This window comes from Ensifer sp. SL37 (assembly GCF_026672675.1).
GTDB lineage: Bacteria > Pseudomonadota > Alphaproteobacteria > Rhizobiales > Rhizobiaceae > Ensifer > Ensifer adhaerens.
Window position 1 is genome coordinate 516879 of record NZ_JAPPRN010000002.1, and the last position, 57671, is coordinate 574549.

The following is a 57671-nucleotide window of genomic DNA, read 5'->3' on the forward strand; positions in this document are numbered from 1 at the left end:
TCGGATCGTGGCGGAAAGCCTTGAGCCTGGTGTGCGAGTAGTGGATGTCGCGCGCCGTCACGGCGTTGTAGCAAACCAGCTTTCCGATTGGCGACGTCAAGTGCGTGACGGCATTCTGGTGCTGCCGTTTGCAGCGACAACGACGCTGTCGGAGCACGATGGTATCGAGCCGGCATTCGTGCCTCTGGCAATCGCTGCGGAGCCACCTGAGCCTGTCAATCGTTTGTCGCTTCCGAAGCTGGCCTCCGACGGGCCGCAGGCGCAGGTTTTGACGTTGGAGATTGGCTCAGACGTTGTGATGCGGGTTCCTAACGATGTGCCGGTTGAACGTGTGGCGGCTCTGGTGCGAGCCATGCGAGGGACGGCATGATCGTCGCGGGCCAACGACTGCCGATCCTGATTGCAACGCGGTACGGTGGACTTCCGCTGTGGGCATCAGGCGCTGGCTCTGATGGTGCAGACCGAGTTGAAGCTCGACCCGCATTCCGGGGTGACGGTGATCTTCCGGTCGAAGCGCGGGGATCGTCTGAAGATCCTGGTGTGGGATGGCACAGGAATGGTGCTGACCTACAAAATTCTTGAACATGGAAGCTTTGCCTGGCCCAAGGTGCAGGATGGGACGATGCGCCTTTCCAGGGGGCAATACGAGGCTTTGTTCGAGGGGCTCGACTGGCGGCGAGTGATAGTGCAACGGGTGATCGCGCCGTCGGCGGCAGGGTGAATATCCGGCCGTCTTTGCATTGTTTTGTTTGGCTTTTTCGTGCTGCCTTGCTATAAGGGCGCATGTCATCACCCCTTGATCTCAGCTTGTTTCCGGACCTTCCGCCAGAGGTGGTAAAGGCGTTTGCGGCGATGCAGTTCGGAGCTATGGCGGGAAATGGGTGACGAGGCCGATCAGGCGGCGCGATGGTCAGGGGTCGTCGTTTCGGCGACACCGTCGGTGAATTTGACGCCGGCGATGACCTTTGGCAACTGATTTTCGCCCTTCAGCCGGCGCCAGGTTTTGGCGGCGCTCATGACGAGCTTGAAGACCATGAGCCGTGCTGTGTTGTGGGACAGGCCTCCCTTGGTTCGCACCGTGCGGTGCCTGACGGTGGCGAAGACGCTTTCGATCGGGTTCGAGGTGCGCAGATGGTCCCAGTGTTCGGCCGGGAAGTCGAAGAAGGTCAGCAATGCCTCGTGGTCCTTCGTCAGGCAGTTGACGGCCTTGGGATATTTGGCCTTGTATTTGTCGACGAAGACGGCGATCGCGACCTCGGCGGTTGCCCGATCCGGGGCATCGCGGACCTCCCTGAGATCGGCCTTCATGTTCGGCTGCACCGACTTCGGCACCTTGTTGAGGATGTTGAGGAGCTTGTGTTGGCAGCACCGTTGATGGCGGGTCGAAGGGAATATCTCCTCCAGCGCCTTCCAGAAGCCGAGCGCGCCGTCGCCCACGGCAATTTCTGGCGCAATCGAAGCCCGCGGGCCTTCAGCCCGACGAGCAGCTCGCGCCAGCTCTGGGTGCTTTCGCGCACGCCGACTTGAAAGCCGACAAGTTCCTTCTTGCCTTCCGGCGTCGCGCCGATGACGACCAGCATGCAAGCGGCATCGTCCTCCATGCGTGCCTGAAGATAGACCCCGTCGGCCCAGATGTAGACGTAGCGGCGGGCTGACAGGTCGCGGCGTTGCCAGCGATCATAGTCGGCCTGCCACTCCTCCTTCAGCCGGCCAATCACCGAGGGGGACAGGTTCGGTGCGTCCTTGCCGAGTAAGGCGGCAAGCGCCTCCTGGAAATCGCCGGTCGAGATGCCGCGCAGGTAAAGGACCGGCAGCAGAGCGTCGAGGCTCTTCGTGCGTCGTGCCCACTTCGGCAGGATCGCCGACGTGAAGGTGATGCGATCCTCGCCGCAAGTCTCCAAAGCCCGGTCGCGCAGCTTGACGCGGCGCACCGCAACCGGACCGATCCCCGTCTGGATCGTTCTTTCAGGCCCATGGCCGTGCCGCACCACCCGGTCCCGCCCATCGCTCAGGCGTTCGCTGGCCATGGCCGCAAGAAACGCCTCGGCTTCCGCCTCCACGGCCTGTGCCAGAAGCCGGCGCGCGCCTTCGCGTAGAACCGATGTCAGGGGATCATCGAGCGTCTCGGGATGCGGAAAGGAAACAACAGTGCTATCTGTCTTCATGGCGTATCGCTCTTTCATGAGGTTCTGGCAGGCTTGTCACCCGCCTCGATACGCCGCCCTCATCAAACCGTCATCACCCAGTTTCCGTCATAGCTCTGCAGTTCGAGCTGTCGGTCGAGCGTTCTGCACGTCAGCATGAGCAGGCTGTGGTGGCCGAAAAGGACGCCTTCATCGCCGAGTTGAAGGAACTGGTCGAGAAGCTTGAAGGTCAGGTTCACGACTACAGGCGCACGAAGTTCGGGCCGAAATCGGAAAAGCTCGATCCGGCGCAGATGGAACTGGCGCTGGAAGACCTTGAAACGGCAATTGCCGAAACACAGGCGCGGATCGCCGCCGTCGAGAAAAAGATCGAAGCCAGCGCATCCGATCCGGACAAGGCGGCTCCTCGCAAGGAGCGTAAGGCCCGTGCACTGCCCGAACACCTGCCGCGGGTCGAGCGCGTGATCGAGCCCGAGAGCATCGTTTGTCCCTGCGGTTGCGGCACCATGGTTCGGATCGGCGAGGATCGGACGGAACGGCTCGACCGGGTCCCGGCGCGCTACGAGGTGATCGTCACGATCCGCCCGAAATACGCATGCCCCAAGGGTCGAACGGGCGTCGTCCAGGCCAGAGCGCCGGCGCATCTCTTGGAAGGGAGCTGGCCGACTGAAGCCCTTCTGGCTGAGATTGCCGTCTCCAAGCATTCCGAACATATGCCGCTTCTGTGATCGGGCAGGTTCTGTCAATTCGCTATCCACGAGCAGGGCCATGCTTCTGTCCGTGGTCGGCGTTGCCGCCACAAAATGCGAACTAAGGAGGCGGACGGTACAATCTCTACCCCGTGCTTGAAGCGACTCCGGCAGATGCGTACTCAGTCAACCTTCGTCCCCGCTCGGGACACCGTGACCGCCTGCCTGCGTTTCAGCGGCAGACGGTAGACGCGATTAAACGAGCACTTCTTTTTCGGTCGCCCATTTGAATGGAGCTTGCGAACGCCACATGCTGTGAAGAATGACGGCGAGCTTTCGTGCAACAGCGACCCTGGGAGTGTCAGGAATTCTGTGCGGTGGGCCATGATGATGAAAAGGAGCGAATCATCACATGGCTATCGAAAAAGAACTTCTGGACCAACTTCTTGCTGGTCGTGATCCATCCGATGTTTTCGGCAAGGACGGCTTGCTGGATGACCTGAAGAAGGCACTGTCGGAGCGTATTCTCAACGCCGAGCTTGATGAACATCTCGCCGTCGATCGCAGCGAAGGACCGTCGGGCAATCGGCGGAATGGATCTTCGAAAAAGACGGTGCTGACCGGTACCTCGAAGATGACGTTGACCATCCCGCGCGACCGGGCCGGTACGTTCGACCCGCAGCTGATCGCCAAATATCAGCGCCGCTTTCCCGATTTCGATGATAAGATCATTTCCATGTACGCGCGCGGCATGACGGTGCGGGAAATCCAGGGCCACCTCGAAGAAATCTACGGTATCGACGTGTCGCCGGACCTGATCTCGGCGGTGACCGACCAGGTTCTGGAGGCCGTTGGCGAGTGGCAAAACCGCCCGCTCGAGCTGTGCTATCCCCTCGTGTTCTTCGATGCCATCCGGGTCAAGATCCGGGACGAAGGCTTCGTTCGCAACAAGGCCGTTTATGTCGCGCTCGCAGTTCTGGCGGACGGCACAAAGGAAATCCTCGGGCTCTGGATCGAGCAGACCGAAGGGGCAAAGTTCTGGTTGCGCGTGATGAATGAGCTGAAAAGCCGTGGCTGCCAGGACATCCTGATCGCCGTGGTCGATGGCCTGAAGGGCTTTCCCGAAGCCATTACGGCCGTCTTCCCTCAGACGATCGTCCAGACCTGCATCGTCCACCTGATCCGGCATTCTCTGGAGTTCGTGTCCTACAAGGATCGCAAACCCGTCGTACCGGCGTTGAGAGCCATCTATCGTGCTCGAGATGCCGAGGCTGGAATGAAGGCGCTGGAGGCTTTCGAGGAAGGGTATTGGGGCCAGAAATACCCTGCCATCTCTCAAAGCTGGCGGCGCAATTGGGAACACGTTGTTCCCTTCTTCGCCTTCCCAGAGGGCGTCCGCCGCATCATCTACACGACGAACGCCATCGAGGCGTTGAACTCGAAACTTCGTCGGGCAGTGCGCTCGCGCGGCCATTTCCCGGGTGACGAAGCCGCGATGAAGCTGTTATATCTGGTCCTCAACAATGCGGCCGAGCAGTGGAAGCGCGCGCCGAGGGAGTGGATCGAGGCAAAGACACAGTTCGCCGTCATCTTCGGCGAGCGGTTCTTCAACTGATGAAACCGGCCCACCGCACAGAATTCCTGACACTCCCCATGTCCTTGCGCCATGGCTTGACATCATTCTCGGCCAGGCGCCGGCGCACCGTCTCGCGCGACAGCTGTTCGTGCTCGGTCAGCTTGACGAACGCGTCGGCCAGCAGCTCCAGCGTCCAGCGGGCGCAGCCCGGCGGCGGGCTGGAGCAGGCGGTGGCCACCAGCAGGGCTTCCTCCTTGCCGGTCAGCTTGCGTTGCGCGCCCGGGCGCGGCTCCTCGCCAAGCGCCGCCTCCAGGCCCATCTCCACGAAGCGACGCTTGGTGCGGTAGACTGTGGAACCGCCGACCGCCACCGTTGCGGCGATGGTCTCGTCGCTGAGCCCCGCCTCGGCGGCGAGCAGGATCTGCGCCCGCTTGAGCTTGCGCGCCGGGTGCTTGCCGCCGCGCAGCATGCTCAAGAGTTCGTCGCGTTCGGGTTGGTCGTATGCGCCGTCTACGCCCCATTGATTTTTCAGTTTCAGCTATTTGGTAGTGCTGCCTGATGGCCGGATGTGAGCTCACCGGATAGTATCTGACGAGCTCATTGTGAGGCGTTGATGCGGGCGGCATAGGCCCATGGCATCAGGGCATCGATGTCTTTGGCGAGGTGGCCGTTTGCGAGGCGGGTGAAGAGGTCGCACAGATAGGCGTAGGGCTCAACGCCGTTCATTTTACACGTGCCGATCAGGCTGGCAAACCGGGCCCAGTTGCGGCCCCCTTCATCGTGCCCCGCAAAGAGGGCATTGCGGCGGTTCATGGCCGGTCGGCGGATCGCGTTTTCCACGAGGTTGGAGTCGATATCGACGTGGCCGTCGTCCAGGAACAGCCGGAATCCGTCCTGTCGCGTCAGCATATGGGCCAGGGCTTTTCCGAGGTCAGACTTGCGTGAGACGCGCTTGGCTTGCGCTGCCAGCCAGGTGAAGAACTCGTCCACTAGCGGAAGGGACAGGTCCTGTCGAACTGCCCGGCGATGTTCGGGATCTGAGCCTCGGATACTGTCTTCGATCTTGTAGAGCGCGGCGATGCGCACCAGTGCCTCGTCGACGATGGGCGATCCGCTCTTCGGCGCGGCCTTGATCAGCTTTCTGCGCCCATGTGCCCAACAGAAAGCCAGCTTCAAGGGATCGCCACCGTTACGATCCGACGTGGCAAGGTGAGAGTAACCACCGTAGGCATCGACCTGGATCGTACCGTTGAAGCCATCGAGGATTTCAGCGGCATATTCGCCTTTACGCCCGGGCCGATAATGGAACACCACACCTGACGCAGCAGAGCCATTCCAGCCGCGGTCGTCGCGCAACACGGCCCAGAGATAACCGGTCTTCGTCTTGCCTCGCCCCGGATCCAGTACCGGAGCTGTTGTCTCGTCGACATAGAGCCTTGTGCTGTCCAAAAGCAGCCGCTTGGCCATATGGTCCACCACCGGTGCAATCGCAGCACCCGTGCGCCCCATCCAGTCGGCAAGGACCGTGCGGTCTATCGGCACCCCGTGTCGCGCCATGACCTCGGCCTGGCGGTTGAGATGCGCTGATCGGGCGTCGCACCCTTGGAGCTTGGGGCTGTTATATAGGACGCTCACTCAGAGGAGAACGATCATGCAATTTTTTGTGGGAATTGATGTCTCGTTGGTATCCATCCGAGCAGGGCCGCAGGATTTTGAGCGCCGCGCGTGGTAACGTGGGTTCATGGAGATCGATGAGGACAAGATCGACGATGCGGTTTTGGCGCTGCTATGGCTGACGCTGCATAACGAACGCTGTGCCTGGAAGGGCTTCGACTGGGCAACGACGGATCGGCTTCACAAGAAGGGCTTGATCGGCGACCCAGTCAACAAGTCGAAGTCATTGATCCTGACCGATGAAGGCTTGGCGCGTTCGGAAGCATTGTTCCGGGAGCTGTTTACGCGACCGCCGCAATAGCCGTCCCTTTGTGTGTCTTCCATTGCCACGGCAGCAGTTCGTGCAGGCGGGAGACGGGAAGATCGGCGATGCGGCTAAACACATCGGCGAGCCACGCCTTTGGGTCGACGTCGTTGAGACGGCAAGTCGTGATGACGGAGAGCATGATGGCGGCACGATCGGCCCCACGCTGGGAGCCGGCGAAGGTCCAGTTTCGACGCCCGAGGGCAATTCCTCTCAGCGCGCGCTCTAGCCGCATTGTTCGTGAGACAAATCCGGCCATCGTCGAGGAAACGGGCAAAGCCATCCCAGCGCTTCAGCATGTAATCGATCGGCTCGATCACCTCGGACGATTTGCTGAGCGAGGCGCGCTCCCGTTTCAGCCACGCGTGCATGTCATCGAACAGCGGCTTGCTCTTTTCCTGCCGCGCGGCCAGTCGTTCTGCGGCGCTCAATCCATTGATGTCGCGCTCGATCTCAAACAGCGCGTCGTACCGTTGGACGGCCTCCAATGCGATCGGCGAGATTGGCTTGCCCTTGCGCTTGCGGTCGCGGGCATTTTTCTGGATGTCGGCCAGTTCAAAGAATTTGCGCCGCGCGTGCGCATGACAAAAGGCGAAGGTGATCGGCACCGCTTTCTTTTCGGCGACACTGAGCGGCTCGAAGCCATTGTAACAATCACTCTGCAGAATGCCGCCATACGCGGCCAGGTGCTTCTGCGGATGCTCGCCGCGGCGGTCGCTCGACGCATAGTATATGGCCGCCGGCGCTGCCGCGCCGCCGTAGGGCCGGTCATCGCACACGTACGTCCATATTCGCCCGGTCGTGCATTTGTCTTTGGCCTGGATGGGAATGGTGGTGTCGTCGCCAAAAAGCCGCTCGGCCGCGAAGACATGCGTTTCGATCAGATCAAAGATCGGCAGGAGCGCGGCCGTTCCATACCCGACCTGGTCGGCCAACGTCGAGGTCGAAAGCTCGATGCCCTCGCATTTGAACCGGGTGCTCTGGCGGTTGAGCGGGCTATGCATGCCGAACTTATCGAACAGGATCGTCGCCAGCAGATGAGGACCGATAAAGCCGCGTGGCGTGGCATGGAAGGGTGCCGGCGCCTGGCTGATCTTCTCGCAGTCCCGGCAGCTAAATTTCTCGCGTACGGTTTCGATCACCTTGAACCGGCGCGGAACCTCCTCGAGCGTCTCGGTGACGTCCTCGCCCAGTTTCGACAGGCGCGAGCCACCGCAGCAGGCACAGGTGGTCGGGGGATCGATCACCACGCGCTCGCGTTCGATATCCTCCGGCCACGGCTTTCTCAGCGGCCGTTTGCGCGTGAACGAACGCACGCTCGCGGTCTTGGCGGCAGCCGCTTGCGCTGCGGCTTCATCCTCCGACGCCGCCATTACCAGCTCTTCGAGCTGCAATTCCATCTGGTCGATCAGGCGCGCCGTGCGCTCGGAACGCCTACCGCGCAGCTCGCGCTTCAGCTTCTCGATCGCCAGTTCCAGACTGGCGATCAAAGCCTCGCTGTCCGACAACATGGCCTGCGCATTGGCGGCTTGCGCCACCGCAATGTCCCGTTCAGCGACGACGGTGTCGCGCTCGGCGACAACGACATCACGTTCAGCCTGTAACATCTCACGCTCGGAAAGCAGCGCCAGATAGGCGCTCGCAAAGTCCGCAGGAAGATCCACAGGCTTCGAAGTCATGAAGCCATTCGATCAGATTCATTCAATATTTTCAATGCAATAATGCTATCCGATCCGTGTCGGACGCCAGGTTTCCTGCGGATTGCGCCAGTCGATCCCGGACAACAAATAGGACAGTTGCGCCGGTGAGATCGCGACCGCCCCGCCCTCCATATTCGGCCAGATAAACCGGCCCTTCTCCAGCCGCCGGGTAAAAAGGCAGGCGCCCAGACCATCATGCCAGATGATCTTCAAAATATCCGATCTGCGGCCCCTGAAGACGAAGAGATGCCCTGACAACGGATCATGCTGCAGAACCTCCTGCACCCGAAGCGCCAGAGAGGGAAAGCCACAGCGCATGTCCGTATAGCCCGTCGAAAGCCAGACCTTGACCCCTGTTCCCATCGGAAACGGATTCACCGCAGCGCCTCCAGTCCGCGCATGATCCGAAGCAGCGCTTCAACGTCGACATCGCGGTCCACGATCACACGACGACCGTTGGCGCTGACAACCTCCATCCGGCCGGCGTTCGGCAACGACCCTGCTACCGGCTCTACCTCTGGGACAAGCAGCGCCGGCACAAAGCCGCCCACAGGCGACGCAACATCCAGTTGCCACGCTCGTGCGAGCCGGCGCCATTCATATAACTGCGAACGCGATATTCCATGTCGCCGCGCCGTCGTCGCACACAAGCCAGGTTCCGAATAGCTCTCCGCGACAATCTGCAGCTTCATCTCTTTGCTGAAGCGTCGCCGCCGGCCGCCATCGATAATCTCAAGTCGTTCCATTCCGCACTGTCCGTATTGACGTCAATAAGGACAGTCAGTGCCAAATCCGACAATTCCTACAAGGCGACCCACCTCGGACGCGTACTCTCGTTGGAAAACTCCAGCATCTGCGTCATCGACGAGCGTGGTGTAATTATCAAGGAGGGTCAGGCTGCCAGTGAACCCGAAGCAATTGGCCGTTTCATCCGTCATCAAGGGCGAAAAATCGAACATGTCGGTTTGGAAACTGGGTCTTTGTCTCAATGGCTGTACGCAGGATTGGCCAAGCAGGGCTTCCGAGTATCGGTTATGGAGGCCAGGCACGTTCACGCTGCCTTTGCCGCAATGCGTGTTAAGACCGACCGCAATGATGCGCGAGGGATCGCACAGCTTGTCCGGCTCGGATGGTTCAAGAATGTGCACGTGAAGGCGCCTAGCGCACAAGAGACACGCGCTCTCCTAAATGCCCGTCGGTTCATCGTCGACAAGGTGACAGGCATTGAGAATTCCATGCGCGCGAATTTGCGTAACTTTGGTCTCAAGGTTGGCATCGTGTCGCGTAGGATGTGGTCGAGCCGTGCACGGGAATTGGCCGCCGGAATCCCGGCATTGGAAATGCTCGTTGAAAGCATGTTGAATATCCGCGACGTATTGCTGCAGGAGCTGCGGACACTCGACCGCAAACTGCTCGAAACCGCTCGTGCCGATCCCGTCGTTCAGACGTTGATGACGGCACCGGGCGTTGGTGCAATTGTCGCGTTGACGTTCCGGAACGCGGTTGACGATGCCGGCCGCTTCAAACGCTCAAAAGATGTTGGACCATGGCTTGGCCTCACACCCAGTCGCTATCAGTCTGGCCAAGTTGATCGAAGTGGTCATGTCACCAAGGCCGGAGATGCATCCGTGCGAACCGCTCTTTACGAGGCTGCAACCACACTGCTTGGGAGAGTAGTGAAATGGTGTGTGAACCGCGCCGGGTTTGTCGGAGGCTCCAACTTCTGAGAAAGTGGAGCCGATATGAGCAAGACAACCAACAAATTTTCACCGGAAGTCCGCGCCCGAGCAGTGCGGATGGTTTTGGATCACCAAGGCGAATATTCCTCGCGATGGGCAGCGGTTTCCTCGATCGCCGCCAAGATCGGCTGCACGGCGCAGACGCTCAATGAATGGGTGAAGAAGGCGGAAGTGGACGATGGTTCCCGGCCCGGACTCCCCAGCGAAGTGGCCGAGAAGATGAAGGCTCTGGAGCGGGAGAACCGCGAGCTTCGGCAGGCCAATGAGATACTGCGCAAAGCGTCCGCTTATTTCGCGATGGCGGAGCTCGACCGCCCATTGAAGCGATGATCTCCTTCATCGACGAACACCGGTCGGTATTCGGGGTCGAGCCGATCTGCAGACTGCTGCCGATTGCCCCATCAACCTACTACGAGAACGTTGCCAAACGCCTGGACGTGGACCGGTTGTCGGTCCGCGCCCGCAGCGACATTGCATTGAAGATCGAGATACGCCGTGTGTTCGAGGCGAACTTCCGCGTCTACGGCGTGCGCAAGGTCTGGCGGCAATTGAAGCGGGAAGGCTTCGATATAGCCCGCTGCACCGTCGCCCGGCTCATGCGATCGATGGGACTTCAGGGTATCATCCGGGGCAAGCCGATCCGCACGACGATCCCGGACAAGACGGCTCCCAGCCCGCTTGATCGGGTGAACCGCCAGTTCAAGGCTCCTGCGCCGAACAGGCTCTGGGTGTCGGATTTCACCTATGTCGCCACCTGGCAGGGTTTCGTCTACGTGGCGTTCGTCATCGACGCCTTCGCCCGCCGCATTGTCGGCTGGCGGGTGAGCCGGACGGCGCATGCCAGGTTTGTCCTCGATGCCCTGGAGCAGGCGCTTCATGAGCGGCGTCCCGTTCATGGCGGCGGCCTCGTCCATCACAGCGATCGCGGTGTCCAATACGTGTCGATCAAGTATTCGGAGCGACTGGCCGAGGCGGGAATCGAGCCTTCCGTCGGAAGCGTCGGCGACAGCTACGACAATGCGCTCGCCGAAACGATCAACGGTCTCTACAAGGCCGAGGTCATTCATCGGCGCGGACCATGGCGCACCTTCGAAGCGGTTGAATTCGCCACCCTAGAATGGGTCGACTGGTTCAACCATCGACGGCTTCTGGAGCCCATCGGCAACATTCCGCCAGCCGAAGCCGAGGAGCAGTATTACGCCATGCTGGACGAACCAGCCATGGCTGCATAACTTAAACCAAACGGCCTCCGGCAAACCCGGCGCGGTTCATCACCGTCTTGCGGCCGTAGCCGTTGCGACTGTTGTCGATTTCGTCTTCGCCATCAAGATGGTGGTCAAGTTCGGCGTTCAGAACCCGGTCGGCAAATGCCTTCTTCAGGTGATCAAGCAAGCCGTTTGGATCGAAAATCGTCTTCGTGTCCGAGCCGGCAAGCAGTTCGTCAATAATCGCATCGGGTATCACTGGGGCTTTGCGAGGGGGCATGGGAAACAATCTCCTTTCTTCCCAATATGCCGCCCATACACGAAATTCCTGATAGTCCCGTTTTGTACGAATGACGGTCTCCACCCAGCGGACCCGGTCGAACATGGCCCTGACGGACTTGCAGGTTTCGCCACCGGCTCACGCTGGTGCACTGACGTCAAAGCGCTCGGCAGCCTCCCGGTGCGACGCTCCGGCTGAGACGGCGGCAAGAACACGTGCGCGAAGATCAACGGAAAGGGCTTTCGACATTATCTGCCGACCTGCATCGGCAGAAAGTTTGAATCAGAACGCATCTGATTTGCAAAGCCCAAATGATTCAATCAGTCAGGGAAACGCTCTAAACAACTTCAAAATCCCTTCGCGGGTATTATTGCAGAAATGCCCACGGAGCCCCGGCATGGCCAACATCGCCTACAACATGCTCCGCTATGTCTTCCACGAAGGGCGACGCGCCACAGCATGAAGCATGCCGCCCCGAGAGGGCCGTGAAACCACGATTTCCAGCATGAAATCCCAGGCAAAAACCACCAACAGCCATCAGGCCGCGCCGCCGATCACCATATCAGCGGTAATTCGAGGTCTCCGCCTTTAGTTGAAGAACTCACGGTTGCCCAACACCCGGATGCGGCAGGATGGGATGAAAGCTTTGAACTTTGCCGGTAGACGCGTCCACATAGATCATAAATTGGTAGGGTCCACTCGTGCTTTCGTATTGGCGAGCTCCTTCGAAGTACATGTATTTTTCGAACTCCGTGAAAAATGAATCTTCGTCTGCCTTGCGAAGAGCTGCATTTATTCCATGGCTGATAATCTCGTTATCGCTGACCTTGCCTGGGTCATAGGCCGTCTTTACATATGTTTTTTGCGCCGCATTCTTAGTCGCTGCGTTGAGATTTGCTACGGTGCGCTGCTGCTTGGAGACCTCTGCCTCAAGTTTCTTAATCTTCGAAGGAGAGGCGCCCTTTGCTATCTCATTTTCGAGCTTTGTCTTCGCGGACTGCAGGCGCACTTCGGCTGCGTTCAACTGGGCAAGCCTGTCAGCTTTGGGCGGCACCTTGTAAGTGATCTCCACTATTCCACCTTCGGCCGACTGTTTGTTGACGACTTCTCCACCCAGGCTTTCCAGCCTTTGCATGAAATTCTGAAGATTGTGGGTTCCGTTGATCGGGTTGTCCGGCCTTGTTGCCGCATCACCTTTGACAAGGTGGTCAAATACGCCACGCTTGATTAAAGCAAAATCGTCCCCTGGCGCTCGAACAGTAAAGGAAGTGCCATCGCCTCCTCGTTCATAGGAAATTGCCGGATTGATTGCTTTACGCGTCTGGGGATCATACTCAACGTAGCCGTCACCAGCGTCCGATCGGACGAGATATTTTTCCTCATTTCCGACTTTTGCCTTGAATACATCTCGCCCGTTGTATTTGATGCCTCCTTCAGGCTGCGTCATCACTTGCGGCTCATTCAGCGGGCGGTGCTTTTCCAAAGCAGCTCTGATGCGCTGCACCGATTTTTTCGCTGTCAGATCTGTCTTTGACGCCAGTTCGTCCAGTTTCGCCTGCAGCTGTCGCATCATGGATTGTCCATTGGGGGATTCCGGCTCTCCTCTTTGAAGAGAATTGAGCTTGGTCGTGATCTCGCGCACCAGATCCTCTGAAGCACCTTTTGCTCTTGCCATCTCCTTTTGCCATTGCTTGACCAGCTTCGGGGTAAAGCCATCGCCCAGATCCTCACGCCGCATGCCACTCAGGAGCTGGCGAACTTCGCCACGGATCGATTGCAAGGCCTTTGGCGCAGCCCTGCCATCACTTACGCTCGTGAAGCCGTTCTCGTCTCCGGACACGACCAGGCCCTGTCGGCGAAGCGTTTGCATCACCTGGCCTGCAGCAAGCTGATCGATCGCCGCCTCGGCCTTTTGAACAATGTCGGCCGACAGGCCCAGCTGCTGGACGTTCTGTTTGGCCTGGGCTTTCAGCTGCTGATAGGTTCTTCGCGCCTGCCCGGCCTCTTGTGCGGCGCCTCGAACACCGCCGGTGAGCGCTCCTGCCAGCACCTGTGTCGCCACCTGGCCCCAGAACGACTGGGCATTCTCACCAAGTTCGGTGGCGGCACAGGTGGACAACAGGGTCCCCAGTTCGCCCTGCGTCGCCATCCAGGCATAGTTCTGACCGAACTGCGTTATCGCCTGGCGGATCTTCTGACTGAGCCCGGGCAAGGCTGGCGCGGCAGCATGCTTGGCCGCAAACGACGTCAACGACGCGGCGGCATCGCCCACGGACTTGCCAGACTTTGCCGCGGCTATGCTCAGCACCTTGGCCATGGTCGGCTGGAACAGGGACATGGCGGCACTCGCCCCCTTGCCCAAGCCGCCCAGAGCCACATCGGCTGTCAGCGACGCTGAGAACTTGGTGAACATCTCGTCCATCAATTGCTCGCGTTGTCGGGCATCATCGGTGTTGATCAATGTGGCGGCATCGACACTCAGATCTGTCACCGCATTCATTGCGACACCGATGAGAACCGATCCTGTGATGCCCACGCCCGGCACCAGGGACAGACCTGCGGACAAGGCATAGCCTGCCCAGCGCAACGACGGTCCCCATTGCTGCGCAGCGTCCAGCCACCATTGCTCCGAATCTGACTTTACCTCGTAGTCCCAATCGTCTTTCAGGCGGTCTTGCCAATCTCCAAGGACCGGATTGTCCTTTGTGCGCTTCAGATCATCGAGTGTGCTTACACTTTTGCTGGGGACATCGGCAAACGAATCGTAGGAGCCGCCATTCTGATCAAGTACGTTGATAATGTTTCTGATGTATTCGGCATCCTGATCGCTCGGGTCGACGATACCGGCCGCCACCGAGTTCATATAGGTGGCAACACTATTCTGTATTTCGCCCGCACTCTTATCTTTTAGTTTCTGAAGCGCTTCTCCAGCAAATATATTGCTGTTTAGTAGATAATATCGCTTGTTGAGCCCTTCAGAATATTTTCTCAAATCGTTCAGGTTCTCGTTCTTCTCGAACGCATCCTTGATGCTGTCGCGATCTTTAGGCGAGGGGTTTATGAACTGCCGGAACTCGTCGGTCGAAAACAGCCGTACCCTGTCTGCCGAGCCGTTCGGGATCGCGACGATCTCCTTGCTCGACAGGTTGATCAGCGTGCCGCGATGGTGATTGCTGTTGCTTGTCGGCAAATAGAGCAGGTCGGGATTTGTGACCTGCAGTCCAGGCATGCCGCCTCTTTGCATACCGGCATTGTTCCCGCCGACAAACTCAAAGAGGTCCTGGCGAATGGCCATCTCTTCGCCTTCCGTCAGGGCAGCGCCGGCCTTGATCATGGTAAAGTAGGGTAGCTCGTCCAGCGTTTGAGAAAGCTGGCCCGTCAAACGGGTGTTCTGTCGCTGGAAGAAGCCGTCGACATCCTTGGAATGCTGCGGGGTCGGATCCAGGCGCAAGATGCTTCGGAAGGTGTCGTCGTCCAGGCTCTGAGGGAAAACAACCTGCTCACGGTTCTTGGCGATCTCGGCCGCCGCCACCTGTTTTCTCACTGGCAGGATGATGACATTGTCCCTATTGGTGCCGGCAAGCTCCGAACCGAGATAGTCGAATATCTTCTTGCTGTCGCTGTCCGCCCAGGCCCTGCCGTTCTCCCCTTCTTTCCATTTGTACTCCTGCGTTGCTCGCGGCGCGTCGAGGCTCAATATCTTGGGCTCGTCGTTTGGATGCTTGGACTGAGCGTTCAAATTGTAGAGATAGACTTTGCCGTCCCGGGCCCGATAGGAGTAGGTCCTTGGCAGCTCAGCCGTATCGGCGCCGAAGGGATGGTCGTGCCAATCCGTCTTTGAGGAAAAGACGGGATCGAACCGGTCATCGTCGGCCAACAATTCCGTTGGTTCGTCAGGCAATAGGTCCGCCAGGTTGCGGCGGAACTTCTCGATATCGTCGCTGGCGCTCGCGGCCGCTGGCAAAAGGGCGGAAGGACCCAGATCCAATTTTTTATGGTTGAAGTGCTCGCTGATCTGATAGCCGGAGAATTTGGTTCTGACATTGACCGTCGGGTCAATCTTGTTGAGTTCTTTCTGGATATAATTGTTTGTCGAGAATTTCTTGAGGCGGAGATCCGGGGTCTCCTGCATCCGTTGCTGGTGCAGATCCAGCAGGCCGCCTTCGGCACCTGGCCGGGTGGCGAGATAGTGCACGGTACTGCGCAATTCCTTCAGCGCATCCGATGACAGCGCGGCTTGATAGGCTGCACGCTTGTCTTGCGGCATGGAATTGTCTGTCAGGCTAAACAGATCGCTTTTGTCGTCGAAATAAAGCAGGGCATCGACGATGTTGACGTCGCCAAAGTTCTTGGTGGCGACCGTGTCATTCCCATCCAGATTCTTGACGCCGGCAAAAAAGCTCCGATAGGCCTGCTCGATCTTGCGATCGACGGCTGAGCCGCTCGCCGAGTTTTCCGCGTTCGCCAAGGCGCCAAGATCTACCGAATCTTGAAGAGCATTTTTCAGGACGTCCTTGGCCTTGAATATCCCTTTCTCTATTTTGGACAGGTCTTCACGAAGCGCCTTTTCCTGAAACCAAGGCGCATTACCGGCAACGGCAGCGGCGCCCCTGGGCATCGTCAAAAGAGCCGGTCTCGACAGATCGTCCAACGCCGCCTTGATCGCAACCTTCTGGGCCTGCCAGCGCATCAGCTGCGCTTTGAGCTCCGAAACCGCAAAGGTCATGCTTGCGTGACCGCTCCGGCCAACGGTCACCATTTTGAGAAAGCCCAGCTCAGCCATTTCCTTCTGCGTCGAGCTTGTCTTGCCAGTTTGGATTGAGGTCGTCTGATCGGATCCTGTGACAGACTGTCTGGTAGGCATCAGGCGCAAGTCCCGCGCGCTGCGCGCTTTTGCCTCTGTCAGGGGAGAAGCTGGCGCCTCTTGGTTCAGCGGATCGGTTGTAACAGGGACGATTGCAGAAGAAAGGGTGTTCATACTAGGGCCAATAAACATTCGTTTTCTACTGGTTATTAGGGCCATAATAGACCCATGAATTTCTGGTTTATTATTAGGATTTGCGGTCCAACCCAAACCGCACCACGGTCAAACAGTTCGCCAAAGGGATACCCCAGACGAACCAGTTGTAACTTGCATGATAGGCACCATTGATATGTATCTCGCATGGAGATATATTTCCGGTAGCGGCTTCGGCTGCCTAGGCTTTTCCCTGGCACGCTTGGCTGCCGCTCGCGCAGCTTCTGCCTCGCTCGCCGTCATCCCGTTTGCGCGCGGCCGCATTGGATTGTTGTTAACGCCATACATCAGATTTCTCCCCGCCTCGCATGTCAGCAAGGCCTTTCGGTTAATGTTTTACGGCGCAAGACACTCTGCCCCGCTGCTATGGTAAAATATCTTTTGGTGATATTGACCCAGTCGTCCGACCAGGTGCATGTTGCTACGGGTCACCCAGACGAGGGAAAGAATTACGGCGGCGGTCAGTGCCCCCAGCGCCGCAGTCACGATCGCCAGCGTACGCAATGGGGGGATGATTGTATTCATATTACTTCCGATAGGCTTGGGTCCTTCGCGTCATATTAGGCATTGCTACAATAGGCATATGAGATTTTTCTATGGATGGCGTGACGAGGGCTGCCGAGCTTTCCCACCGCCGGGGGCGAAACCAAGCAAACAGCGGTGATTTCGTCGAACGACGCTGCGCCTGACGCCAATGTTGCTTGTCCCTTTAGTCTAGATCGGCAATTTTAGCCATATTGATAAACTTTGACCAATCTGTTGGCCGCGCCAACCTAAAGCTATGTCGTCGCCGATGCCGAGACATGGACCATGTCCGGTTCGGCGACGACAATCATTGTGATCATTTTTTGAAAGGACATGGACTATGAAAAAGTTTTTCCTTTTGGCTGCCGCCGTCTGCATGCTTTCGGCTGTCGCAAGCAACGTTGCGCTGGCTGGGGAAGAGGTATGCATCGGCGATCGCAACGCCCCGGAGTGCTGCCCGGAATAAAATAGTCTACTATTGCGCAGTTCCTCTCCGCCCATGAGGGGAACTGCCATGCAAGATGTGTTTTTGCGAGCTATGACGGAAACTGTGTGATGACGGTTTGAGGAGGGTGGCGTATCGAGGCGGGTGAGAGCCTGCCAGAACCTCATGAAAGAGCGATACGCCATGAAGACAGATACCACGGTTGTTTCCTTTCCACATCCCGAGACGATCCCCTGACATCGGTTCTACGCGAAGGCGCTCGCCGGCTTCTGGCACAGGCGGTGGAGGCGGAAGCCGAGGCGTTTCTTGCGGCCATTGTCGATTTCAAAAGACGGCTTCAGTAGAGCTCAAAAGAGCATTTCAGTAGCGTTGCGGCTTTCTTTCCCCAGCGTCCGTGCGTTGGTTCCGTTCGAGAGCGGCGGGGCCGCCTTCACGCATGCGAGCAGCCCGACGGGGGGGCGGTTCGAAGCGGACTGCCGACAGAAGCAGCTACCTTCGTCAGCGGCGCTTCGCGTCCCGATATAGCGCGCAGGATGGCGAGGCGCTTTGCGGCCCTTCGTCAGTTCGCCATCTTCGATCTTCATGAAGCCTCCCTGTCCGAAAGCGGATCGTTCAACGGACGGTCTTCCCGTCCTGATTCGAAAGGCCCGGAATCCTACTCTATCGGGAAACCATTCGTCTCACTTGAGTGGTACGATATTTCTTGCAATGAGGGGGCTTCTTACGTTACATATTTCTGTATGACGAAAATGCTTATCGGCTACGCCCGCTGCTCCACCGACAAACAGGACCTTGCGGCGCAAAAGGACGCTCTGCTGAAACTCGGCGTTCCAGCCGATCGCATCTACACCGATCACGGTTTCACCGGCACGAACCGCGCACGACCGGGCTTGGATCAAGCGCTGGCAGCGGTCCGGAGCGGCGACACCTTGGTCGTGCCAAAACTCGATCGGCTCGCCCGATCAGTCCCTGACGCACGTGCGATGGGAGATGATCTCTCCGGACGGGGGGCAAGTTGCAGATCGGAGCCAGCGTTCATGACCCGTCTGACCCGATGGGCAAGCTGTTTTTCAACATCCTCGCCACCTTCGCCGAATTCGAGGCGGACCTTATCAAAATGCGAACACGAGAGGGCATGGCGGTTGCCCGGGCCAAGGGAAAGCTGCGCTGCAAGAAGCCGAAACTCTCTGATCGGCAGCAAAAGGAACTGCGCCGGATGTACGACACCGGCGATTACTCGATCAGCGATCTTGCAGAGCTGTTCTCGATCTCACGGCCGACCGTTTATCGGACCTTAAACCGAACTTGAATGGTGCCACATGGCGCTGATAATCAGCGCCGAATAGCAATGAAATACTCATATCGATCGTCGGCGCCATTTTTGCGCGCTTTCTCACAGGCGTTACCACCCGCAAAGGTGTCGCCTTTTGATTCTGTGACATCACGCCTCTGGGCGCAGCATCACAATAGGAATGCCCAAATCGCGCAAACCTTCATCGACTCCGGCGATCTTCGCTTCCGGTAGATTGCAGATCATCAGTTGACGAAGATGATACGCCTCGAGTGGACTGCGTTTCGCGGCAGCGACAGCCGCCTCCCATAGCTCCCCCCACGTCTTAGCGGGGGCTGGCTGGGTGTGTGCGCGCCCCGGCGGTGGGCGAGAAAGAAGATCTTCCTCGGGGTGCTTTGGCGGCGGGTCGAAGATGGTCGACATCGACCAGTATTTGACGTTGGCGGGTCGGGTATCGAGACTACCCTCCAGCAGACGATCGACGGCCGCCGCCGCCACCGCAAATGCCCTTTCTCTTTGTTCCGCCGACATGATTTCAAAAACGCGGACTAGTAGCTCTGCACAGAGGTTATGATTCTTTGGCCGTTGGTTTTGGGTAGGCTTTGGCCAGCTTGACGCGGGCCTTCTCGGTAGAGAACATCCATTTGATGCGGGCACCACTGGCGTTGCGTCGGCGTTCCCAGGCTGCAACCTCGTCGACGAGGCGGTCGCGGCTTTCGATGCGGCGGTTGAGGCATTGGCCGCGCAGGACGCCGATTTCGATCTCGACCATGTTAAGCCAGCTGGCGTGCTTGGGCGTGTAGTGGAATTCCAGCCTTCTGAGGCTTCGGCGCGCCTCATCGTACCGGCAGGGCCTGGTAGAGCGCAGCGGGTGTGTGGGTCGACAGATTGTCGAGCACCACGCGGATGCAGGCGGCCTCGGGATAATGGACATCGACGAGATCGCGCATGCAGTGGGCGAAGTCCTCGGCCGTACGCCGTTCGGTGACTTTCACCTTGCGCCAGGATCGGTGCGCGTCGAGGAAGACGAACAGGTTGGCAGTGCCATTGCGTTTGTACTCGCAGTCGTAGCGTTGCGGCCTTCCGGGTTCGGCCGGGATCGGCTGGCGCACCTCGCCGATGAGCTGGGTCGGGCTTTCGTCGAAGCACACCACCTACCGCTGCGGGTCGGACGCTTCGGCATAGAGGTCGAGCACATCCTCCATGCGCGCGACATACTCGGCATCGATCTTGGGAATGCACCACATGTCCTTGCGCCATGGCTTGACATCATTCTCGGCCAGGCGCCGGCGCACCGTCTCGCGCGACAGCTGTTCGTGCTCGGTCAGCTTGACGAACGCGTCGGCCAGCAGCTCCAGCGTCCAGCGGGCGCAGCCCGGCGGCGGGCTGGAGCAGGCGGTGGCCACCAGCAGGGCTTCCTCCTTGCCGGTCAGCTTGCGTTGCGCGCCCGGGCGCGGCTCCTCGCCAAGCGCCGCCTCCAGGCCCATCTCCACGAAGCGACGCTTGGTGCGGTAGACTGTGGAACCGCCGACCGCCACCGTTGCGGCGATGGTCTCGTCGCTGAGCCCCGCCTCGGCGGCGAGCAGGATCTGCGCCCGCTTGAGCTTGCGCGCCGGGTGCTTGCCGCCGCGCAGCATGCTCAAGAGTTCGTCGCGTTCGGGTTGGTCGAGGTCGACACGATGGCGTACATTCATCCGGAAAGCCTCCTTCAATTGCGGAGGTTCCGGATGAATCGAAAAATGAATCAATTACTTGACGGGCAGCCGGCAGCGCCACCCCACTTCACCGAAAAGCAGGGCCAGTACCTCGCCTTCATCTGGGCCTATAGCCAAATCAACGAACGGCCGCCGGCCGAGCGTGACCTGCAACGCTATTTCGGCGTCACCCCACCATCCGTCCACCAAATGGTGCTCTCCCTCGAGCGGGCCGGATTAATCCGAAGGAAACCCGGCGTCGCCCGCAGCATCGAACTGCTCGTCAGCAACAACTGCCTACCCACGCTGCAACCCAACCAACTCGTCAAATCCTCTGTGCAGAGGTACTAGGCCCAGACCCTCGTGCAAGGACATCCCGGCAGCTTTTCATGCGCGAACAATGATCTGTTTCGAGCGAGCTAAGGTGTATACGGGACGAATTAGTTCGTCGATGAGGCTGCGTAGCGCCCGCATCCAGACCACGGCACTGATCACGCGACCGTGCGGCAGCAAGACGCTGCCTCCGGTGACGGCCTGCAGGGTCAACCTGTCGAGAGCCACAACTTCCCTCGACGCGGCGCGGGGAGGTGTGAAAGCATAAAGATTTTCGCGCCTGATGCCCGGTTGGAAGAACTGGGCTTCCAGCATTTCATGATGATCGGGGCAGCACGTCATCCAGGCCGCACACCAGTATATCAGAGGTGGCTCGGGAAAATTGGACAGGTCGTTAAGTGGAATTTCTGGCTGAGAGCGGCGAGAGTGCCGTAACAGGAGAATCACTTGAGCAGACGACCCCGCCGAAACCACAGCGCAGCCTTCAAGGCGCGTGTAGCCCTTGCTGCGATCCAGGGGGAGAAGACGTTATCGGAGCTTGCGCAACAATACGACGTTCACGCCAACCAGATCACGACGTGGCGAGATCAGGTGCGCGGCGGCAATCAAGGTGAGATTCAGCGTCAATCAGGATGAGACTCGGCGGCGGGGGTGTGACGAAGGGAGGGCGTAGCCCGACCGGAGTTACACTCCCGCCGCGGCGCAATTTTTAGGCGTCTCATGATCGCAGTCGGCCCGCTACGGTGGCGGTTTTCTGGAATGGAGAACCACCTTTGTGCCGGGTCGCCATGTAACCGATCATCAGATGAGATTATTCATGAAGTATCGACAAACGCATTCTGTTGAGGTCGCCGCCGCGAAGGCGTCGATCAGCCGGGCGACGGCATTCCGCATCGAGAAAGAGCAGCGCCTTCCGTCGCAGAACAAGCCGCCGCGCGGTCGGCGTCGCCCCGATCCGCTTGAGCATATCTTTGATGCGGAGGTTGTTCCGCTTCTCAAGGCCGCTCCCGGCATTCGTGCGGTCGCCGTTTACGACGAGATGCTGCGACGTCATCCGGAACTGCCCGAAGGCATTCGCCGCACACTTGAGCGGCGCATTCGGTCCTGGCGGGCCGTTCACGGTGAGGCACAGGAGGTGATCTTTCGCCAGACGCACGAACCCGGTACCGGTTGGGGCTGTCGGATTTTACCGACATGGGCAGCCTCAGCGTGACGATCGCCGGCCAGCCGCTCGACCATCTGCTTTATCACTTCCGGCTGGTTTGGTCGGGCTTCGAACACGCCCATGTCATCCTTGGCGGCGAAAGCTTCGTCGCCTTGGCGGAGGGCCTGCAGAACGCCCTGTGGTCGGTCGGCGGTTCGCCGCTCTATCACCGCAGCGACAGCCTGTCGGCCGCCTTCCGCAACCTCGATGCCGATGCCAAGGTCGATCTCACCAACCGCTATGAGGACCTGTGCGCTCATTACCGGATGACGCCAACCCGTAACAACAAGGGCATCGCCCACGAGAACGGTTCGATCGAAAGTTCCCACGGCCATCTCAAGAGCGCCGTCCGCGATGCACTCCTGATGCGCGGCACCCGAGACTTCAACGATCTCCGCTCCTACCGCGCCTTCATCGACGAGATCGTCAGCCGCCGCAATGCCGCGCATGGCAAGCGCATCGATGCCGAGCGCCCGCATCTGCAGGCACTTCCCGCTCGCCGCACCACCGACTTCGAGGAGGTGGTCGTCACCGTGTCGCGCACCGGCGGCTTCGCCTTGCGCAAAGTCTTCTACACCGTCCCCTCCCGTTTGATCGGCCATCGGCTGCGTGTGCGTTTGTTTGACGATCGTCTCGACGTCTTCATCGGCGGCACGCATCTGCTGACGTTGCCGCGAGGTCGCGCCCATGCGAGCGGCAAGCACGATCAGGTCGTCAACTATCACCACGTCATTCATTCCCTGCGCAAAAAGCCGATGGCGCTTCTCAACCTGGTCTATCGCGACAAGCTCTTCCCTCGGCCGGAATACCGAAGGGCTTTCGACACTCTCATCGAGCAACTGCCTGACCGGCAGGCTTGCAAGGTCACCGTCGAACTGCTGGCCCTGGCTCATGATCGTGGTTGCGAGCGTGAACTGGCCGAGGAGCTTGCCAGAACGCTCGACGCCCGCAAACTGCCCGACCTGATGGCCTTGAGAGCCATCTTCGGCCCGGACCCGGACCAGTTGCCGACCGTTCATGTGCAGCTCGCATCGCTCAATAGCTATGAAGCCCTGATGGGGCCTGCTTATGCGGGAGAGGCCGCATGAAAAATGTCCACAACACCATCGACGAAGCCCGCCTCGGCATCATGCTCAAAGACCTGAGGCTGCCGACAATCAAAACGCTGTGGCCGCAATTTGCCGAACAGGCCGATCGTGAAGGGTGGCCCGCGGCTCGCTTCCTCTCCGCTATCGCCGAACACGAGCTGGCTGAACGGGCGCATCGCAGGATCGAACGTCACCTCGCCGAGGCGCATCTGCCGCCCGGAAAGACCCTCGAGAGCTTCGCTTTCGACGCTGTGCCCATGGTCTCCAAGGCGCAGGTCATGGCCATTGCCGCCGGCGATAGCTGGCTCGCCAAAGGTGCCAATATCCTGTTGTTCGGCCCGCCCGGAGGCGGAAAGAGCCATCTCGCCGCAGCCATTGGCCTCGCACTGATCGAGAACGGTTGGCGAGTGCTGTTCACGCGCACGACCGACCTCGTTCAGAAGCTGCAGGTCGCACGGCGTGAGCTCCAGCTCGAATCCGCCATCGCAAAGCTCGACAAGTTCGATCTGCTCATCCTCGACGATCTGGCCTACGTCACCAAGGACCAGGCCGAAACCAGCGTGCTCTTCGAACTCATCTCCGCAAGATATGAGCGGCGTTCCATCATGATCACCGCCAATCAGCCCTTCGGGGAATGGAACCGCGTCTTTCCGGACCCGGCCATGACGCTTGCGGCGGTGGACCGACTTGTTCATCACGCAACGATCTTCGAAATGAACGTCGAAAGCTATCGGCGACGTTCCGCCATGGAAGCCAAACGCCAGCGCGGCAGACCTGCCGCCTTCGCGACAATTAAAAGTGCTTCCCAGATTGTCGCGGAGCGGCAATCAGAACACGACGAGACTCTTGCCAGCGACAATCAGCATGATACTTTCATCCCGACCGCGACATAAGAGTCTCATCCAGATTGTCGCCGCCGTCTCATCCTGATCGCCGCGCTATAATCAGGCGCTTGCGGGCATGACGGCGATCTTCGACACGGGATCAAAGCCGTCGGAGCCTGCGGTGGATGTAAAGACGCTGCACGCCAAGATCGGGGAGCTTTCGCTGGAGAACGATTTTTTATCCGGCGCGCTCACCAAGGCGGGACTGTTGGGGAGCGTAAAGAAATGATCGACCGCGATCACGAACTGTCCATCACCCGCCAGGCCCGAGCTTTGGGGATCAGTCGCAGCATCGTCTACTACATGCCACAACCGGCGTCGCCGGCGGATCTTGCGCTGATGCGTCGGATCGACGAGCTGCATCTGGACTACCCGTTCGCGGGCAGCCGGATGCTGCAGAAGCTTCTGACGCGCGAAGGCGCTGACGTCGGCCGACTGCATGTGCGGACCCTGATGAAACGCATGGGGATCGCGGCGCTTTACCGCAAGCCGCGCACGTCAGCACCCGGCGATGGGCACAAGATCTATCCCTATTTGCTGCGCGCTCTGAAGGTCGATCGGCCCAACCAGGTCTGGGCAACGGATCTGACCTACATCCCGATGGCGCGCGGGTTCTGCTATTTGATCGCCATCATCGATTGGTTCACGCGCAAGGTTCTGTCGTGGCGGTTGTCGATCACCATGGACGCTGCGCCATGCGTCGAGGCTCTCGAGGAAGCGCTGGCCTGCTACGGCAAGCCCGAGATCTTCAACTCGGATCAGGGCAGCCAGTTCACCAGCCACGACTTCACAAAGGTGCTGCTCGACCACAAGATCAAGATCAGCATGGACGGCAAGGGTGCCTGGCGGGACAATGTCTTCGTCGAGCGGCTGTGGCGGTCGGTGAAATACGAAGAGGTCTACCTCAAGGCCTACGACAGCGTCCGCCAGGCCCGTGCATCGATCGGAAAGTATCTCGACTTCTACAATCAGAGACGGCCACATTCGAGCCTTGACGGCAAGACTCCGGATGAGGCCTACTTAACCCCGACACCGCTGCCCGAAGCGGCTTAACCACAGGCAGGATTCCACTTAAAAACCGGGAAGACCTGTCCAAACAAACCGAGCCACCTCTCTCACCTCACCCGGCTCCCCTCAGGCGAGCTCCGTGCCATTACCAAGTTGCCAGTGTACGAACAGCTTCCGGTTTTCACGCGCAATCTTTGCAACAAAGAGGCGCGCTTGCCCCAGGCGTTTGCGGAAGCGCTTATATTTCCGTTTGAACCAAACATAGAGGGTTTCGTTGATGTATCGCGCCATCGGATAAAGTGCCGAGCGCGAGTATTGCCCATAGTATGCGATCCATCCCCGAACGATTGGGTTTATTTCGCGAGCAATGTCGTCCAACGTCACCTCCGTTCGTTTGCGGAGTTTCAGCCTTCTAATCCTCTCTCGCATCGAGTTCAGCGATGATATGCTGACGGCCGGGGTAAATCCGCAGAACGTTTTCTGCGAAAGTTGTCCCCGAACGGATCGCGGACGAAAGCAATACCCGAGAAAGTCAAATTTGACGGTCTCGTGCCTACCCCTCCGTCGATCATCTTTGCAGTAGACGATTTTCGTTTTCCCGGGATGCATTTCCAAGCGGCATTCCAAAAGACGAGCTGCGAGCGCTTCTCTGACGATCCGCGCTTCACTCTCGCTCCGGCAATGCACCAGCCCATCATCCGCGTAACGACACCATGGCAGGTCAGGGAACTGTCTGCCCATCCACACGTCGAATGCATAATGCAGGAACAGGTTGGCAAGTATCGGGCTAACGACACCGCCTTGTGGCGTGCCGCAGTTTCGCTCGACGTTTGTCCCATCCTCTTTCCGCATCGGTGCTGTCAGCCATCTTTCGATGTAGAGCAGCGCCCAGGCACATGTTATGTGTTTGCGAACAGCCCGTAGCAGAAGGTCATGGTCAATATTGTCAAACAGCCCTTTGATATCGAATTCCAGAACCCAATCATATTTCCAGCACCGCTTGCGCGTAACGCCGATGGCATCCAGCGCCGACTTGTCGGGCCGATAGCCATAAGAATCTGCCAGAAAGACTGCGTCCAGATCCGGCTCAATCATCTGCTTGACCACACTTTGGGCCACGCGATCTGCCACCGTTGGTACCCCGAGGATCCGCTCGCCTCCACTCTTCTTAGGAATGGAAACGGCGCGAACTGGCGGAGGGAAGTACGTGCCTGAGCTCATCCTGTTCCAGATCTTATAGAGATTCCCCTTCAGATCGGCCTCGAACTGCTCAATCGTTACCCCATCCACACCAGCTGCGCCTCCGTTGGATCGCACCTGCAGATAAGCTTCGTACACCTTCTGCTTACTGATATTGAACGGCTTGCTTTGCGTATCCATCAACGTCCTCCTGTTGCCAGTTGTGTTGATAATATGCCCACCTGATCCGACCTCTTCGCTCCAGCTCCATTACGAGCCTTCATCGCTACTACAAATCGGTCCGTCCCAGTGCTCCGCATCGGTACTCTCGCCTCACGGTTTTCTCCGCTTGTGCTTCTCCCTTTGCATCGGAGCGACTGGTTCCTGCAGTTCCGCGACAATGCCTGCATCCGCTTCACGCCCCCTCAACGCCGGTCGCCGCTTGCCCGGTCACCAGGCATCTGACAAGCTGATCCCAGAGAGACGAGAAATCTCTGGTTTTGACGACAGGTTTCACGTTACGACGCTTCATCGGAAGGTTCATTTTCATTCGTCTCTCGGATGCGTACCGGCCCAGGGTATACCCTGGACTTGGCTCCAACGCTTACGACCACGTCTCTTAAACGCAGCCGCTTGGAGTGGTTTGGACCCAGCTCCTGAAAGCCGAGCCCGAGGGGCCATCCCTCATCATCATCGCAGCTTTACGCACACAGTCTGTCAGGCCATCTAGACCATCCTTTCCGTGTGCTCTGCAGCACACTCTCGTCGCCATGGATGACGGTCTGGGATCGCAACCGCAGCTTCAGTGCGTCATAGACGCGAATGAGGTGTCTCTCGCTCGAACCGATCACCCAATGGCCCAGAGCGCCACGGCTGACAGGAACGCCAGCGCGCTCGAAGGCTTGCGCCAAACGATAGAGCGGCGTGCCGTCGACATATTTATGAACGAGCGCGAACAGGCGTGCTGATCCCGGTGCGGTCGCAGTTACGGCACGCATATTTGGCTCGCGCATTCTGCAGAACCGTGGCCTTCACCTCGATGTGAAGCTGCTCGGTAACCAGCTCGCCCATGCGATGCATCGGGTGGCTGCAGCACGGACAGACCTTCTGGTCGTCGGCAAGGTCATACTCGACGCGCTGGCGCGGCAGGTTCGCCGGCAACGGCCTGCGGCCGGGTTTCTTGCCGTCGGGTTTTTCGATCTCCGGCAATCCCGTGTCCGGTAGAGCGACGGCATCATCGGCGTCTTCGCTGTCCTCGTCCCCCTCAAGGGCAGCCTGCTCGGCTTCGTTGAAGATGCGATCCATGTGCTTTTCGCTGCGCGGCGCAAAACGATGCAACTGCGCCAGCGCCAGTTCTTCCTCAAGCTTGAAGACGCGCTGCGCGAGGATATCCTTCTCGGCCTTCAGCGCGGCGATTTCTGCAGCATTCGCCGCCAAAAGCGCCATCAATTCCGCAACATCAGGGGTGCCGGCTCGATTCATCATAGTCTTGAATCTGAGCCGTTCCCTTACGTCAACGGCAAAGTTCAGCCGACAAATTCATATTGCCGCACCGGATGGCGCACCATCGCGTCAAGATCAATGCCGTCGAGCAACCAGTGCAGTTGTTCGGCGTCAAGCGCCACCACCGCCTCCTGCCGCTTGGGCCAGCGGAACTTGTCTTCCGTCAGCGCCTTCAACACGAGCACAAAACCAGACCGATCGAAGAACAGCAATTTCATCCGGGTTCTGCGACGATTGCAGAAGGCGAACACCGCGCGCTCGAACGGGTTGAGGCCCATTGACTGCTCCACCAGGATCGCAAGGCTGTTGATCCCCGCACGAAAGTCGATCGGCTCCCGGTGAAGATAGACGCGCAGATCATCAGCCAGCCGGAACATCGCAACGCCCCAACGCTTCGATCATCGCCGACAGAGCCTCAGCATCCGCATCTTCAAGCTCAAGCCGCACACCGTTCGGTAGCGACGCCCTCAACCGCACCCGTGGCGATGTCGGCCGAGCCGACGGAGCCGGCGGTCGCGCAATCGGCGCGGCCGCAACCACCGGAACGAAGGCCGACGGTGCCACGCAATTCGTCACAACCCTCAATCCTTTGCTTGCCGCCTGCCGGTCTTGGCGCTGATTTACCCACTTGCGCAGCTGATTGGTATTGATCCCGTGCGAAAGCGCAAGTCCGGCAATCGATACCCCAGGCTCAAGGCACGCATCGATCAGGCGCTCCTTCGAAGCCCGATCAAAATACCGCTTCCCGTTGCGAAGAACACGCACAACCCGAAGCGGCTCCGAAATCTCTCTGTCATCAATTGCCATTGCGTCCGCAGTCTCCATTGCGGACGCAGACTCCATCACCTAAACATCAATGAAAAGGTGCAGAGATTTGCGCGTTTACGATAGATCCACGAGGATAGCGCCTCATTCGGCAAGGGTTGAGGATGGATCGGCAGCCGCTTCATCAACCCGGAACAAGCTGGCGCTCGATGCTGATGCGGCGTTCCACCGGTCCTTTGTAGTCCGCGATGCGCAGCGTGCGCTCGCTGATCGATTCGTCACCGGTTTCGATCGCCGCAATTGCTGCCGCGCGCAGGGCAGATTCTCGGCATCGGTCTCTTCCTGGGGAGCCGGCGTATCGACGGAATTTCTCGACCACCATGCTTTTGCCGTTGTTGGTGGAGCTGAGCAGCAAGGCGTTTGGCGGGCGAAGCCCCCGGCCCGTACTGCAGAAGGTATTCGAACCGTCGCAGCGCGTCCTGTGCCCGATCGTAGCCGATCGACCATTGAGCGCCCGCCAAAAGGTCGAGCCGCAGGGCGTCATCAAGTTCTGACGCTGCGTCGATTGTCTGGTTTGGGAGGCCTTCTTTTACGCTTGTCACTATTTTGTCGCCGGATAGAGCGTGGTCACGACGATCGGCGGCTCGGCGTTTCCTTCCAACTCCACGTGTTCGGGTTGATTCAGAGGACGGCTGTTTCCAGCGATCCGGGCAAGTTTACGCCGGGCCGAGCTGCAGCGGCTGCGCGGGCCAATTCTCGTTGTTTCCCCACGGCACGGAAAATGGAATCCTCATCGACATGCGAGCGTCCTTCAGCCTTCAGCCGGGCGACGGCCTGCCGATGCTCAAATAGGGTGATGCTTAGCCGATCGAGCCTCGCGCATGGAACCTCGACATAGAATTGTCCGGCCTGATCGAGCGCAAATATACGCGAAAGATCTCGCGGGTCGCGCCGGATCATGAAAAGCCCCAGCCGATCACGCTCTGCGATCCATGGATGCAATGCGTTGCTGAAATAGCTGATGTGGTCGAGCCGAAAGCCCTCGCGGGTAACCCGACGACGAAGGACCGGGAGGAAGTCGACCAGGAATGCTTGCGACTGCGTGATGGATCGCGGTGCGCCAATAACCGACACGCCACGCCGCCATCGTGCGATCGGCGGTTCGAGGAGCCCGCCATGCAAGTCATCGTGATATCGCCCTACAATCGCCAATGCCATCCACTGCTCCAATTCGGCCAGTGTCATGCAAGCTTGGCCGTCACTGTCGTAGTCGCCGCGCTCCACCGGATTGGAAAATGTCGTACCGGCAACTTCGTGGATCATTTGCATCAACGTACCGATCAGACGCTCGACAATACCGCCATAATGCGGTGTTGCCACCGGGCGGTAGTTCAGCGCGATGCCGTGCTGCTCGCAACCCCGCGTCAGGGCCTCCGAGTGGAACTCGGCAGCGTTGTCGACATAGAGCCCACCAGGGATGCCCGAGACGGGCCATTCATGATCGTCAATGCCAAGCGCCCGGAGATAGCTATACTTCGCGGATGCCGCATGTGCGATGCAAAGGCCGACGCTTGTCGCAGACGGTGGATCGAATGACAGCAGAAAACCCGCAATGCAGCGGCTGTAAACGTCGATCGCCACTGTCAGGTAAGGGCGTCCGAGCGGCTGGCGGAAGGTTTCGTCAACGAGGATGATATCGACGGGCGTATGGTCGATCTGCAGCACCTCCATGGGTCTTGTCGTTTCCGGCGTCTGTCCCGCCGCTGCCTGCAGACGCCGGGCGGCCTTGCTGCGAGCGCCGCCATGCCTGCGCCTGACTGCCTGATCGGATTTGATCGCGCGAATTCTGGCCCGGATTGTATTCGCCGACGGCACCACGATTCCGGCAATGGCGCATCGCTCTCGCACCGTTCGCACAACAGCTTCGGCACGCTTCTTTTGCCGGGTCAGGTACTCATCACGGATCGCCTCGGCAATCACCGTCTCCGCCGCATGCGACAGCCGACCTCGGCCCTTGCCACCAGACGGTGGCTTCGGAGCCAATGAACTGAGAAGCCCGCCCGATTGACGGTATCTGCGAATAAGGGAATAGACGGTTCGCTCGGTGAGACCGAGTTCCGCGCCGGCCTGCCTGGCGAGATACGCCGGGGCCTTCGACAGATCGGCCAACGGCGCGATGATCGTTGCCCGTCGCTTGGCTTCGGCCCACGCAGCGTCGGACAGCCCAAGCACGCCGTTCTCGGGGAGCAGGGCAGATTCGGATATCGGCTGCTGAACAGGACTTCTGGTTACCATGCCGGCCACTGAACACGACTACTGGTAAAAAACTGGTTTACTGAAAGCGTCTTTTGAACAACCGGGGCAGCGCTGATCCGGTAACCATTGAAAACTCTCAGCACTCATTGAAGTCGTCTTCTGGAATCGACACCGGGGATTGTGCCGCTGTCGCAAAACTTAGGATATTTGCGACACTTCAAGGCAATTTCAGCGCAACAGGCCGAACGCGTGGACAGCGCGACAAAGAAGGGCTACATTATCACTGGGTATTACTATGTGATAAGAGGCCCTAGCGATGGCAACATCCCTCAAGATTGACGACGGCCTGAAAGGCCGCGTCCAGCAGCTCGCCAGCCAGCGCCGACGCTCGGCGCACTGGATCATGCTCGAAGCGATCCAGCAGTATGTAGACCGCGAGGAAGCCCGCGAGGGCTTCAAACAAGAGGCCTTGGCGTCTTGGGCGGCCTATCAGGAAACCGGGCGGCATTTGACCGGCCAGGAAGTCCGCACATGGTTGAAAACTTGGGGCACCGATGACGAAAAGGCAGTGCCTGAGTGCCACGAGTAATCGTCACGGAAGGCGCGGCTGAAGGATTGGAGCGCTGCCGCAGGTTCTTGGCTGCCAAGGCTCCCGAAGCAGCCAAGCGGGCAGGGCATGCCATCGAGCGGCAATTCCTGCTCTTAGAAATGACACCGGATATAGGGCGGCCTTTCCCTGAGCTGCCGGAGCTGCGCGAGCTGGTAATAGCGTTCGGAGATTCCGGCTATGTCGCGCTGTATCGCCATGAGCCAGCCGACGATGCCGTGTATGTGCTGGCCTTTCGACACCAGAAAGAAGCGGGGTATTGAATGCCCAAGAAGACGGGTATTGACGCCTTCATCGGTCGGCATGCAGGCAAGGCAGAAAAGCCGCTGACGATTGAGGAAATGAACGAGATTGCCGCCGATGGCTGGGCTGGCGCGGGCATGGCCGGGCCAGAAAAACCCGCTCAGACATCAGAGGAAATTGCCCAAAACCGTGCCGCGCTGGATGCTGCAATCGGCTCCCTTCGTCTGGAAGGAATAGAGCCAGACGCCGAAAGCCTAGCAGAAATGCACCGGATAGTGCGCGGCGAGATCACACCAGATGAGGCGATTGCAAACATCAAGGCAAGGTTCAAGTCAGCGCTTTAAGCCTTCGGTGCATCGGATAGACAACATGCCGATAACGCCATTGAAGCCAGCATAGAGCGCCGATTGTGACGCCCATTAAAAACACCCTGCCAGCATCCCTATCGCCGGTAAAGATACCCTTCAAAATCTCCGGTGCCTGTAGCTGTAGCCGCTTGCCAACGTAATGGCTTGTACTCGCCAACATCGGGGATTTCTGCTCGAATTATCTGACACTGGAGAGCGGGTCCTGCTCACGCTCTTTGCCAATGTGCTCGCCAACATCCGGCGCTGCTCGCAAACGATCGTCGCGTGCTCAGATTAATTGCCAGTGACGGTGGTGCCGTTAACGCGGAACCTTGATCGAACCATCGGCAATCCCTCCGGCGATATTGGAGAGAACAGTCGCGAAGCGATAGAAGGCCGGGAAGCGACCGCCCATCGTTTCAATTTCGTGTTTGTACGAACTGTCGAGAAGCGCCTTGAAGTCCGGCATGAGGTCGGACATGCCGACGAAGAGGCTGATGTCATCGGCGCCGGTGAGCAGCAGGGCATCCGCCCGGGCATCGAGACGTCGTATGATTGCCAGCATTTCGGTTCTGGTCATCTTGTGCTCCTGTTCCACTGCCACATGATCCGTGCGTATTCGACCGTCAGGCTCATAGGCTGTGATCACGAAGTCGCCCTGTCATAAACGAGGGTTTTTGAGTGATCCACAGCGAGTGCCACCTTGAACAGAGGTGGCTCGGGAAAATTGGACAGGTCGTTAAGTGGAATTTCTGGCTGAGAGCGGCGAGAGTGCCGTAACAGGAGAATCACTTGAGCAGACGACCCCGCCGAAACCACAGCGCAGCCTTCAAGGCGCGTGTAGCCCTTGCTGCGATCCAGGGGGAGAAGACGTTATCGGAGCTTGCGCAACAATACGACGTTCACGCCAACCAGATCACGACGTGGCGAGATCAGGCGCTTGCGGGCATGACGGCGATCTTCGACACGGGATCAAAGCCGTCGGAGCCTGCGGTGGATGTAAAGACGCTGCACGCCAAGATCGGGGAGCTTTCGCTGGAGAACGATTTTTTATCCGGCGCGCTCACCAAGGCGGGACTGTTGGGGAGCGTAAAGAAATGATCGACCGCGATCACGAACTGTCCATCACCCGCCAGGCCCGAGCTTTGGGGATCAGTCGCAGCATCGTCTACTACCTGCCACAACCGGCGTCGCCGGCGGATCTTGCGCTGATGCGTCGGATCGACGAGCTGCATCTGGACTACCCGTTCGCGGGCAGCCGGATGCTGCAGAAGCTTCTGACGCGCGAAGGCGTTGACGTCTACCGACTGCATGTGCGGACCCTGATGAAACGCATGGGGATCGCGGCGCTTTACCGCAAGCCGCGCACGTCAGCACCCGGCGATGGGCACAAGATCTATCCCTATTTGCTGCGCGCTCTGAAGGTCGATCGGCCCAACCAGGTCTGGGCAACGGATCTGACCTACATCCCGATGGCGCGCGGGTTCTGCTATTTGATCGCCATCATCGATTGGTTCACGCGCAAGGTTCTGTCGTGGCGGTTGTCGATCACCATGGACGCTGCGCCATGCGTCGAGGCTCTCGAGGAAGCGCTGGCCTGCTACGGCAAGCCCGAGATCTTCAACTCGGATCAGGGCAGCCAGTTCACCAGCCACGACTTCACAAAGGTGCTGCTCGACCACAAGATCAAGATCAGCATGGACGGCAAGGGTGCCTGGCGGGACAATGTCTTCGTCGAGCGGCTGTGGCGGTCGGTGAAATACGAAGAGGTCTACCTCAAGGCCTACGACAGCGTCCGCCAGGCCCGTGCATCGATCGGAAAGTATCTCGACTTCTACAATCAGAGACGGCCACATTCGAGCCTTGACGGCAAGACTCCGGATGAGGCCTACTTAACCCCGACACCGCTGCCCGAAGCGGCTTAACCACAGGCAGGATTCCACTTAAAAACCGGGAAGACCTGTCCAAACAAACCGAGCCACCTCTAACCTCGAATGGCGCCACAAGCTCTTCTCAATACTGTTATAGAAACCTGTGTTGCAAAATGCTATATGACCGACGACTTTCGAGAACATTTGAGTTGCTATGCGGGTCGGGTACGCCAGGGTCAGCACGATCGATCAAAATCCGGAGCTTCAACTTGAGGCCCTGAGACGCGCCGGCTGCGAGAAGGTGTTTACCGAGCGCGGGTCAGGCGCTCGCGATGACCGCCCGGAATCGAGCCGAATTCTCTCCGACGTGCTGCGTACCGGTGACACGCTTGTTGTTTGGAAACTCGATAGGTTGGCGCGATCGCTGAAGAAGCTCATCGCGACGGCGGAAGAGTTGGAGCGCGCGAAGATGATCCGCGAACGCACGACGGCAGGATTGGTCGAGGCGCGACAACGCGGCCGTAAGGGAGGCCGCCCGCCCGCGATGCGCCCAAACGACATTGCAGCGGCGCGCGCCCTAATGAAGGAAGGCAGCATACCAGTACGCAGCATAGCTGAGCGCATGGGAGTTTCGGTGGCGACCCTCTATCGCCATATCGGCAAGAAGGGTGGCGCACCCAAAGTAGCAGAAACCGGAGAAGCTCATGGCTGAGCGGAGAAAGCGGCCGCCCGGAGAGGCTCTTGTCGATATTCGACGCCGGTTGTCGCTGCTTTCTCCCAGAGATCCGGGCCGCATTGAGATTGTCGCTCGTGCCGCCGATGCCTACGGCGTCTCGATCTGGACCCTTTATCGGGCGCTACGGGAGTTGAACCGCCCGAAATCCGTACGTCGCGCCGATCATGGAGTTTCCCGCGTCGCTCCGCAGCCGGAGATGGAAACCTATGCCGAAATCATCGCGGCGCTGAAGATCAGGACGGCGAACCGGAAGGGCGGCACATCTCCACGGCGCGCGCCATAAAATTGCTTGAGGAAGATGGCGTGGAGACGCCGGATGGCCTGGTGCGTGCTCCGCCCGGACTGCTGAAACGCGCAACGGTCGATCGACTGCTGCGTGTTTCCGGGCTCGACTATACGCGCGTCACCCGTCCGGTGGCCGCCGTCCGATTCCAGGCGCGGCGTTCCAACGAGCTCTGGCACTTCGACATGAGCCCATCCGACCTGAAGCAGGTGGAAGCGCCGCTTTGGGTCGAGGAAGGGCGCGGCAAGCCTTCCCTGATGCTGTTCTCGGTTGTCGATGACCGTTCTGGCGCGAGCTATCAGGAATACCGCTGCGTCTACGGCGAGGACGCGGAGTCTGCCTTGCGCTTTCTTTACAACGCTTTCGCAGCCAAGCCTGAGCCGGAACTGCCGCTTCAGGGGATTCCAACGACCATCCATATGGATAATGGGCCTGTGAGCCGCTCGCGCGTCTTCCAGTCCGTCATGGGCAGTCTCGGCGTCAGGGTGCTCACGCATATGCCGCCGTCGGTCAGCGAGCGGCGCACGCCGGCGCGTGCCAAGGGCAAGGTCGAGCGGTCGTTCCGGACGATCAAGGAAGTGCATGAGACCCTGCCCCGGTTACCCCCGTTGTAACCGGGGCAGATTTTGTGGCGGTGCTGATGAGATAGGCAAAAGCTCTATATGCGCAGCCTAGCACAGACGGGTTGAGTCGCGGAAGCACGGCGGGCATTGGGTCGAGGATGTCGGTGGCATCGACGCTGAACCAAGGCAGTTCTTCTAGCCAGGGCCGTTTGTAAAGTGGAGAGGCGTGTTCAAGCCTTAGCCGCGACCAGAGTGGCCAGCGGCGGGATGGGCGGACCGTCGAGTTGCAGGCGGTCGCCGAGATAGTGCCAGGAACGACAGGCCGAGCTTCCGGCAGGTTTTCATCAGCCCGAGCATGGTGTCGCGCGCCACGCGGCCCTCTCGGCTCATCGTGCCACCGGAGACCTTGCGCTTGGTGACGAAGCTGCGCAGATCGTTCTCCGACGCATTGGTGTGGAGCGGCGTTCCCGGTCGTTCCAGCGCCTTGAGCAGTTCGTCCTTGCGGCGAAACAGGCGCGCCAAAAGCTTGTCGAGATCCTCGTAACCGGTACTGAGCGAGAAGATGCGGTCGAAGCGTTTGTGGAACGCGGCAGCGAGCCCAGGCGGCGGCTTCCGTTTGACGCTCTTCAGCGCCCGGTAGAACTGCCACACGAGATCGCGCACCGTCTCGACCAGACGCACCTGCCGCGGCGTTGTCGGCATTAGCTTTTGCAGCAGCCGCTCCGCATGCACCCAACAGAGCGCATGGTTGCCGACCCGAAACTGGCCGGCGTCGTCGGAGACGATGACGGTATCACCGATGAGACCATGATGGCGGATCGATCCCCAGATGCCGGCTTCCGCCAGCACACGCACCGCCTGCCGGTCGAAGATGTCGATCCCCCTGGCAGCCAAATGCTCGAGGAACGGCACCTGGTTGCAGAAATGTTTTGGTTCATGGCTGCGGATTTTGGCGACCAGCGCCGGCTCGACGCGACGGCGATCGAGATAGTCGAAGGCGGCGTCGTTGAGGACATAGTCCTGATAGCTGCCTCTGAGCAGCGACAGGAAGTTCAGTCGGGACTTGGAGGGCGTGGTGCGGAAATTGGTGAACTGCGCCCCGCCGATCTGGGTCGTATGGAAATTGGCGCGCGCATGCCGGGCGCCGGTATCGTCGACGGTGATATAGGGTGCCGAAAGCAACCCGGCATGCAGTACCGCCGCATCCTCGGCGACAAAGCTGTCCAGCCCTTGGGTCATCAGCCGCACGACCTGGCGCTTGGAGACGTCGACGCCGACATCGTTGAGCAGCGTCGTCAGCCGCTCCATCGTCACCTGTCCTTGCGCGTGCAACATCAGGCAAAACCGTCGCAGGTTGGCGCCGTAGCTGCCGATGATTCCTGCAGGCAATGGCGCAAGCAGCATCTTGCCGTCCGGTGTCAGCCAGCACTCGCGCCGGTAATGAACGACCTCAGCCGAGATGATCAGGTCACGCACATGGCAGCTCTTGTAGCCCTTGAAACGGGAACCTGGAGGCGGCGTCATGCGGAGCACTTCCTCGCGGCTCACCCGTTTGATGTCGAGCTTCGGGCCGCGCGGCTTCTTCTTGGCTGCCGGCGGATCATCCTGTTTGAAATCCGTCGCCTTCTCCATGCCCGACGGGCGAAACGGCGGCCGCGGCGGCAGGTTCTTCAGTCTGGCGATCTCGTCGCGCAGTAGCTGGTTCTCCACCTTCAGGCGGGTGTTTTCCTGGCGCAGCGCTGCATTCTCTTCACGAAGCTCCGCGTTCTCGGCGCGAAGCTTCGTGACTTCTGCGGAGAGCTCCCTGACCTCACTGACCAGGCCCGTCACAAACGACCGCAACGCGTTCAGCGATAGCGTGTCGGCGTGCTCGGGTGAGGGGAGGCGCTTCTTCGGCATGACCGAAGCGAATCTGATTTGCGCCCAAGGCGGAATCTGGAGGGTTATGTGAGGTCGCATCCGTCGTCGCGGCGAGCTCGAGCGACCTCACATAAGCCGGATTGAAGTAAGGCGCGGGTTGTTTGGCGCCGTTATGGGAATAGTAAAGCACGCCGCTTGATGACGATAGCGGATTCGTCGTGGACGGCAATCGCACCGCCGATTTTTGTGGTGATCTGGCGACCTTCGCGAGCAGCTTGCCGGACGATAGGAAGCGATTTTTGCGCTCTCAATGCACACTGTCGGTCTTTCGGTGTGGCCAGGGCCACGCGGTATCGCGCGCCGGCGCGGCGCTTGGTTTTGTGGGCATATGGGAGGGGGTGCGGATTGTCGGAGTTCATGATGTATCGCACCAGAAAGATGATGGCCGGGGCGGCGAAACAGGCGCAACAGTGATTCCTGTCCTACGCATGGGACGCCGGCAGTCAGGGCATTCGTGGGATTGCCCGGGCTGTGATTTGCCTGCCTGCGACCGCTCCCCTGCTGATGATGGTTGATCGAGGATCTGCCTGCAGAGGCCGATACGATCCCGTCGGTGGCTATTGGCGAGAAAGCCGAAGTGGCGCATGCGGTGGAAGCCGTCCGGGAGCACGTGTAGAAGAAAACGCCGGATGAACTCGTGCGGGTCAAGGCGCATGATCTTCTCGCGGTCGCGACCCTTGCCACGGTAATCCTTCCATCGGAAGGCAACGTGGTCATCATCGACCTCGACGATGCGGCTGTTGGCGATGGCAACACGATGGGTGTAGCGGCCGAGATAGGCGAGCACCTGGTCGGGCCGCCGAACGGTGGCTTCGAATAGACGACCCATTCGACGCGGCGCGCACGCGCGAGATGGCGGGTGAACGCCTCGTCATCGTTGAGATGGCTGAGTTCGTTGGAGAAGCGGAGTTCACCGTGAGCGAAGGCTCTAGCAAGGGCCGTCAGAAAGAGCCGCCGAAACAGCCGCGACAGTACGCGCACGGGCAGAAAGAAGCCCGGCCGGCATGCCACCCACCTAGCTCTGTCGGGCGAGAGACCGCCGCCGGGCACGACGCAATGAACATGGGGATGATGGGTCATGGCCTGGCCCCAGGTGTGAAGCACGGCGACGATGCCGATCTCGGCGCCCAGCCGCTTGGGATCGGCGGCAACGGTCTGCAGCGTCTGGGCCACGATGCGCATCAGCAATGCATAGACGACCGCCTTGTTGTGGAAAGCGATCTCGGCGATGCCCGGTGGGAGCGTGAAGACCACATGAAAGTACGGGACCGGCAACAGATCGGCGACGCGTGCAGCGACCCACTCCTTGCGGGCCGCGCCTTCGCACTTCGGGCAATGGCGATTGCGGCAGGAATTATAGGAGATGCGGGTCCTGCCGCAATCGTCGCAGGCATCGACGTGACCGCCGAGCCTCGGCGTCCGGCAGGCTTCGATCGCGCCCATGACGCGTCGTTTGCCGCGGCCAAGATGACCGGCGTTCTCACGTCTGTAGGAGCTCCCATGTCGCCGAAAGATGTCGGCGACTTCGAAGGTGGGACGCAACCGATCACGATTCCGGCGGTGTCACCTCCAGTCGTAACCGATCGAGCGGACTGGCCGTCGACCGGATCGTGTCGGTAGAGACCTGCGTATAGCGCGCTGTCGTGGAGAGGTGGGCGTGACCGAGCAGGACCTGGATGATGCGGATATCGGTCCCGTTCTCGAGCAGGTGAGTGGCAAAGGAATGCCGCAACGTATGGACGGTGACGTGCTTGGAAAGACCCGCCGCCGCAACCGCCGAACGGCAGGCGGAATGCAGCACCGACGGCGCGATCGGCTTGTCTGGATCGCGCCCAGGAAACACAATGTCCTTGGGCCGCGCCAACCGCCAATAGCTGCGCAGGATCCCGAGCAGTTCCGGCGACAGCATGACGTAGCGGGCTTTGCCGCCTTTGCCACGCGTGATGTGGATCACCATCCTTGAGCTGTCGATATCGTTGGCGCGAAGACCACAGACCTCCGAAACCCTCAGGCCGGCGGCATAAGCCGTTGTCAGAGCCACCCGCGCCTTCAAGCTGGAGACGGCTTGCAGAAAGTCGACCACCTCGTCGCTCGAAAGAACAACCGGCAACTGGCGTGGCTCGCGCGCATACGGAATATGCTCCGGGATCGTATTCTGGCCGAGCGTCACGCCATAGAGGAACCGGAGGGCGCAGACGATCTGGTTCAATCCGGACCAGGAGATGCCCGTCGACACAAGGTGAACCTGGAAGGCGTGGACCTCGTCCAGGCCGAGCCGAGCCGGTGATCGGCCGAAATGGCGGCTAAACTTTGCGACTGCATAAAGATAGGATTGCTGCGTGGCCGGAGAAAGATTGCGGACCGTCATGTCCTCGATCATCCGGCGACGCAGAGGGCTCATCTCGGCCATCTGGATCTCCTGTCTGAAGGGTGGGTTCGCAACACCCAAATCCTCTCAGACAGGAGACATCTCTCAAAGAGGCCACCAATTGCCGCGACTAGCGGCTTAGTTCAATCTGAGAAAGTCCGAACTGGAACACTACGGCGGATCGCCGTTGATCCTTTCCGGCACCGCGGCCCCGTGGCACTCGCCTTAATGTCCTTAAGGACGCGATCAATCGTCGCTGGGCTCATAGTCAACAATTGCCGACGCGTCTCGCTATCCATATCGCCGTTTCCATGCCTTTCCATCGCTTCTATCAATGTTGGCAATAGTGGGTGTAGTACCTCTGCACAGAGGATTTGACGAGTTGGTTGGGTTGCAGCGTGGGTAGGCAGTTGTGGCTGACGAGCAGTTCGATGCTGCGGGCGACGCCGGGTTTCCTTCGGATTAATCCGGCCCGCTCGAGGGAGAGCACCATTTGGTGGACGGATGGTGGGGTGCGCCGAAATAGCGTTGCAGGTCACGCTCGGCCGGCGGCCGTTCGTTGATTTGGCTATAGGCCCAGATGAAGGCGAGGTACTGGCCCTGCTTTTCGGTGAAGTGGGGTGGCGCTGCCGGCTGCCCGTCAAGTAATTGATTCATTTTTCGATTCATCCGGAACCTCCGCAATTGAAGGAGGCTTTCCGGATGAATGTACGCCATCGTGTCGACCTCGACCAACCCGAACGCGACGAACTCTTGAGCATGCTGCGCGGCGGCAAGCACCCGGCGCGCAAGCTCAAGCGGGCGCAGATCCTGCTCGCCGCCGAGGCGGGGCTCAGCGACGAGACCATCGCCGCAACGGTGGCGGTCGGCGGTTCCACAGTCTACCGCACCAAGCGTCGCTTCGTGGAGATGGGCCTGGAGGCGGCGCTTGGCGAGGAGCCGCGCCCGGGCGCGCAACGCAAGCTGACCGGCAAGGAGGAAGCCCTGCTGGTGGCCACCGCCTGCTCCAGCCCGCCGCCGGGCTGCGCCCGCTGGACGCTGGAGCTGCTGGCCGACGCGTTCGTCAAGCTGACCGAGCACGAACAGCTGTCGCGCGAGACGGTGCGCCGGCGCCTGGCCGAGAATGATGTCAAGCCATGGCGCAAGGACATGGGGAGTGTCAGGAATTCTGTGCGGTGGGCCGGTTTCATCAGTTGAAGAACCGCTCGCCGAAGATGACGGCGAACTGTGTCTTTGCCTCGATCCACTCCCTCGGCGCGCGCTTCCATTGCTCGGCCTCATTGTTGAGGACCAGATATAACAGCTTCATCGCGGCTTCGTCACCCGGGAAATGGCCGCGCGAGCGCACTGCCCGACGAAGTTTCGAGTTCAACGCCTCGATGGCGTTCGTCGTGTAGATGATGCGGCGGACGCCCTCTGGGAAGGCGAAGAAGGGAACAACGTGTTCCCAATTGCGCCGCCAGCTTTGAGAGATGGCAGGGTATTTCTGGCCCCAATACCCTTCCTCGAAAGCCTCCAGCGCCTTCATTCCAGCCTCGGCATCTCGAGCACGATAGATGGCTCTCAACGCCGGTACGACGGGTTTGCGATCCTTGTAGGACACGAACTCCAGAGAATGCCGGATCAGGTGGACGATGCAGGTCTGGACGATCGTCTGAGGGAAGACGACCGTAATGGCTTCGGGAAAGCCCTTCAGGCCATCGACCACGGCGATCAGGATGTCCTGGCAGCCACGGCTTTTCAGCTCATTCATCACGCGCAACCAGAACTTTGCCCCTTCGGTCTGCTCGATCCAGAGCCCGAGGATTTCCTTTGTGCCGTCCGCCAGAACTGCGAGCGCGACATAAACGGCCTTGTTGCGAACGAAGCCTTCGTCCCGGATCTTGACCCGGATGGCATCGAAGAACACGAGGGGATAGCACAGCTCGAGCGGGCGGTTTTGCCACTCGCCAACGGCCTCCAGAACCTGGTCGGTCACCGCCGAGATCAGGTCCGGCGACACGTCGATACCGTAGATTTCTTCGAGGTGGCCCTGGATTTCCCGCACCGTCATGCCGCGCGCGTACATGGAAATGATCTTATCATCGAAATCGGGAAAGCGGCGCTGATATTTGGCGATCAGCTGCGGGTCGAACGTACCGGCCCGGTCGCGCGGGATGGTCAACGTCATCTTCGAGGTACCGGTCAGCACCGTCTTTTTCGAAGATCCATTCCGCCGATTGCCCGACGGTCCTTCGCTGCGATCGACGGCGAGATGTTCATCAAGCTCGGCGTTGAGAATACGCTCCGACAGTGCCTTCTTCAGGTCATCCAGCAAGCCGTCCTTGCCGAAAACATCGGATGGATCACGACCAGCAAGAAGTTGGTCCAGAAGTTCTTTTTCGATAGCCATGTGATGATTCGCTCCTTTTCATCATCATGGCCCACCGCACAGAATTCCTGACACTCCCGGCTGGTGAACTGGCTGCCCTGATCCGAGTTGAAGATCTCGGGCTTGCCGTAGCAGGCCAGCGCTTCCTCGAGAGCCTCGACGCATGGCGCAGCGTCCATGGTGATCGACAACCGCCACGACAGAACCTTGCGCGTGAACCAATCGATGATGGCGATCAAATAGCAGAACCCGCGCGCCATCGGGATGTAGGTCAGATCCGTTGCCCAGACCTGGTTGGGCCGATCGACCTTCAGAGCGCGCAGCAAATAGGGATAGATCTTGTGCCCATCGCCGGGTGCTGACGTGCGCGGCTTGCGGTAAAGCGCCGCGATCCCCATGCGTTTCATCAGGGTCCGCACATGCAGTCGGCCGACGTCAACGCCTTCGCGCGTCAGAAGCTTCTGCAGCATCCGGCTGCCCGCGAACGGGTAGTCCAGATGCTGCTCGTCGATCCGACGCATCAGCGCAAGATCCGCCGGCGACGCCGGTTGTGGCATGTAGTAGACGATGCTGCGACTGATCCCCAAAGCTCGGGCCTGGCGGGTGATGGACAGTTCGTGATCGCGGTCGATCATTTCTTTACGCTCCCCAACAGTCCCGCCTTGGTGAGCGCGCCGGATAAAAAATCGTTCTCCAGCGAAAGCTCCCCGATCTTGGCGTGCAGCGTCTTTACATCCACCGCAGGCTCCGACGGCTTTGATCCCGTGTCGAAGATCGCCGTCATGCCCGCAAGCGCCTGATCTCGCCACGTCGTGATCTGGTTGGCGTGAACGTCGTATTGTTGCGCAAGCTCCGATAACGTCTTCTCCCCCTGGATCGCAGCAAGGGCTACACGCGCCTTGAAGGCTGCGCTGTGGTTTCGGCGGGGTCGTCTGCTCAAGTGCTACACGCCCAAGCACGCCAGCTGGCTTAACATGGTCGAGATCGAAATCGGCGTCCTGCGCGGCCAATGCCTCAACCGCCGCATCGAAAGCCGCGACCGCCTCGTCGACGAGGTTGCAGCCTGGGAACGCCGACGCAACGCCAGTGGTGCCCGCATCAAATGGATGTTCTCTACCGAGAAGGCCCGCGTCAAGCTGGCCAAAGCCTACCCAAAACCAACGGCCAAAGAATCATAACCTCTGTGCAGAGCTACTAGCCGCTTCCCGCAAATTCGATCCGATGCCTCCCAAACGACGACAAGCGCTGCGCGCACGTCATCGCCGTAAACCCGCCGCCCTGGCCGAGGACCACCCTTCGCTGGCTCGCAGTCTCCGCGCAACAGTCGCATCTCATGCTTGCGATGAAAGCCCGTGAGGGCCACGAATTCGTCCAACATCCTCGCCTTCTCGGCCCGCCCGCCTAAAAGATAGCGCCAACTGATCGCCGCCACCAATTCCGCACGTGTCGCCATGCTTACCTTCCTCATCACCACTCCTGAGGTCGTTTTTTCGGGAGCAAATTAGCTGAGGCAACAAACCAATTTTAGGGAGCAGTTCAAGCGAGGCAATGCGCCGTATCGCGGTAGGGACGCCCATTGCTGAGCGCCACCGGGTCACCGGAGGCGGTCACCCACCTCCGGTTCCCACAGAACGTGGCGTGCAGATTTCCCGCACCACGCTCTTCGGCAGTTGTTTCACAGCACCGCAAGTGCTCGCAGCGCCCGGTATGGGAGCCGCAGCTTTGGTTGCTGCAGCGGGGTCCGTTCCTTGATCTGCTGGAAGGCGTTGTCAAGCGAATCGAAGAATTGACCCCCTTGCCGAATTGAAGAACTGACCCCCTCATTGGTTTACGGTTTCGTTGCTTTTCGCGAAGCCGGTAGCTGTCGCCCCGGATGGTGATCACCGTCGAGTGGTGAAGCAGGCGGTCCAATATTGCCGTGGCGACGACGGGGTCGCCAAAAACACTTCCCCATTCGCCGACGGAACGATTTGACGTGATCAGGATCGAGCCCTTCTCGTAGCGCCGGGACACCAGTTGGAAGAACAGGTGGGCGGCATTGGCCTCGAAAGGCAAGTAGCCCAGTTCGTCGATGATCAGCAATTTCGGCCGCGACAGGATCGTCAACTGCTTATCGAGCGAACCGTCGCTGTGGGCCTTCGCCAGCATCGCCACCAACGTGGCCGCCGTGACGAACTGGACATTGTAATTCTGGCGGATGGCCTCGCGGCCGAGGCTCACGGCCAGGTGCGTCTTGCCCGTACCTGGCGGTCCAAGGAAGAGCACGGTGTCACCGTGAGCGATCCAGCGGCAGGTCGCAAGCTCCCTGATCTGCCCCTGATCCAGAGAGGGCTGCGCGTCGAAGTCGAAGCCGTCCCGTTCACGCACGAACGGGAACTGCGCCAGCTTGCTCGACATTGATATCCGCCGCTCGTCGCGCCGGGCGATCTCGCGCGACACCAGAAAGGCGAGAGCCTCACGCAATGTCATCTTCGAACGCGCTGCCTCGTCCAGCAATGTATCGAGCTGGTCGCGGATCGCCGTCAGCTTCAGCCGGTCGAGCGTAGCGATCAACACGTCATGATCCACGTTCGTCATCACCAGCCTCCCCCGACCACCGCTTCATACTCCGCAAGCGGCCGCAGCAAGGCAGCGGGCGCGATCTCGATGGCCTCCTTGCGTACCGGCCCCTCGAAGCCGGCCACACCAACAAAATGCGCACGGTCCACAATCCGTTGTCGTCGCCCCCGGCACTGGGAATGGTCAGCGACGACCTGGCCAGCATGACGGATAACCACGCGGCCAGCCAGCACCACGACCTGAACGCTTTCGCCGATCAGGCGCCAAGGGACCGAGTAGCTGTTGGTATCGAGGTCGATCGCGCAATCGGCTTGAACCTTGCGGACCAGATCCCGCAATTGTCCGAAGGGTGCCCGTCCGGCCAGCGGGCGTAGCGCCTTGGCTTCGTCGGCAAAACGCTCCGCCGGTTTGACACCGGTGGTGCCGTGTTCACGCTGGTCGGCAACTTCGCGTGTCCAGCGATCCAGGTGCGCTTCGAACTCGGCCCAGCTCTCGAAGCGTCGCCCGGCGATCGCGTTCTTTTTGACATAGCCGACCCCGCGCTCGTCCTTGCCTTTCGTTCTCGCCCGATACGGGGCGCAGGCCCGCGGCGTGAAGCCCCAATAACGGGCAAAAGCATGCAGTCGCGCGTTGAATCTCACCTCCCGCGTCACCGCATCATGATGCTCGACCAGGGCTTTCGCATTATCGATCAGCACTTCCGCTGGAACCCCGCCGAACCGCAGGAAAGCACCTTCCATGCCTTCAAACCAGTCTGACTGGCGCTCCCGAAGTGACACGCGAGCATGCATCCGCCGCGAATAACCCAGCGTCCCCACGAACACGTGAACCCGAACCCGCTCGCCACCGATCCACACCTTCGTGTCACCGAAGTCGATCTGCATCTGATGGCCCGGCGCCGTCTCGAAGCGAACCGTCGCCCGCTTCTGTGCCTTTAGCTCTCGTCGCCACTGCTGTACGCGAAGCTCAACAGAACGCAGGCCGATGATAATTCCGTGCTCGCTCGCCAATTCTTGGCGGATCACATCCGCATTCCCGTCATGCCGGAAAAAACGCTCGCGAAGCCAATCATCAAGCCCGTCGAACGCAGTGCGCCGCGCAGGCTGTTTGAACGGTGCAACTCCGCCGTCTCGAAGATATTGGCGAACCGTATTCCGCGCGCATCCAAATTCCTTCGATAGACGTTTGCTACCCCACCCAAGCTCGTGCAGCCGCAGCATTGCCACTACCTCATCAGCCTGAAGCATATCCCCGCCCTGCATCGTTCGCGACAATGCAGGATGCGATGAAATCGTGCTCGTCATCTAAAGCTCCTCGTTCTAATACGAGGGGATCAGTTCTTCGCTTCGCTAGGGGGTCAGTTTTTCATTTCGCCCGACAGGCGTCCCAGGTGAGGTGGCCACCATCACGGCTGCGGCTGCGCAACATCTTCAACCAGTACCGCTCCACAGCCCTATAGACCTTGGTGAGCGACCGGTAATTTCCGGCGACACCGTAATAGGCATAGTGGCCGCGTAGGACAGCGTTAATCGCGCCGACCTGTTTCCTGATCGTATGATGCCGCATTTCCCGCATCAGCGCCTGCGGCGACGAGACGCTCCGTCGAAGTCTCGACTTCTCCGTGCGCATGCCAACCTTGAAGTTACCCTTCAGGTTCCGCGTGCAGTACAGCGTCATGCCCAGAAAATAAAATGTCTCCGGGCGGTTTCTGCCGTGCTTGCCCGCGTGCCGCTGTGCGAACCGGCCAAACTCGACCAGTTTGGTCTTGGTCGGCTCAAGCGTGAGGCCAAATTTCCCCAGCCTGTGGCGCAGGGCCTCCTCGACGCGAAGTGCGTCCGAGCGATATTGGAAGCAGATCACAAAGTCGTCGATGTAGCGCACCAGCCGAGCCTCGCCCCGTAACCGGGTCTTCACGACGCGCTCGAACCAAAGGTCCAGGACATAGTGCAGGTAAACGTTGCTCAGCAGGACGCTGATCGAACCGCCTTGTGGAGTTCCTTCGTCACTCGGGTGGACAGCTCCGTCCTCAAGGACGCCCGCTTTCAACCAGCGTCTGATCAAGCTGATCAGGCGCGGATCCCCGACTCGATGTTCGATAAACCGGAGCATCCACTCATGGGACAAACTCCCGAAGAAATTCTTCAGGTCCGCCTCCAGCACCCAGCCCGTCATGCCACCGGAGATCACCTCGTTGAGGGCCGACAGAGCATGGTGGGCGCTGCGCTCTGGCCTGCCCCCGAACGAGCAAGGCAGAAAGTCCTGCTCGTAGATCGCGGACAGCACCTCAGCGGTGCTACGCTGGAGCGCCCGGTCCGATACAGTTGGCACCCCGAGCGGGCGTTTCTCCGTCTTTCCGGGCTTGGGGATATAAACCCGCCGGACTGCCGGCGCGCGATACCCCTGACGGTGAATGGATTGAAGCATCGGCTCGATCCATTCTCCAAAGCTTTCCTTCGCCGCCTCCACCGTCTGCCTATCCACCCTGACCGCCGAACGGTTCGGAACCCTTGTAAGATTCCTCTGCACTCGGTCACGCGTGATGTGATGGGCAAGCGACGTAAAGCGGAGCTTCGGCTCACACCGAGCTTTCGCTGCTATGCGTTCAAGTTCTGTTTCCATGGTCAGCTTTATCTTTCCATTGCATGAAAGGCCTCGTCTCCCGTTGGATGGAGCCCATGTTGCCCAAGAACACTTCAACTACCGCTGACCGCTTCCCCATGTGGCCGGCTCTCCCGACTTCGGAGTACTATCAGTCAGTCTGACTTCCACCCGACCATCAGTCCCTTCTCACCTCATCGGCTTGTCAGGTCCTACAAGCTTACGCTTGAGCCGGATGGATCTCCCTTGTTCACGTCAATGCCTTCGGTTGCATGCTGGCGGCACGAACCCCGGGAGTACCTCAGGCCACTCGCGAAGACGCGGCCTTCGATTCCGCCTTCCCCCAACGGGGATGGGGTCGGCTACTCCGATCACGATCGATTTCGGGGCTATCTTCCCGTTCACATACGTTCCGGCCTACAACCTCCCTGTCTACGCTTCGCAACGGCCGTTACCGGACGCCACGCAAGACTTGGTACGCGGCTGCTCGCTAGGCTTTGCCGCGGCCGTCATCTCAGACGGCTGACTTCAACGCGCTTGCAAGGCGCAACCCCGCACAGATCCGTACGAGCGGAATTCCCGCATAAAATGTGGCCGGCCACATTTCGTGCGTAATGTGGCGCCGGAAGATATGTTGCGCTCAAGCGCGGCGCCCAGCGTTTCCGCCGCGAAGGCGCTTTCGAGTGCCACATAACAAGGCGTCTATAGGGCGCGAAGGAAGTCCATCAGCCCGGGCTGGTCTCGCCAGCGTTTGGGTGGTTTTGCGTCGCTAGCAGGCGCGCACTTGGCCAGGGCTTTGGCCTTCATCTCGAAGTCGATTTCGGCATAGATGTTGGTGGTGTCGAGCGAGACATGGCCGAGCCACCCTCGGATCGTGTTGATGTCGACGCCGGCGCGCAACAGGTGGGTTGCCGTGGTATGTCGTATGGTATGCGGGCTGACCCGCTTTGTTGCCAATGCCGGGAACCTGGTCAAAAGCTTTGCGGCATGGCGTTCGACCATGGTGTGGATCCCGAAGCGAGTGATCGGCTGGCCCAGCCGATTCTGGAAAACGGGTTCAGTCGTTGACCGTCCGCCGATGAGTTTGGCGATTTCGGCGACGGTCGCCGGCCACAGAGGACAAAGGCGTTGCTTTCCCCCCTTTCCGCTGATTCTGACGCAAGCGGCACGGATGTCGAGGTCAGAGATCATCAGCTGGGCTGCCTCTGTCGCCCGGGCGCCAGAGTTGTAAAGGAACAGTAACAAGGCATGGTCGCGCCGACCTTGCTCCGTCCTTTGGTTCGGGGCGGCGAGCAGGGCGTCCATCTCCGGCTTGTCGAGGAAGGGAACGACAGCGCGGCCGGTTTTCTTGAACGGGATCGAGCGGATCTGACCCGACCATTCGATATGTTGCGGACTATGTTCGCCGACAAAGCCTGCGAGGGCGCGGATCGCCGCAAGCCGTTGGTTGCGGGTGGCGATGGTGCAATGGCGCGCGGCCTCGATCTCGGCGAGAAAGCGGACAACAAGATCGGCTGACACGTCGATGACTGCAAGGCGATCGACCGACGTCTTGCGTGTCTTGGCGATGAAGGGAATCAACAGGCTGAGCGCATCGCGATAGCTGTATTGCGTATTGCGGGCGAGATTGCGTTCGGCCACGACATGTTCGAGCAGGAAACGCCGGACCCACGGACCCAGCAGCGTATGGTCGCTCATGACAAGACCTCCATGGCATAGCGCTCAAAGCGGATGCTCGCTTCGCCAAGCAGGTCCGGAGTGAAGGCGAGGTAACGTTGTGTTCCGGCGATATGCACATGGCCGAGATAGGTCGACAATTGCGGCAATAGGCGCTGGACGTCGGCCCCGTCGCGGTACCAGGAAACGAGGCGATGAACGGCAAAGCTGGCGCGCAAGTCGTGAAGGCGCGGTTGATGTCGTGGGTTCCCGTCGTCGCGCATGACGCCGGCCTGGACACGGAGCCGGCAGAAGGCATTCTCGGCATTCTGGCGCGTGATTGCATCGCCGCGGCGGGAACGGAAGAGTGGCGCGTCGGGGTCGCCGCGGCGCCCGTCGACATACGGCGTCAAGACACGGCTCAAATCGCTACCAATGGGCACCAACCGGGTCTTGTAGAACTTGCTCTCTCGAATGCAGAGGATCCTTGCGTCAAGATCGACATTGGCTAGGGTCAGGGTGAGCGCTTCGCTGATGCGAAGTCCGGCGCCGTACAACACAAGCAGCAGGACCCGATAGGTTCCCGGGTCGATCAGGTTACGAGGATGATCGATTGCCGGGATGGCGTCGAGCAAGCGACGCAATTCGTCGCGAGAATAGATGTGAGGGACAAAGACCTGCTGCGGTTTGGGAATACGCCGTGGCAGCAGCGACCGTTCCTCGGTGTAGCCGCGGGCGATGGCAAATCTATAGAAGCCGTGAAGCACGCTGTGCTTGCGTTCCCAGAAACGGGTGATCGGGCCATTTCCGGCGAGAAAGGAGGCCACCTTGACGGCGCTGACGTCGCGCATGGCGACATCGCCCATGGCCCGGCAAAACGACCTGAGGGTGCGGGCTTCCGTCCGAAAGCGCATACCCATTGCCTGCTTATGGTCAACATAGCAGGCAACTGCCTCGGCGAGCTTCATAGCAGCCCCCGCAGGTCAAAATCTGCGACCTCGCGCAGACCGGTCAGGTCGACCTTGGCATAGATGCGTGTCGCATAGGCGCTGCGATGGCCGAGATGATCGCCGATCTCCTTCAAGCTAAGCCCGGTCGCGACCAGACGGCTGGCGCAGGAATGGCGGAGGCAATGCGGGCCACGGTGGTTGGGGACCTGAATGCCGAGCTGCGCCAAGCGGCTGCTGACCACATGGTACATGCCGCCGGGCGAAAGCGGCCGGAATGGCGCCTTGAGCGTCAGGAAGAGCTCGCGGCGCGCGCACCGCGGCCTGACGCTCTTGAGATACTGAAGGACAGCGTCGCCGACAGAAGTCACCAGCGGGTAGAATTGTGTGCGCCATTGCTTTCGTCGATTAACGGTGATGACTTCGTTCGTCCAATCCAGATCGTCAAGGCGCAACTGCCGCACTTCACCGCTTCGCAGACCGTAGATGGCGAATAACATGAGGATTGCACGGTCCCGGATGTCGCGCGCGTCTTCTCCGCCGGTGCTGGCGAGGAGCCGTTGCACATCGTCCCAGGCCGGGCCACCGGGCAGCCCTTCCTGTTTGAATAACCGCGGCGAGTCGATGGCCGCGGCGATCCCGCGGCGACACCACCCACGCTCCTCGGCATGTCGGAAGAAGGACCGCAGTGCGTTAGCGCTCGAGGTGACGGACACGCAGCACCAGCCTTCCTGGCCTTTCAAGCCGAGGAATGCATCAATATCGGCGATCGTGATTTGCGCGATCGAGGCCTTGCTCGGACGAGCCGTTTTAAGAAAGCAGTCGACATGCCAGCGTCGGTTCTGAACCGTCACCGGCGCCAGGCCGCGTTCATCACGCAAGTGCGTGACAAAGTCCTCGACGTCGGCCGAGAAGCCATCCGGCGCGTCGCGCGGCGTCTCGACCAAACGCCCCAGGAAGCGGAGCCAGGCGGTGGCCGTCTGAACGAACAGCTGTCGTGACCACCGTTCATCTCCCGCCCGACCTTGGGCAAGCTGGTGGGCGGCCCACCTTTGGGCCGCTGAGAGGATATCCTGAGGCGTGACCGGCCTGCCAGGTGCAAGATCGATCCATCGGGCGACAATCAGCAGTTCTCTGGCAATCCGCAGCAACGTGGCATGCGCAACCCCATCCACTGTGGCGCGATGCACGAGATAGCGCTGTCGCTCGTCAGCTGCCGGACCGGCTAGATGCCGTGCCAGAACCTTGGGGTAATTGAAGAGGGCGTCGAACATGATCGGAACTCCGGGTTTATGAGGAGGTCCGAACACTATCGGTCCGTTTGTTATGTGGCGCTCGAAAGCGCCTTCGCGGCGGAAACGCTGGGCGCCGCGCTTGAGCGCAACATATCTTCCGGCGCCACATTACGCATACGGCTCCTACCTTGGGTGAGTGACGGCGAAGCGCGCGTCAGGCCATGGATGAAGGATGCGCGGCTTAGGAATCCAACCGTCAGAGATGCGGGTAATTCGCGTCCATGTGGTTTTATCTTTCTGGCTCCGGCGTTTGAGCGCCCTTCGCCAGAGGTCGATCACATGAAGCCGGAATTGCCCGATTGCACGACGGTTGGTGGGCACCGCAAAATATCTGATATGCCCCTCGACTACCTGACGCAGCCACCGTCCCTGTTCTGGGATAGATTGGTGCCTGCGGCGGCGTAGCTCCTCTTTGACCTCCTGAAGTTTCACGCGCATGCGGTCGCTGCGGGTCTTCCGTTGTAACTGGAAGAGCCCTTGGCGTGACTTTCCGCAGATGAACGTAAATCCCATGAAGGTAAAGGTTTCCGGTTTGCCGAGCCCGCGTTGCTTGCGATTGACCGCAGCGAAGCGACCGAATTCAATCAGCCGGGTCTTGTCCGGATGAAGCGACAGCATGAACTCCTCAAGCCTCGCGCGCATCGCAGCGAGGAAGCGACGAGCGTCGCCCTCGCGCTCGAAACCGACGATCAGATCATCAGCATAACGCACGATGATCATGTCGCCGGTGGCCTCGCGCTGTCGCCAGCGTTTGGCCCACAGGTCGAGCACGTAATGCAGGTAGATGTTCCCGAGCAGCGGTGAGATCACTGAGCCCTGTCCCGTTCCCCTGTCATCTACGGTCACGATCCCGTCTTCGAGGATGCCCGCCTTCAGCCATTTGTGGATCAGGCGGATGATGCGCTTGTCGCCGATCCTGTGTTCCAAGAAGCGAACCAGCCATTCCTGGCTGACCGCCCCAAAGAAGTTCTGGATGTCAGCGTCAATTATCCAGCTCATCCTCCGCTGGTCGATCGCCACGCATAGGGCATCCAATGCATCATGGGGTCCTCGCCCGGGCCGGAACCCGTAGGAGAAACCACAGAAGTCGCCTTCGTAGATGGCATTGAGCACCAGTACCGTTGCTCCTTGGACGATCTTGACTCTGTGTCCGGTGCATGCGTTGCTGTTCCTTGGTCCCCGGCCTTGGCTCCACCAACTCCGCCGCCGGTCGTCCGGCTTTGTTCGTTCGTTTCGCAGCTACTATGCCGGAGTCTGACTTCTCCTGTCCGTCCATCATCGGCTACGGCTCCTCGCCTTTCCGATGCGGACCGGCGCGGCTAACGCCACCCGGCCAGACAGGAGATCTCCCAGGTTCCGACGCGTTCCTTTCATGCGTGGCATGGCCCTAGACCTCGGCAGGGCGACGGCGCCTCGCGTATCGGCTCCGCCCATGTTGCCTTCGACGGATGAGAAAGTCTCGGCCCCTGCGATCTGATCATTATCGTGGCTCACTCCCCGCATTGCCTCGCCTGAACTGCTCCCTAAAATTGGTTTGTTGCCTCAGCTAATTTGCTCCCGAAAAAACGACCTCAGGAGCGGTGATGAGGAAGGTAAGCATGGCGACACGTGCGGAATTGGTGGCGGCGATCAGTTGGCGCTATGTTTTAGGCGGGCGGGCCGAGAAGGCGAGGATGTTGGACGAGTTCGTGGCCCCCACGGGCTTTCATCGCAAGCATGCGATGCGACTGTTGCGCGGAGACTGCGAGCCAGCGAAGGGTGGTCCTCGGCCAGGGCGGCGGGTTTACGGCGATGACGTGCGCGCAGCTATTGCCAACATTGATAGAAGCGATGGAAAGGCATGGACACGGCGATATGGATAGCGAGACGCGTCGGCAATTGTTGACTATGAGCCCAGCGACGATTGATCGCGTCCTTAAGGACATTAAGGCGAGTGCCACCGGCCCGCGGCGCCGGAAAGGATCAACGGCGATCCGCCGTAGTGTTCCAGTTCGGACTTTCTCAGATTGGGATGATCCCGCACCCGGCTTCGTCGAGGCGGATCTCGTTTCTCACTCTGGCCCATACGCGAAGGGTGCTTTCTCGCAAACGCTGGTGTTGACCGATATCGCCACGGGCTGGACGGAATGCGCACCGCTGCTGGTTCGCGAGCAAACGGTACTGATCACAGCGTTGGCCGAACTGCGCAAGTTGCTGCCGTTCCCGCTCCTCGGCTTCGACACCGACAACGACAGCGTCTTCATGAACGAGAGCGTTCATGAGTATTGCTTGCGCGATAATATCGAACTCACCCGTTGCCGCCCCTACCGGAAGAATGATCAGGCATTTGTCGAGCAGAAGAATGGCGCGATCGTGCGTAAGATCGTTGGATACCGGCGCTTCGAGGGACTGCAAGCCACACAGGAGCTAGCCAAACTTTATGCATCAATGCGGTTGTTCATCAATTTCTTTCAACCATCATTTAAGTTGAAAGAAAAGCATCGTGACGGAGCCAAGGTGATCAAGCGGTATCATCGCCCTGCCACACCCTATCAGCGGCTGCTTGACGATGCACGCACGCCGGAGGATACACGCCTTCGCCTCAAGGCGATGTACCTGACGCTCGATCCGGTTCGGCTGCTCCGCGACATACGCCTGGCACAAGAGAGATTGGTCGAAATTGCTGACAAGCCTGATGGCTCCCCTGCCGCCGACGGCGAGGCATTGCCGCTCGAAGACTTTCTGTCCGGGTTACGGATTGCTTGGCGTGGTGGTGAAGTGAAACCGACCGCCCGCGCCAAGCCAGCGGCCAAGCGAGAGCGGCGGAGGCCCGATCCTCTCCTCGCCGTCACTGCCGAGCTCGAGGAATGGTTCGAGGCTGAGCCTTGGCGAACTTCACGAGAGTTGCTTGAACGCTTGCAGGTCAAATACCCCGGCGTGTATCCCGACGGCCTCATTCGGACCCTGCAGCGTCGAATGAAGATCTGGCGCAGTGCGCAAGCCAATGCGTTGGTGTTCGGGCCATTCGCCGACGCCGCGCGGCAGACGGAAATTGTAGCGATCGCGCAATGAGATCATTACCGAGCGATAGAGGATCGGAGAGGCTGGATCTCGGGAACAACCAGTGAGGCAATCGAGAACATCCGAGTGAGGCAACGGCATTGTTCTTTGGGAACACTCTTGGGTGAGGCAATACGAATCTCACCTTGTTTGTCGCCGCGCACATTGCTCATCCGACCGACAGCAAGCTGTATCTGAAGGCTCTGCAGATGCTGGTCCGGCAAGCGAAGAAGCATGGCATCGAGCTCAGACAGAGCTACACGCGTCTGGCAAAAGCAGCGGCGGTGCGCGCCGGCCGTTATGCCCATGCCCGGCAATTCCGCCGCATGCGCCGCGAACTGAAGCGCCTGCGCACCTTCCTTGGTCGCGTTTTGCGCGATATCGGCCGCAAGATCGCCGGCAACGTCGAACTGGAGAGGACCTTCGGCCGGCTGTTCGGTCTTGTCGAACGGCTGCTGGCGCAAAAAACCGAAGGACAAGAACAAGCTCTATTCGCTGCATGCTCCCGAGGTCGTCTGCATCTCGAAGGGCAAAGCTCGCACGCCATACGAGTTCGGTTGCAAGGTCGGTATCGCGGCGACGAACCGCGAAGGGCTGGTGCTGGCGGCCATGGCGTTCGAAGACAATCCCTATGACGGGCACACGCTCTCACGCACCGTCGATCAGGCTGTTGCCATGGGTGGTATCGATCCGGATCGCATCTACGTCGATAAGGGCTATCGCGGTCATGATTACACCGGATCGGCGTCGGTGATGATTGCCGGAAGCCGGCGCGGGTTGACGCCGACCATGCGACGGGAGCTGAAACGACGATCGGCCATCGAGCCCACCATCGGCCATATGAAGACTGATGGTAGGCTGGACCGCAACTTCCTTCTCGGGCATGTTGGCGACGCCATCAATGCACTGCTCGTGGCCGCAGGTCACAATCTGCGCCTCATCCTGGCCAAACTGGCTCTTTGGCGTGCCCTCATCACGGCCGCGCTTATCGTTCTCATGGCGAAATCGGATACTTCTCAAGATCTTCCCACCGCCAGAAGATCAATGACTTAGCCTTTGTTCAGGGCCGACTATCAATGCTGGTGAATAGAGTTGCAGCATGTCACTGACGTTTTGGGTTTCTCCAAAATACTAAGGTACGTCGACAATCATGTTAAAAACCTTTTAGAGACAACAAGATGCGTTATTTCCGATTGCTTCACTGATTATAGAAGAATGCTGATTTTGCTTATTTGCGCATTATCGCGATCTCGTTGAAAGTACCATATTCATAGAATATGAACTGGCCGCTCTGGGTGTGTGTCGGCAAATTAGTGAAGGTCTGCCGTGGATAGCGACAATGGTTACGAGGAATCTTTTCGGGCTGCGACAAAGATATTCAGATTCCTCTGCTTTTCAGTTGCGCCTTCCATCGTTGTCTGGCTGGCCGTTTTGGCGATTTACTTCCGGAGATATGATCTGGCTTTCTCAATTTCTGCTTGCGCCTCCATTGGCGGGTTCGTCGGGTGGTGCGCAAGGGGGTTGATGTTGGATTCCGACTAGGTGTTGAACAATTGAAAGCGGGTTTTGGCGCGCGGTGAGGAGTGTTGAAATTGCGGATGGAGAACGAACCAATTGATGAAGCGCGTGCCGAAAATCTGGAGGTTGTCGCTGTCACGCGCGTACAGTCAGAGTTCCAGGCGTCACTCGGGCGAGTGATCGCGGCTCTGCTTGCGTGCCGGCGCTACCAGCGTGTCACAGTCGCCGACCTTTGGGCTTTGGTCGTGGAGCCATTGGCGCGGGGGCGGATATATCTTGGCATGCCGCATGCCGAAGAGGATCAGCTTCGTTGGCCAGGTGGGTTAACCGGAGTTGTGATATGGGCAAGCTTGTCGGGCGAGGCGGAAGACCGGTTGCGCCTCCAGATTGAGGACGGCGTGCATCCCGTAAGTTTGCCATCGAATGATTGGGCTGGTGGCGAGATGTTATGGTTGCTCGATGTCGTCGCGCCCAACGAGGAGCTTGCGGCCGAAACTCTTGCCGCGTTCTGCGGTGATCTCAAAGGAGCGCCAATGTTTGCGCATCCGAACGTGTCCTTGGCCGTCCAGCCTTCGGTGCTGGCGAGCCTGGAGATCGTTGAAGCCAAGGCTGGGCATGAGCGCCTCCATTAATCGATGCGCCAGGCAAGCGATCCGCTTTGCGGTCGCCATGTAAATTGGCTCAGTGGTGGGCGTGACCGCCCAACAGGAAATTTGTCGACGCTACGACCAAACATTGATTGGCAAGGCACAAAGAAAGGTGAAGGAATGCAGAAAGCGTTGCGTATTGTAGCTACAATTTTGTTGGGGCTGGCATTTGTGTCGAGCGTTGAGGCGGCTGCGCCTTCTCACGCACGAGACGCAAAGCAATCGAAGACGGAAACGGACGCTGCTTCGAAAGATGCAACGGGGCGCGCGCGGGGTAAAGACTGCGGTTGCAAATTGCTGCTCGGCAAAAGGCACCAGTGAGGATTTCTTCCTTCGCGTTCTGACGTCGTATGGCTTTTCTATCGTAGCCCGGCTGCTACGTAAGCCCTTTTTATCATTGAACATCCGACCTTGCGAAATCCAAGGTCGGCGATGGAGGTCGCGACGCTTATCTCTTGATATCGCTGTCTGTCGGATTGGTATAGTCTATCGGCTGTTCGGAGCTATGCATTCAATGCCGATTGTCTTGTGGGTCAAGAAGGATCGGGAGTTTAAGGAGCCGTAGAGATTCCGGAAGCCAGCAACTGAAGTTTGCGGCCTCCGTTCATGCCATCGTGATCGTCAATTGGCTGAGTATCGTTTTTATGGAGTGCCTCTAGATGCCGATCCGTCGCCCGAGCTTGTCGAACAGTACGCTTGCGACCTTGAAGGAAATTGACTTTCGATTGTGAAATAGACCGAAGCGAAACAAGGCGGTGCTCGGCAGGTTTGGCGCGGGGGTGGCTTGGCACGGTAGTGACTTCACCAGGTACTTTGGAATTGGCGTGCATACGTCGCCCTTGGCAACAAAATGCGAGCGGACAAGATAATCGTCAACCCGGGCGATGATGTTGTGGGCAATGCCAGCTTCATCAAGCAGTCGCTTTGCATAATAGGTGTAAGGCGATTGATTGGTTTCAAGGACAACAGGGATCGGTTCATCGCCCTTGCCCGTGTTGGTCCAGGGACCGCAGCCCACGAAGACCAGGGGCAAGTCGATCACGAGATCCGGTGCGCTCTCATAGTGAAACAGCGGGCGCGCTGCAGCATCGAGCTCGCCGCGCGTAAACATTTCTGCCAGCGCCGCCGGCCGGCCGACATGAATTTCGAACTCCCGTCCAAGCTCGAGATAACCGTCAGGCGTGCGGCAGTAATGGGCGGCGAGACAATCACAGATTCCAAGCCGCGGCTTCGATCTCTTCTCTCCACGGGCGATCCCGCGCAGCGTGTTCTCCGCCTCGACAATTGTAGCAATAAGGCTTGCGACCGTGTCGGAACGGACTGTGAGGGTATTGCCATTGCGCGACATGATGGCAATTCCAGACAGTTTTTCAAATCGGGCGATTTGCTGTGAAACGGCCGGCTGGCTAATCCCCAAATGTTCGGCCGCAATAGACACACTCCTGTGTATCAAAACCTCCTGTACGCAGCGGATCGTGCCCAACGACAAACGTTTCAGGCTTTCATGTCTTTGCATGTTCTGCTCTCATGTCCCCAGTTCTTGCAAGCGTTCAGAAAGTGAGTTTCGATTCACTGTCGTCCCGTTTGTAGATGGTTGTCG

Annotated in this window: 39 protein-coding genes, 25 pseudogenes and 1 other annotated feature (1 of these 65 only partly in view); of the genes and pseudogenes, 28 read left to right on the forward strand and 36 right to left on the reverse strand. The window is 59.5% G+C overall.

Going from position 1 to position 57671, the window contains the following annotated elements:
- Both tnpA (OVA00_RS10315) and tnpB (OVA00_RS10320) read left to right on the forward strand, forming a co-directional pair.
- Positions 1–370 carry the 3' portion of an IS66-like element accessory protein TnpA gene (gene tnpA / locus OVA00_RS10315; RefSeq protein ID WP_268088521.1) on the forward strand. 83 nt of this gene lie to the left of the window's left edge, so 370 of the gene's 453 nt are visible here — the last part of the coding sequence; the start codon falls outside the window, past its left edge; the stop codon is at positions 368–370.
- A 30-nt stretch (positions 371–400) separates the two neighbouring features.
- Positions 401–721, forward strand: coding sequence for an IS66 family insertion sequence element accessory protein TnpB (gene tnpB / locus OVA00_RS10320; RefSeq protein WP_268088778.1), 321 nt, complete (start codon positions 401–403; stop codon positions 719–721).
- A gap of 173 nt (positions 722–894) precedes the next feature.
- Here the strand turns inward: tnpB (OVA00_RS10320) and OVA00_RS10325 are convergent.
- Positions 895–2165 (reverse strand): annotated as a pseudogene (locus OVA00_RS10325) (IS256 family transposase).
- Between the two features lie 89 nt (positions 2166–2254).
- Between OVA00_RS10325 and OVA00_RS10330 the strand changes: the two are divergent.
- Positions 2255–2866: pseudogene (locus tag OVA00_RS10330) on the forward strand (IS66 family transposase zinc-finger binding domain-containing protein); the annotation flags it as partial.
- 379 nt (positions 2867–3245) lie between these two features.
- Positions 3246–4448 (forward strand): IS256 family transposase, encoded by a 1203-nt coding sequence (locus OVA00_RS10335; protein WP_268088633.1) that lies wholly within the window; start codon positions 3246–3248, stop codon positions 4446–4448.
- Between the two features lie 37 nt (positions 4449–4485).
- On the opposite strand, the pseudogene OVA00_RS10340 reads toward OVA00_RS10335, so the two are convergent.
- Both OVA00_RS10340 and tnpC (OVA00_RS10345) read right to left on the reverse strand, forming a co-directional pair.
- Positions 4486–4878 (reverse strand): annotated as a pseudogene (locus tag OVA00_RS10340) (helix-turn-helix domain-containing protein); the annotation flags it as partial.
- Between the two features lie 128 nt (positions 4879–5006).
- Positions 5007–5987 (reverse strand): annotated as a pseudogene (gene tnpC, locus OVA00_RS10345) (IS66 family transposase); the annotation flags it as partial.
- Between the two features lie 163 nt (positions 5988–6150).
- Between tnpC (OVA00_RS10345) and OVA00_RS10350 the strand changes: the two are divergent.
- Positions 6151–6384, forward strand: coding sequence for a DUF6429 family protein (locus OVA00_RS10350; protein ID WP_192439505.1), 234 nt, complete (start codon positions 6151–6153; stop codon positions 6382–6384).
- Here OVA00_RS10350 and tnpC (OVA00_RS10355) read toward each other — a convergent pair.
- The 3 genes from tnpC (OVA00_RS10355) to tnpA (OVA00_RS10365) form a co-directional block, all read right to left on the reverse strand.
- Positions 6365–8066, reverse strand: a protein-coding gene (gene tnpC, locus OVA00_RS10355) for an IS66 family transposase (RefSeq protein ID WP_268088779.1) whose coding sequence is annotated in 2 segments (ribosomal slippage) — positions 6365–6613 and positions 6615–8066 — 1701 coding nt in all. Because the reading frame shifts where the segments join, the coding sequence is not laid out codon by codon here. The genes OVA00_RS10350 and tnpC (OVA00_RS10355) overlap by 20 nt on opposite strands.
- Positions 8067–8111: 45 nt before the next feature.
- Entirely contained in the window at positions 8112–8465 is a 354-nt protein-coding gene (gene tnpB, locus OVA00_RS10360) for an IS66 family insertion sequence element accessory protein TnpB (RefSeq protein ID WP_018237843.1), read from the reverse strand.
- Positions 8462–8818, reverse strand: coding sequence for an IS66-like element accessory protein TnpA (tnpA, locus tag OVA00_RS10365; RefSeq protein ID WP_268088874.1), 357 nt, complete (start codon positions 8816–8818; stop codon positions 8462–8464). Before tnpA (OVA00_RS10365) ends, tnpB (OVA00_RS10360) begins: the two co-directional genes overlap by 4 nt.
- Here tnpA (OVA00_RS10365) and OVA00_RS10370 point away from each other — a divergent pair.
- Positions 8711–9814 carry an IS110 family transposase gene (locus OVA00_RS10370; RefSeq protein ID WP_268088780.1) on the forward strand — a complete coding sequence of 368 codons (1104 nt, stop codon included), beginning with the start codon at positions 8711–8713 and terminating at the stop codon, positions 9812–9814. The two genes, tnpA (OVA00_RS10365) and OVA00_RS10370, sit on opposite strands and share 108 nt — an antisense overlap.
- A 15-nt stretch (positions 9815–9829) precedes the next feature.
- A protein-coding gene (locus OVA00_RS10375) for an IS3 family transposase (RefSeq protein ID WP_268088781.1) occupies positions 9830–11058 on the forward strand; the annotation gives its coding sequence in 2 pieces (ribosomal slippage) (positions 9830–10124 and positions 10124–11058; 1230 coding nt in all).
- Positions 10111–10227 (forward strand) — a sequence feature (AL1L pseudoknot). Its footprint overlaps the gene before it by 117 nt.
- 25 nt (positions 11059–11083) lie before the next feature.
- Here OVA00_RS10375 and OVA00_RS10380 read toward each other — a convergent pair.
- The 3 genes and pseudogenes from OVA00_RS10380 to OVA00_RS10390 all read right to left on the reverse strand — a co-directional run.
- Positions 11084–11311, reverse strand: a pseudogene (locus OVA00_RS10380) (transposase); the annotation flags it as partial.
- Positions 11312–11369: 58 nt separating this feature from the next.
- Positions 11370–11560 (reverse strand): annotated as a pseudogene (locus OVA00_RS10385) (helix-turn-helix domain-containing protein); the annotation flags it as partial.
- A 352-nt stretch (positions 11561–11912) separates the two neighbouring features.
- A complete protein-coding gene (locus OVA00_RS10390; protein ID WP_268088782.1) occupies positions 11913–16289 on the reverse strand; it encodes a hypothetical protein in 4377 nt (1458 codons plus the stop codon).
- A gap of 904 nt (positions 16290–17193) precedes the next feature.
- Here OVA00_RS10390 and OVA00_RS10395 point away from each other — a divergent pair.
- Complete coding sequence (locus OVA00_RS10395) at positions 17194–17319, forward strand: hypothetical protein (RefSeq protein WP_268088784.1); 126 nt, start codon at positions 17194–17196, stop codon at positions 17317–17319.
- Between the two features lie 162 nt (positions 17320–17481).
- Positions 17482–17627, forward strand: a pseudogene (locus OVA00_RS10400) (IS256 family transposase); the annotation flags it as partial.
- Positions 17628–17645: 18 nt separating this feature from the next.
- On the opposite strand, the gene OVA00_RS10405 reads toward OVA00_RS10400, so the two are convergent.
- Complete coding sequence (locus OVA00_RS10405; protein WP_268088785.1) at positions 17646–17882, reverse strand: hypothetical protein; 237 nt, start codon at positions 17880–17882, stop codon at positions 17646–17648.
- A gap of 165 nt (positions 17883–18047) precedes the next feature.
- Here OVA00_RS10405 and OVA00_RS10410 point away from each other — a divergent pair.
- A pseudogene (locus OVA00_RS10410) lies at positions 18048–18257 on the forward strand (recombinase family protein); the annotation flags it as partial.
- Positions 18258–18313: 56 nt separating this feature from the next.
- Positions 18314–18607, forward strand: a complete 294-nt coding sequence (locus OVA00_RS10415; RefSeq protein WP_268088786.1) for a helix-turn-helix domain-containing protein — start codon at positions 18314–18316, stop codon at positions 18605–18607.
- A 132-nt stretch (positions 18608–18739) separates the two neighbouring features.
- Here the strand turns inward: OVA00_RS10415 and OVA00_RS10420 are convergent, their stop codons facing one another.
- Entirely contained in the window at positions 18740–19120 is a 381-nt protein-coding gene (locus tag OVA00_RS10420) for a hypothetical protein (protein WP_268088787.1), read from the reverse strand.
- Positions 19121–19157: 37 nt separating this feature from the next.
- Positions 19158–20283 (reverse strand): annotated as a pseudogene (locus OVA00_RS10425) (IS630 family transposase).
- Between the two features lie 45 nt (positions 20284–20328).
- Between OVA00_RS10425 and OVA00_RS10430 the strand changes: the two are divergent.
- On the forward strand, positions 20329–20634 hold the full coding sequence (locus tag OVA00_RS10430) for a LexA family protein (RefSeq protein ID WP_268088749.1): 306 nt from the start codon (positions 20329–20331) through the stop codon (positions 20632–20634).
- Between the two features lie 36 nt (positions 20635–20670).
- Here the strand turns inward: OVA00_RS10430 and OVA00_RS10435 are convergent, their stop codons facing one another.
- Complete coding sequence (locus tag OVA00_RS10435) at positions 20671–20931, reverse strand: hypothetical protein (protein ID WP_268088789.1); 261 nt, start codon at positions 20929–20931, stop codon at positions 20671–20673.
- 132 nt (positions 20932–21063) lie between these two features.
- On the opposite strand from OVA00_RS10435, the pseudogene OVA00_RS10440 reads away from it, so the two are divergent.
- From OVA00_RS10440 to OVA00_RS10455, 4 genes and pseudogenes are all read left to right on the forward strand, one after another.
- Positions 21064–21213 (forward strand): annotated as a pseudogene (locus OVA00_RS10440) (transposase); the annotation flags it as partial.
- Between the two features lie 178 nt (positions 21214–21391).
- Positions 21392–22908 (forward strand): annotated as a pseudogene (istA, locus tag OVA00_RS10445) (IS21 family transposase).
- The gene (istB, locus tag OVA00_RS10450; protein ID WP_268088791.1) at positions 22905–23801 is read left to right on the forward strand and encodes an IS21-like element helper ATPase IstB; all 897 of its coding nucleotides are present in this window, start codon (positions 22905–22907) and stop codon (positions 23799–23801) included. The pseudogene istA (OVA00_RS10445) and the gene istB (OVA00_RS10450) overlap by 4 nt, the downstream one beginning before the upstream one ends.
- Positions 23802–23850: 49 nt before the next feature.
- Positions 23851–24845, forward strand: a pseudogene (locus OVA00_RS10455) (IS3 family transposase); the annotation flags it as partial.
- An 81-nt stretch (positions 24846–24926) separates the two neighbouring features.
- On the opposite strand, the gene ltrA (OVA00_RS10460) reads toward OVA00_RS10455, so the two are convergent.
- The 7 genes and pseudogenes from ltrA (OVA00_RS10460) to OVA00_RS10490 all read right to left on the reverse strand — a co-directional run.
- Positions 24927–26180, reverse strand: coding sequence for a group II intron reverse transcriptase/maturase (ltrA, locus tag OVA00_RS10460; protein WP_268088792.1), 1254 nt, complete (start codon positions 26178–26180; stop codon positions 24927–24929).
- A 548-nt stretch (positions 26181–26728) separates the two neighbouring features.
- Positions 26729–27461 (reverse strand): annotated as a pseudogene (locus tag OVA00_RS10465) (IS66 family transposase); the annotation flags it as partial.
- A gap of 44 nt (positions 27462–27505) precedes the next feature.
- The gene (gene tnpB, locus OVA00_RS10470; protein ID WP_173516751.1) at positions 27506–27859 is read right to left on the reverse strand and encodes an IS66 family insertion sequence element accessory protein TnpB; all 354 of its coding nucleotides are present in this window, start codon (positions 27857–27859) and stop codon (positions 27506–27508) included.
- On the reverse strand, positions 27843–28289 hold the full coding sequence (gene tnpA, locus OVA00_RS10475) for an IS66-like element accessory protein TnpA (RefSeq protein WP_268088793.1): 447 nt from the start codon (positions 28287–28289) through the stop codon (positions 27843–27845). The genes tnpB (OVA00_RS10470) and tnpA (OVA00_RS10475) overlap by 17 nt, the downstream gene beginning before the upstream one ends.
- A 142-nt stretch (positions 28290–28431) precedes the next feature.
- The gene (locus OVA00_RS10480) at positions 28432–28629 is read right to left on the reverse strand and encodes a hypothetical protein (RefSeq protein WP_268088794.1); all 198 of its coding nucleotides are present in this window, start codon (positions 28627–28629) and stop codon (positions 28432–28434) included.
- 299 nt (positions 28630–28928) lie between these two features.
- Positions 28929–29978, reverse strand: coding sequence for a transposase family protein (locus OVA00_RS10485; RefSeq protein ID WP_268088875.1), 1050 nt, complete (start codon positions 29976–29978; stop codon positions 28929–28931).
- A 342-nt stretch (positions 29979–30320) separates the two neighbouring features.
- Positions 30321–30542, reverse strand: a pseudogene (locus OVA00_RS10490) (hypothetical protein); the annotation flags it as partial.
- A gap of 277 nt (positions 30543–30819) precedes the next feature.
- Between OVA00_RS10490 and OVA00_RS10495 the strand changes: the two are divergent.
- From OVA00_RS10495 to OVA00_RS10510, 4 genes and pseudogenes are all read left to right on the forward strand, one after another.
- The gene (locus OVA00_RS10495; RefSeq protein ID WP_268088795.1) at positions 30820–31092 is read left to right on the forward strand and encodes a CopG family ribbon-helix-helix protein; all 273 of its coding nucleotides are present in this window, start codon (positions 30820–30822) and stop codon (positions 31090–31092) included.
- 47 nt (positions 31093–31139) lie between these two features.
- Positions 31140–31373, forward strand: a complete 234-nt coding sequence (locus OVA00_RS10500) for a type II toxin-antitoxin system RelE/ParE family toxin (protein ID WP_442780481.1) — start codon at positions 31140–31142, stop codon at positions 31371–31373.
- 18 nt (positions 31374–31391) lie between these two features.
- Positions 31392–31484: pseudogene (locus OVA00_RS10505) on the forward strand (AbrB/MazE/SpoVT family DNA-binding domain-containing protein); the annotation flags it as partial.
- A gap of 6 nt (positions 31485–31490) precedes the next feature.
- On the forward strand, positions 31491–31697 hold the full coding sequence (locus tag OVA00_RS10510) for an antitoxin VbhA family protein (RefSeq protein WP_268088877.1): 207 nt from the start codon (positions 31491–31493) through the stop codon (positions 31695–31697).
- 322 nt (positions 31698–32019) lie between these two features.
- Here OVA00_RS10510 and OVA00_RS10515 read toward each other — a convergent pair whose 3' ends face one another.
- The gene (locus OVA00_RS10515; RefSeq protein ID WP_268088797.1) at positions 32020–32280 is read right to left on the reverse strand and encodes an arylsulfatase regulator; all 261 of its coding nucleotides are present in this window, start codon (positions 32278–32280) and stop codon (positions 32020–32022) included.
- A 212-nt stretch (positions 32281–32492) separates the two neighbouring features.
- Here OVA00_RS10515 and OVA00_RS10520 point away from each other — a divergent pair.
- From OVA00_RS10520 to OVA00_RS10530, 3 genes and pseudogenes are all read left to right on the forward strand, one after another.
- Positions 32493–33625 (forward strand): IS3 family transposase gene (locus OVA00_RS10520; RefSeq protein ID WP_442780482.1). Its coding sequence is split into 2 segments (ribosomal slippage): positions 32493–32745 and positions 32745–33625, totalling 1134 coding nucleotides; the frame shifts between segments, so codons are not numbered across the junction.
- Between the two features lie 160 nt (positions 33626–33785).
- Positions 33786–34283, forward strand: a complete 498-nt coding sequence (locus tag OVA00_RS10525; protein WP_268088800.1) for a recombinase family protein — start codon at positions 33786–33788, stop codon at positions 34281–34283.
- A pseudogene (locus OVA00_RS10530) lies at positions 34276–35183 on the forward strand (IS481 family transposase); the annotation flags it as partial. The gene OVA00_RS10525 and the pseudogene OVA00_RS10530, both read left to right, overlap by 8 nt.
- Positions 35184–35383: 200 nt before the next feature.
- Here the strand turns inward: OVA00_RS10530 and OVA00_RS10535 are convergent.
- The 4 genes and pseudogenes from OVA00_RS10535 to OVA00_RS39785 form a co-directional block, all read right to left on the reverse strand.
- A pseudogene (locus tag OVA00_RS10535) lies at positions 35384–37052 on the reverse strand (IS66 family transposase).
- Positions 37053–37428: 376 nt separating this feature from the next.
- Positions 37429–38615 (reverse strand): annotated as a pseudogene (locus OVA00_RS10540) (IS91 family transposase).
- Positions 38616–38619: 4 nt separating this feature from the next.
- Complete coding sequence (locus OVA00_RS10545; protein ID WP_268088550.1) at positions 38620–39483, reverse strand: tyrosine-type recombinase/integrase; 864 nt, start codon at positions 39481–39483, stop codon at positions 38620–38622.
- A 420-nt stretch (positions 39484–39903) separates the two neighbouring features.
- A complete protein-coding gene (locus tag OVA00_RS39785) occupies positions 39904–40098 on the reverse strand; it encodes a hypothetical protein (protein WP_326494122.1) in 195 nt (64 codons plus the stop codon).
- Positions 40099–40143: 45 nt separating this feature from the next.
- Here OVA00_RS39785 and OVA00_RS10555 point away from each other — a divergent pair.
- Positions 40144–40593, forward strand: a pseudogene (locus tag OVA00_RS10555) (helix-turn-helix domain-containing protein); the annotation flags it as partial.
- A 37-nt stretch (positions 40594–40630) separates the two neighbouring features.
- On the opposite strand, the gene OVA00_RS10560 reads toward OVA00_RS10555, so the two are convergent.
- Both OVA00_RS10560 and OVA00_RS10565 read right to left on the reverse strand, forming a co-directional pair.
- A complete protein-coding gene (locus OVA00_RS10560; RefSeq protein WP_268088803.1) occupies positions 40631–41833 on the reverse strand; it encodes an IS256 family transposase in 1203 nt (400 codons plus the stop codon).
- A gap of 53 nt (positions 41834–41886) precedes the next feature.
- Positions 41887–42752 (reverse strand): annotated as a pseudogene (locus tag OVA00_RS10565) (IS3 family transposase); the annotation flags it as partial.
- A 4-nt stretch (positions 42753–42756) separates the two neighbouring features.
- On the opposite strand from OVA00_RS10565, the pseudogene OVA00_RS10570 reads away from it, so the two are divergent.
- Positions 42757–42990, forward strand: a pseudogene (locus OVA00_RS10570) (IS630 family transposase); the annotation flags it as partial.
- A gap of 8 nt (positions 42991–42998) precedes the next feature.
- On the opposite strand, the pseudogene OVA00_RS10575 reads toward OVA00_RS10570, so the two are convergent.
- The 8 genes and pseudogenes from OVA00_RS10575 to OVA00_RS10610 all read right to left on the reverse strand — a co-directional run.
- Positions 42999–43280 (reverse strand): annotated as a pseudogene (locus tag OVA00_RS10575) (transposase); the annotation flags it as partial.
- Positions 43281–43645: 365 nt separating this feature from the next.
- A pseudogene (gene istB / locus OVA00_RS10580) lies at positions 43646–44389 on the reverse strand (IS21-like element ISSme2 family helper ATPase IstB); the annotation flags it as partial.
- Positions 44389–45675, reverse strand: a complete 1287-nt coding sequence (gene istA, locus OVA00_RS10585; protein WP_268088804.1) for an IS21 family transposase — start codon at positions 45673–45675, stop codon at positions 44389–44391. The pseudogene istB (OVA00_RS10580) and the gene istA (OVA00_RS10585), both read right to left, overlap by 1 nt.
- 61 nt (positions 45676–45736) lie before the next feature.
- Positions 45737–46990, reverse strand: coding sequence for a group II intron reverse transcriptase/maturase (ltrA, locus tag OVA00_RS10590; RefSeq protein WP_268088805.1), 1254 nt, complete (start codon positions 46988–46990; stop codon positions 45737–45739).
- Between the two features lie 681 nt (positions 46991–47671).
- The gene (locus OVA00_RS10595) at positions 47672–48667 is read right to left on the reverse strand and encodes a tyrosine-type recombinase/integrase (RefSeq protein ID WP_268088731.1); all 996 of its coding nucleotides are present in this window, start codon (positions 48665–48667) and stop codon (positions 47672–47674) included.
- On the reverse strand, positions 48664–49491 hold the full coding sequence (locus OVA00_RS10600) for a tyrosine-type recombinase/integrase (RefSeq protein ID WP_268088806.1): 828 nt from the start codon (positions 49489–49491) through the stop codon (positions 48664–48666). Before OVA00_RS10600 ends, OVA00_RS10595 begins: the two co-directional genes overlap by 4 nt.
- 98 nt (positions 49492–49589) lie before the next feature.
- Positions 49590–50846, reverse strand: a complete 1257-nt coding sequence (locus tag OVA00_RS10605) for a tyrosine-type recombinase/integrase (protein WP_268088733.1) — start codon at positions 50844–50846, stop codon at positions 49590–49592.
- A 144-nt stretch (positions 50847–50990) separates the two neighbouring features.
- Positions 50991–51980: a reverse transcriptase domain-containing protein gene (locus OVA00_RS10610; RefSeq protein WP_442780483.1), complete on the reverse strand. Its 990-nt coding sequence runs from the start codon at positions 51978–51980 to the stop codon at positions 50991–50993.
- Positions 51981–52450: 470 nt separating this feature from the next.
- Between OVA00_RS10610 and OVA00_RS10615 the strand changes: the two are divergent.
- From OVA00_RS10615 to OVA00_RS10625, 3 genes and pseudogenes are all read left to right on the forward strand, one after another.
- Positions 52451–53918: pseudogene (locus tag OVA00_RS10615) on the forward strand (transposase).
- Positions 53919–54070: 152 nt separating this feature from the next.
- Positions 54071–54959: pseudogene (locus OVA00_RS10620) on the forward strand (IS5 family transposase); the annotation flags it as partial.
- A 545-nt stretch (positions 54960–55504) separates the two neighbouring features.
- Positions 55505–56056, forward strand: a complete 552-nt coding sequence (locus OVA00_RS10625) for a toxin-activating lysine-acyltransferase (protein WP_268088807.1) — start codon at positions 55505–55507, stop codon at positions 56054–56056.
- A 670-nt stretch (positions 56057–56726) separates the two neighbouring features.
- Here OVA00_RS10625 and OVA00_RS10630 read toward each other — a convergent pair.
- Complete coding sequence (locus tag OVA00_RS10630) at positions 56727–57587, reverse strand: LysR family transcriptional regulator (RefSeq protein WP_268088808.1); 861 nt, start codon at positions 57585–57587, stop codon at positions 56727–56729.
- Positions 57588–57671: the final 84 nt, after the last annotated feature.

Coding starts and splice junctions, on each gene's coding strand:
- OVA00_RS10335 (WP_268088633.1), top strand. CDS start 3,246: ATGGCTATCGAAAAAGAACTTCTGGACCAACTTCTTGCTGGTCGTGAT.
- OVA00_RS10350 (WP_192439505.1), top strand. CDS start 6,151: ATGGAGATCGATGAGGACAAGATCGACGATGCGGTTTTGGCGCTGCTA.
- OVA00_RS10370 (WP_268088780.1), top strand. CDS start 8,711: ATGTCGCCGCGCCGTCGTCGCACACAAGCCAGGTTCCGAATAGCTCTC.
- OVA00_RS10390 (WP_268088782.1), bottom strand. CDS start 16,289: ATGAACACCCTTTCTTCTGCAATCGTCCCTGTTACAACCGATCCGCTG.
- OVA00_RS10395 (WP_268088784.1), top strand. CDS start 17,194: ATGAAAAAGTTTTTCCTTTTGGCTGCCGCCGTCTGCATGCTTTCGGCT.
- OVA00_RS10405 (WP_268088785.1), bottom strand. CDS start 17,882: ATGAAGATCGAAGATGGCGAACTGACGAAGGGCCGCAAAGCGCCTCGC.
- OVA00_RS10420 (WP_268088787.1), bottom strand. CDS start 19,120: ATGTCGGCGGAACAAAGAGAAAGGGCATTTGCGGTGGCGGCGGCGGCC.
- OVA00_RS10430 (WP_268088749.1), top strand. CDS start 20,329: ATGAATCAATTACTTGACGGGCAGCCGGCAGCGCCACCCCACTTCACC.
- OVA00_RS10435 (WP_268088789.1), bottom strand. CDS start 20,931: ATGCTGGAAGCCCAGTTCTTCCAACCGGGCATCAGGCGCGAAAATCTT.
- istB (WP_268088791.1), top strand. CDS start 22,905: ATGAAAAATGTCCACAACACCATCGACGAAGCCCGCCTCGGCATCATG.
- ltrA (WP_268088792.1), bottom strand. CDS start 26,180: ATGGATACGCAAAGCAAGCCGTTCAATATCAGTAAGCAGAAGGTGTAC.
- tnpB (WP_173516751.1), bottom strand. CDS start 27,859: ATGTTCCGGCTGGCTGATGATCTGCGCGTCTATCTTCACCGGGAGCCG.
- tnpA (WP_268088793.1), bottom strand. CDS start 28,289: ATGGCAATTGATGACAGAGAGATTTCGGAGCCGCTTCGGGTTGTGCGT.
- OVA00_RS10480 (WP_268088794.1), bottom strand. CDS start 28,629: ATGGTGGTCGAGAAATTCCGTCGATACGCCGGCTCCCCAGGAAGAGAC.
- OVA00_RS10485 (WP_268088875.1), bottom strand. CDS start 29,978: ATGGAGGTGCTGCAGATCGACCATACGCCCGTCGATATCATCCTCGTT.
- OVA00_RS10495 (WP_268088795.1), top strand. CDS start 30,820: ATGGCAACATCCCTCAAGATTGACGACGGCCTGAAAGGCCGCGTCCAG.
- OVA00_RS10510 (WP_268088877.1), top strand. CDS start 31,491: ATGGCCGGGCCAGAAAAACCCGCTCAGACATCAGAGGAAATTGCCCAA.
- OVA00_RS10515 (WP_268088797.1), bottom strand. CDS start 32,280: ATGACCAGAACCGAAATGCTGGCAATCATACGACGTCTCGATGCCCGG.
- OVA00_RS10525 (WP_268088800.1), top strand. CDS start 33,786: ATGCGGGTCGGGTACGCCAGGGTCAGCACGATCGATCAAAATCCGGAG.
- OVA00_RS10545 (WP_268088550.1), bottom strand. CDS start 39,483: ATGGCCGAGATGAGCCCTCTGCGTCGCCGGATGATCGAGGACATGACG.
- OVA00_RS39785 (WP_326494122.1), bottom strand. CDS start 40,098: ATGAATCAATTACTTGACGGGCAGCCGGCAGCGCCACCCCACTTCACC.
- OVA00_RS10560 (WP_268088803.1), bottom strand. CDS start 41,833: ATGGCTATCGAAAAAGAACTTCTGGACCAACTTCTTGCTGGTCGTGAT.
- istA (WP_268088804.1), bottom strand. CDS start 45,675: ATGACGAGCACGATTTCATCGCATCCTGCATTGTCGCGAACGATGCAG.
- ltrA (WP_268088805.1), bottom strand. CDS start 46,990: ATGGAAACAGAACTTGAACGCATAGCAGCGAAAGCTCGGTGTGAGCCG.
- OVA00_RS10595 (WP_268088731.1), bottom strand. CDS start 48,667: ATGAGCGACCATACGCTGCTGGGTCCGTGGGTCCGGCGTTTCCTGCTC.
- OVA00_RS10600 (WP_268088806.1), bottom strand. CDS start 49,491: ATGGGCGATGTCGCCATGCGCGACGTCAGCGCCGTCAAGGTGGCCTCC.
- OVA00_RS10605 (WP_268088733.1), bottom strand. CDS start 50,846: ATGTTCGACGCCCTCTTCAATTACCCCAAGGTTCTGGCACGGCATCTA.
- OVA00_RS10625 (WP_268088807.1), top strand. CDS start 55,505: ATGGAGAACGAACCAATTGATGAAGCGCGTGCCGAAAATCTGGAGGTT.
- OVA00_RS10630 (WP_268088808.1), bottom strand. CDS start 57,587: ATGCAAAGACATGAAAGCCTGAAACGTTTGTCGTTGGGCACGATCCGC.